Annotated in this window: 51 protein-coding genes and 1 tRNA gene (1 of these 52 only partly in view); 22 read left to right on the forward strand and 30 right to left on the reverse strand. The window is 39.8% G+C overall.

What is annotated here, in order from left to right:
* Positions 1–150: 150 nt before the first annotated feature.
* Positions 151–801, forward strand: coding sequence for a ribulose-phosphate 3-epimerase (rpe, locus tag MTP09_RS08185; protein WP_243547794.1), 651 nt, complete (start codon positions 151–153; stop codon positions 799–801).
* A gap of 217 nt (positions 802–1018) precedes the next feature.
* Positions 1019–2569 (forward strand): M20/M25/M40 family metallo-hydrolase, encoded by a 1551-nt coding sequence (locus MTP09_RS08190; RefSeq protein WP_243547796.1) that lies wholly within the window; start codon positions 1019–1021, stop codon positions 2567–2569.
* A 55-nt stretch (positions 2570–2624) separates the two neighbouring features.
* On the opposite strand, the gene MTP09_RS08195 is transcribed toward MTP09_RS08190, so the two are convergent.
* Together MTP09_RS08195 and MTP09_RS08200 are read right to left on the reverse strand one after the other, a co-directional pair.
* Positions 2625–3161, reverse strand: coding sequence for a DUF1697 domain-containing protein (locus MTP09_RS08195; RefSeq protein ID WP_243547798.1), 537 nt, complete (start codon positions 3159–3161; stop codon positions 2625–2627).
* Between the two features lie 285 nt (positions 3162–3446).
* Positions 3447–6932: a glycosyltransferase family 117 protein gene (locus MTP09_RS08200; protein ID WP_243547800.1), complete on the reverse strand. Its 3486-nt coding sequence runs from the start codon at positions 6930–6932 to the stop codon at positions 3447–3449.
* Positions 6933–7145: 213 nt separating this feature from the next.
* On the opposite strand from MTP09_RS08200, the gene MTP09_RS08205 reads away from it, so the two are divergent.
* The 4 genes from MTP09_RS08205 (at position 7146) to rnk (ending at position 11823) form a co-directional block, all read left to right on the forward strand.
* Positions 7146–8183, forward strand: a complete 1038-nt coding sequence (locus MTP09_RS08205; protein WP_243547802.1) for a PLP-dependent cysteine synthase family protein — start codon at positions 7146–7148, stop codon at positions 8181–8183.
* Between the two features lie 108 nt (positions 8184–8291).
* Entirely contained in the window at positions 8292–9566 is a 1275-nt protein-coding gene (locus MTP09_RS08210; RefSeq protein WP_243547804.1) for an aminotransferase class I/II-fold pyridoxal phosphate-dependent enzyme, read from the forward strand.
* 32 nt (positions 9567–9598) lie between these two features.
* On the forward strand, positions 9599–11293 hold the full coding sequence (locus MTP09_RS08215) for a T9SS type A sorting domain-containing protein (protein ID WP_243547806.1): 1695 nt from the start codon (positions 9599–9601) through the stop codon (positions 11291–11293).
* Between the two features lie 119 nt (positions 11294–11412).
* The gene (gene rnk, locus MTP09_RS08220) at positions 11413–11823 is read left to right on the forward strand and encodes a nucleoside diphosphate kinase regulator (RefSeq protein ID WP_243547808.1); all 411 of its coding nucleotides are present in this window, start codon (positions 11413–11415) and stop codon (positions 11821–11823) included.
* A 53-nt stretch (positions 11824–11876) separates the two neighbouring features.
* On the opposite strand, the gene MTP09_RS08225 is transcribed toward rnk, so the two are convergent.
* Both MTP09_RS08225 and atpD read right to left on the reverse strand, forming a co-directional pair.
* Positions 11877–12158, reverse strand: a complete 282-nt coding sequence (locus tag MTP09_RS08225) for a FoF1 ATP synthase subunit delta/epsilon (RefSeq protein ID WP_243547810.1) — start codon at positions 12156–12158, stop codon at positions 11877–11879.
* A gap of 85 nt (positions 12159–12243) precedes the next feature.
* Entirely contained in the window at positions 12244–13752 is a 1509-nt protein-coding gene (gene atpD / locus MTP09_RS08230) for a F0F1 ATP synthase subunit beta (protein ID WP_243547812.1), read from the reverse strand.
* A gap of 162 nt (positions 13753–13914) precedes the next feature.
* Between atpD and MTP09_RS08235 the strand changes: the two genes are divergently transcribed.
* Entirely contained in the window at positions 13915–14241 is a 327-nt protein-coding gene (locus MTP09_RS08235) for a hypothetical protein (protein ID WP_243547814.1), read from the forward strand.
* 91 nt (positions 14242–14332) lie between these two features.
* On the opposite strand, the gene MTP09_RS08240 is transcribed toward MTP09_RS08235, so the two are convergent.
* Complete coding sequence (locus MTP09_RS08240; RefSeq protein WP_243547816.1) at positions 14333–14980, reverse strand: T9SS type A sorting domain-containing protein; 648 nt, start codon at positions 14978–14980, stop codon at positions 14333–14335.
* 18 nt (positions 14981–14998) lie between these two features.
* On the reverse strand, positions 14999–16933 hold the full coding sequence (locus MTP09_RS08245) for a S8 family peptidase (RefSeq protein ID WP_243547818.1): 1935 nt from the start codon (positions 16931–16933) through the stop codon (positions 14999–15001).
* 122 nt (positions 16934–17055) lie between these two features.
* Here MTP09_RS08245 and MTP09_RS08250 point away from each other — a divergent pair, with 122 nt between their 5' ends.
* On the forward strand, positions 17056–17976 hold the full coding sequence (locus MTP09_RS08250) for a bifunctional riboflavin kinase/FAD synthetase (protein WP_243547820.1): 921 nt from the start codon (positions 17056–17058) through the stop codon (positions 17974–17976).
* A gap of 108 nt (positions 17977–18084) precedes the next feature.
* On the opposite strand, the gene MTP09_RS08255 is transcribed toward MTP09_RS08250, so the two are convergent.
* Positions 18085–18429 carry an MmcQ/YjbR family DNA-binding protein gene (locus MTP09_RS08255; protein WP_243547822.1) on the reverse strand — a complete coding sequence of 115 codons (345 nt, stop codon included), beginning with the start codon at positions 18427–18429 and terminating at the stop codon, positions 18085–18087.
* 117 nt (positions 18430–18546) lie between these two features.
* On the opposite strand from MTP09_RS08255, the gene MTP09_RS08260 reads away from it, so the two are divergent.
* Positions 18547–19203 (forward strand): NAD(P)H-binding protein, encoded by a 657-nt coding sequence (locus MTP09_RS08260; protein ID WP_243547823.1) that lies wholly within the window; start codon positions 18547–18549, stop codon positions 19201–19203.
* A 175-nt stretch (positions 19204–19378) separates the two neighbouring features.
* On the opposite strand, the gene frr is transcribed toward MTP09_RS08260, so the two are convergent.
* Positions 19379–19933, reverse strand: coding sequence for a ribosome recycling factor (gene frr, locus MTP09_RS08265; protein WP_243547825.1), 555 nt, complete (start codon positions 19931–19933; stop codon positions 19379–19381).
* A 29-nt stretch (positions 19934–19962) separates the two neighbouring features.
* Positions 19963–20670 (reverse strand): UMP kinase, encoded by a 708-nt coding sequence (gene pyrH / locus MTP09_RS08270; RefSeq protein ID WP_243547827.1) that lies wholly within the window; start codon positions 20668–20670, stop codon positions 19963–19965.
* Between the two features lie 134 nt (positions 20671–20804).
* Between pyrH and porQ the strand changes: the two genes are divergently transcribed.
* Positions 20805–21806 carry a type IX secretion system protein PorQ gene (gene porQ, locus MTP09_RS08275; protein ID WP_243547828.1) on the forward strand — a complete coding sequence of 334 codons (1002 nt, stop codon included), beginning with the start codon at positions 20805–20807 and terminating at the stop codon, positions 21804–21806.
* A gap of 3 nt (positions 21807–21809) precedes the next feature.
* Here the strand turns inward: porQ and MTP09_RS08280 are convergent, their stop codons facing one another.
* Complete coding sequence (locus tag MTP09_RS08280; protein WP_243547830.1) at positions 21810–22046, reverse strand: putative signal transducing protein; 237 nt, start codon at positions 22044–22046, stop codon at positions 21810–21812.
* A 97-nt stretch (positions 22047–22143) separates the two neighbouring features.
* Positions 22144–23562, reverse strand: coding sequence for an APC family permease (locus MTP09_RS08285; protein ID WP_243547832.1), 1419 nt, complete (start codon positions 23560–23562; stop codon positions 22144–22146).
* A gap of 208 nt (positions 23563–23770) precedes the next feature.
* On the opposite strand from MTP09_RS08285, the gene MTP09_RS08290 reads away from it, so the two are divergent.
* Both MTP09_RS08290 and tpiA read left to right on the forward strand, forming a co-directional pair.
* Positions 23771–24274, forward strand: coding sequence for a DUF4920 domain-containing protein (locus MTP09_RS08290; protein WP_243547833.1), 504 nt, complete (start codon positions 23771–23773; stop codon positions 24272–24274).
* Positions 24275–24304: 30 nt separating this feature from the next.
* Positions 24305–25063: a triose-phosphate isomerase gene (gene tpiA / locus MTP09_RS08295; protein WP_243547835.1), complete on the forward strand. Its 759-nt coding sequence runs from the start codon at positions 24305–24307 to the stop codon at positions 25061–25063.
* Positions 25064–25127: 64 nt separating this feature from the next.
* Here the strand turns inward: tpiA and MTP09_RS08300 are convergent, their stop codons facing one another.
* Both MTP09_RS08300 and MTP09_RS08305 read right to left on the reverse strand, forming a co-directional pair.
* Positions 25128–26546 carry an L-serine ammonia-lyase gene (locus MTP09_RS08300; protein WP_243547837.1) on the reverse strand — a complete coding sequence of 473 codons (1419 nt, stop codon included), beginning with the start codon at positions 26544–26546 and terminating at the stop codon, positions 25128–25130.
* An 83-nt stretch (positions 26547–26629) separates the two neighbouring features.
* The gene (locus MTP09_RS08305) at positions 26630–27736 is read right to left on the reverse strand and encodes a M14 family zinc carboxypeptidase (protein ID WP_243547840.1); all 1107 of its coding nucleotides are present in this window, start codon (positions 27734–27736) and stop codon (positions 26630–26632) included.
* A 339-nt stretch (positions 27737–28075) separates the two neighbouring features.
* Between MTP09_RS08305 and MTP09_RS08310 the strand changes: the two genes are divergently transcribed.
* From MTP09_RS08310 to MTP09_RS08320, 3 genes are all read left to right on the forward strand, one after another.
* Positions 28076–29167 (forward strand): TerC/Alx family metal homeostasis membrane protein, encoded by a 1092-nt coding sequence (locus MTP09_RS08310; RefSeq protein ID WP_243547848.1) that lies wholly within the window; start codon positions 28076–28078, stop codon positions 29165–29167.
* A gap of 136 nt (positions 29168–29303) precedes the next feature.
* Positions 29304–29816, forward strand: a complete 513-nt coding sequence (locus tag MTP09_RS08315) for a helix-turn-helix domain-containing protein (protein ID WP_243547850.1) — start codon at positions 29304–29306, stop codon at positions 29814–29816.
* Between the two features lie 136 nt (positions 29817–29952).
* Positions 29953–31305, forward strand: coding sequence for an AAA family ATPase (locus tag MTP09_RS08320; RefSeq protein ID WP_243547852.1), 1353 nt, complete (start codon positions 29953–29955; stop codon positions 31303–31305).
* 26 nt (positions 31306–31331) lie between these two features.
* Here MTP09_RS08320 and MTP09_RS08325 read toward each other — a convergent pair whose 3' ends face one another.
* A complete protein-coding gene (locus MTP09_RS08325; protein ID WP_243547854.1) occupies positions 31332–31529 on the reverse strand; it encodes a DUF6496 domain-containing protein in 198 nt (65 codons plus the stop codon).
* 214 nt (positions 31530–31743) lie between these two features.
* Between MTP09_RS08325 and MTP09_RS08330 the strand changes: the two genes are divergently transcribed.
* On the forward strand, positions 31744–33870 hold the full coding sequence (locus tag MTP09_RS08330; protein WP_243547856.1) for a S9 family peptidase: 2127 nt from the start codon (positions 31744–31746) through the stop codon (positions 33868–33870).
* 123 nt (positions 33871–33993) lie between these two features.
* Here the strand turns inward: MTP09_RS08330 and MTP09_RS08335 are convergent, their stop codons facing one another.
* The 8 genes from MTP09_RS08335 to pdhA all read right to left on the reverse strand — a co-directional run bounded on the left by MTP09_RS08335 (position 33994) and on the right by pdhA (position 43293).
* Positions 33994–36735 (reverse strand): sodium-translocating pyrophosphatase, encoded by a 2742-nt coding sequence (locus MTP09_RS08335; RefSeq protein ID WP_243547858.1) that lies wholly within the window; start codon positions 36733–36735, stop codon positions 33994–33996.
* A 137-nt stretch (positions 36736–36872) separates the two neighbouring features.
* Complete coding sequence (locus tag MTP09_RS08340) at positions 36873–37484, reverse strand: inorganic pyrophosphatase (RefSeq protein WP_243547860.1); 612 nt, start codon at positions 37482–37484, stop codon at positions 36873–36875.
* A gap of 18 nt (positions 37485–37502) precedes the next feature.
* On the reverse strand, positions 37503–38012 hold the full coding sequence (locus tag MTP09_RS08345; protein ID WP_243547863.1) for a DUF7935 family protein: 510 nt from the start codon (positions 38010–38012) through the stop codon (positions 37503–37505).
* 38 nt (positions 38013–38050) lie between these two features.
* On the reverse strand, positions 38051–38926 hold the full coding sequence (locus MTP09_RS08350) for a hypothetical protein (protein ID WP_243547865.1): 876 nt from the start codon (positions 38924–38926) through the stop codon (positions 38051–38053).
* Positions 38923–39600: a RadC family protein gene (radC, locus tag MTP09_RS08355; RefSeq protein WP_243547867.1), complete on the reverse strand. Its 678-nt coding sequence runs from the start codon at positions 39598–39600 to the stop codon at positions 38923–38925. Before radC ends, MTP09_RS08350 begins: the two co-directional genes overlap by 4 nt.
* 131 nt (positions 39601–39731) lie before the next feature.
* Positions 39732–40397, reverse strand: coding sequence for an ABC transporter ATP-binding protein (locus MTP09_RS08360; RefSeq protein ID WP_243547868.1), 666 nt, complete (start codon positions 40395–40397; stop codon positions 39732–39734).
* Between the two features lie 96 nt (positions 40398–40493).
* Positions 40494–42134: a pyruvate dehydrogenase complex dihydrolipoamide acetyltransferase gene (locus MTP09_RS08365; protein WP_243547870.1), complete on the reverse strand. Its 1641-nt coding sequence runs from the start codon at positions 42132–42134 to the stop codon at positions 40494–40496.
* Positions 42135–42291: 157 nt separating this feature from the next.
* A complete protein-coding gene (gene pdhA, locus MTP09_RS08370; protein WP_243547872.1) occupies positions 42292–43293 on the reverse strand; it encodes a pyruvate dehydrogenase (acetyl-transferring) E1 component subunit alpha in 1002 nt (333 codons plus the stop codon).
* Between the two features lie 117 nt (positions 43294–43410).
* Between pdhA and MTP09_RS08375 the strand changes: the two genes are divergently transcribed.
* From MTP09_RS08375 to MTP09_RS08385, 3 genes are all read left to right on the forward strand, one after another.
* Positions 43411–44013, forward strand: a complete 603-nt coding sequence (locus tag MTP09_RS08375; RefSeq protein ID WP_243547874.1) for a phosphatase PAP2 family protein — start codon at positions 43411–43413, stop codon at positions 44011–44013.
* A 25-nt stretch (positions 44014–44038) separates the two neighbouring features.
* Positions 44039–44512, forward strand: a complete 474-nt coding sequence (locus tag MTP09_RS08380; protein ID WP_243547876.1) for a BlaI/MecI/CopY family transcriptional regulator — start codon at positions 44039–44041, stop codon at positions 44510–44512.
* Between the two features lie 156 nt (positions 44513–44668).
* The gene (locus tag MTP09_RS08385; protein ID WP_243547877.1) at positions 44669–46537 is read left to right on the forward strand and encodes a DUF4153 domain-containing protein; all 1869 of its coding nucleotides are present in this window, start codon (positions 44669–44671) and stop codon (positions 46535–46537) included.
* Between the two features lie 8 nt (positions 46538–46545).
* Here the strand turns inward: MTP09_RS08385 and MTP09_RS08390 are convergent, their stop codons facing one another.
* Positions 46546–48717: a TonB-dependent receptor plug domain-containing protein gene (locus tag MTP09_RS08390; RefSeq protein WP_243551619.1), complete on the reverse strand. Its 2172-nt coding sequence runs from the start codon at positions 48715–48717 to the stop codon at positions 46546–46548.
* Between the two features lie 291 nt (positions 48718–49008).
* Entirely contained in the window at positions 49009–49818 is an 810-nt protein-coding gene (gene kdsA / locus MTP09_RS08395) for a 3-deoxy-8-phosphooctulonate synthase (RefSeq protein ID WP_243551621.1), read from the reverse strand.
* Positions 49819–49997: 179 nt separating this feature from the next.
* Here kdsA and MTP09_RS08400 point away from each other — a divergent pair.
* The 3 genes from MTP09_RS08400 to nagB all read left to right on the forward strand — a co-directional run bounded on the left by MTP09_RS08400 (position 49998) and on the right by nagB (position 52258).
* Positions 49998–50082 (forward strand) — tRNA-Leu (locus tag MTP09_RS08400).
* Between the two features lie 216 nt (positions 50083–50298).
* Positions 50299–51132 carry a universal stress protein gene (locus tag MTP09_RS08405; protein ID WP_243547879.1) on the forward strand — a complete coding sequence of 278 codons (834 nt, stop codon included), beginning with the start codon at positions 50299–50301 and terminating at the stop codon, positions 51130–51132.
* A gap of 319 nt (positions 51133–51451) precedes the next feature.
* A complete protein-coding gene (gene nagB / locus MTP09_RS08410) occupies positions 51452–52258 on the forward strand; it encodes a glucosamine-6-phosphate deaminase (RefSeq protein WP_243547881.1) in 807 nt (268 codons plus the stop codon).
* A 126-nt stretch (positions 52259–52384) separates the two neighbouring features.
* Here the strand turns inward: nagB and MTP09_RS08415 are convergent, their stop codons facing one another.
* From MTP09_RS08415 to MTP09_RS08440, 6 genes are all read right to left on the reverse strand, one after another.
* Positions 52385–53326, reverse strand: a complete 942-nt coding sequence (locus MTP09_RS08415; protein ID WP_317618754.1) for a HipA domain-containing protein — start codon at positions 53324–53326, stop codon at positions 52385–52387.
* Positions 53319–53654: a HipA N-terminal domain-containing protein gene (locus MTP09_RS08420; RefSeq protein WP_243547882.1), complete on the reverse strand. Its 336-nt coding sequence runs from the start codon at positions 53652–53654 to the stop codon at positions 53319–53321. The genes MTP09_RS08415 and MTP09_RS08420 overlap by 8 nt, the downstream gene beginning before the upstream one ends.
* Entirely contained in the window at positions 53651–53863 is a 213-nt protein-coding gene (locus MTP09_RS08425; protein ID WP_243547883.1) for a helix-turn-helix domain-containing protein, read from the reverse strand. Before MTP09_RS08425 ends, MTP09_RS08420 begins: the two co-directional genes overlap by 4 nt.
* A 224-nt stretch (positions 53864–54087) precedes the next feature.
* Positions 54088–54303, reverse strand: coding sequence for a helix-turn-helix transcriptional regulator (locus MTP09_RS08430; RefSeq protein WP_243547885.1), 216 nt, complete (start codon positions 54301–54303; stop codon positions 54088–54090).
* A 317-nt stretch (positions 54304–54620) separates the two neighbouring features.
* Entirely contained in the window at positions 54621–54827 is a 207-nt protein-coding gene (locus tag MTP09_RS08435; protein WP_243547886.1) for a helix-turn-helix transcriptional regulator, read from the reverse strand.
* 63 nt (positions 54828–54890) lie between these two features.
* Positions 54891–57671, reverse strand: the 3' portion of a protein-coding gene (locus MTP09_RS08440) for a DNA polymerase III subunit alpha (RefSeq protein WP_243547888.1). The gene runs 282 nt beyond the window's last position; 2781 of the gene's 3063 nt are visible here — the last part of the coding sequence; its start codon lies off the right edge, out of view — the gene reads right to left on this strand; it ends in the stop codon at positions 54891–54893.

Below are 57671 nucleotides of genomic sequence, written 5' to 3' on the forward strand. Positions count from 1 at the left end.
GAAGTACGAAATACGAAATACGAAATACAAAGTACGAAATACAAAGTACGAAATACGAATTACGAAACACGAAATACGAACAACGAAATCTGAAATCTGATGTCTGAAATCTGATATCTGTTTCAAAGTTCAAATCTCAAATACTTTTTAATGAAAACAAAACTCATCGCTCCTTCCCTGCTTTCCGCAGACTTTGGCAATCTTGAGAGAGATATCGAAATGCTCAACCGTTCACAAGCAGACTGGCTCCACGTCGATGTGATGGACGGAAGGTTTGTCCCCAATATTTCCTTTGGTTTTCCTGTGATGAAAGCGATTCAGAAACATTCAAAAAAGTTTGTTGATGTCCATTTGATGATCGTTGAACCAGAAAAATACGTGGAGGAATTTATCAATCAGGGAGCAGATTTGGTTTCAGTACATTACGAAGCGTGTGTTCATTTACACAGAACCATTAATCTGATTCAGGATAAAGGCGCAAAAGCAGGTGTCGTTTTAAATCCCGCAACTCCCGTTTTAATGCTGGAAGATATTATTGCTGAAGTGGATTTGGTATTATTAATGAGTGTAAACCCAGGTTTTGGCGGACAGAAATTCATCGAAAACACCTACAAAAAAATCGCAGAAACCAAAGATTTGATTATTTCCAACAATTCCACAGCTTTAATTCAAGTCGATGGAGGTGTGAATTTGGAAAACGCCGGAAAACTTTTCGAAGCAGGAGCCGATGTGTTGGTTGCAGGAAACGCAGTCTTTTCAACCGAAAATCCTGAAAGGACGATTGAGCTGCTGAAGGTGTGAGGTAGATGTTGGATTTCAGATAGATTAATTTTGCTAGTAATGTTACCAAGTTGCTCATAATTGTATTCGATTGGTAATCAATACAATATACCATTTTTTAGTGGTTTGGGCAACTTTTTTTATAATGCACTACGCGTTAAAGAAAACTTTAGACAAAATCCACAAATAGCTACTTCACAAAAAAAAATATTATCTTCAACCACCAAATTGAAAATACATGAATAATTACGCGAAGTTACTATTGGTTTCCACTTTCTGTGCGGTTGGAATCAATGCACAGACGAAAGACCAAACCGTAAAATCCATTATGGATGAAACCTACAAAAATTCGAAGCTGGAACAGCTTGCCTATGAGTTAATCGACGGAATCGGTCCGAGATTGGTTGGAAGTCCGAAAATGCAGCAAGCACACGATTGGGCAGTGAAGAGCTTCCAAAACTGGGGAATCGATGCCAGAAACGAGAAATGGGGGGAATGGAAATCGTGGGAACGAGGCACGTCAACTATCGAAATGGTTCTTCCCTACCCGAAATCACTTGAAGGGATGCAGCTCGCTTTCAGTCCTGCAACTGGCGCAAAAGGTTTGACTGCCGATGTCGTGATGCTTCCGAATTTTGCAAGCAAAGAAGAATTCAACAGATGGCTACCTTCCGTAAAAGGTAAATTCGTGATGGTTTCCCAATACCAACCAAGCGGAAGACCCGAATACAACTGGAAAGAATTCGCAACCACGGAATCTTTTGAAAAGATGAAAAAGGAATCCGCGGAAGCTTCTGAAAACTGGAGGAAATCCATTCAGAACACAGGAGAAACAAGCAGAACGCTCAACTCAAAACTGGAATCTGCGGGAGCTGCAGGAATCGTATCCTCGAACTGGTCGAGAGGATTTGGGGTAAACAAAATTTTCTCTGCAGGGACAAAGAAAATCCCTGTTGTCGATATTTCCCTGGAAGACTACGGCCAGCTTTACCGAATGCTTCAAAACGGAACTACACCCAAACTGAAAATCACAGCCAATTCCAAAGACCACGGAAAAGCTCCCACTTTTAATACCGTTGCTGAAATCAAAGGAACTGAAAAACCCGATGAATACATTATTCTTTCTGCCCATCTCGACTCATGGGACGGCGGAACCGGAGCAACCGATAACGGCACCGGAACCATCACCATGATGGAAGTCGCAAGAATCCTGAAAAAGCATTACCCAAATCCGAAAAGAACAATCGTGGTCGGACTTTGGGGAAGTGAGGAACAGGGACTGAATGGTTCACGTGCATACGTTTCCGCACATAAAGATCAAATGCCAAAAGTGCAGGCAGTTTTTAACCAAGATAATGGCACCGGAAGAATTGCCAACATCAGCGGACAGGGATTCCTGAACTCCTACGACTATTTGGGAAGATGGCTGAATGCCGCTCCTAAAGAGCTCACGAAAGACATCAAAACCACATTTCCAGGATTTCCGGGAGGTGGCGGTTCTGATCACGCTCCGTTCGTCGCGGCGGGTGTTCCTGCGTTTATGCTTGGCTCTCTCAACTGGGGATACGGAAATTACACTTGGCATACGCAGAGAGATACCTATGACAAAATCGTTTTTGATGATGTGAAAAATAATGTCGCACTCATCGCAATATTGACTTATATGGCAAGTGAAGATCCAGAAAGAGCTTCCAACGAACAAATCAAAATGCCAATGGACAGCAAATCAGGAGAACCTGCAAAATGGCCGGAAGTGAAGGAACCAACCCGACTTGGTGGATTCGACTGATTGCCTACCAAAAAAAACGTTCCATTCGGGAACGTTTTTTTTGATTTCTGTGTAATTATAGTTTCTTCACAATCTTTTCTAAAGTATTGATGTTGCGGGAAGTCATTTGGTCTTTCAGAGACTTTCTGCCAAGGATTTTCCCGAAAGCGGAGTCTAAGGTGTTTCCTTTAGGAATTTGCCAGTAGAAAGTATTCCCACTGATTTCAGCTTTCTCATTATCCTGTGGATTGGATTTTATGAATTCTTCCATTAAAGTATTTTCAACGCTGCTTGTTCCAACAAAAACATAGATATGGTTTTCTCGTGAACTTTCGAAAGGAACTTTCTCAAAAATTTCAAGGACTTCTGATCTCTCTTTAATGAAAAGGAATGCTTCATAATTGAAATGTTGCGACATTGCCTTTTCAAGCATTGGTTTCAAATCCGAAACTTTCCTGTCGGAAGTAAACAGGATATTTCCTGTCGCCAAAACTGAAGAGACCTCCTCCATTCCCGCATCAGAAAAAACTTTGCAGACTTCAGCCATCTTCATCGCAGTTCCGTTCACATTAACGCCACGAAGAAAAGCACAGAAACGGGATTTGTTTTTCATTGATTTAATTTAACAATATATCAATTTACCAATGTAGCAATATAACAATGGAACAATCTACCAATCTACCAATCTACCAATGTAGCAATTTAACAGTGGTTGCAGTTGTTGCAATAGTTGCAGTTGTTGTCGCTACTAAGTTTTGACCGGCGATTCAGGGTGACAAATTCACTCTAAGAAATTCACCGCAAAGCAAATTCACTATTGACTTTCGCTCACCTATCACTTATCACTTATCACCCATCAACTCTCCAACTCTCCCACTCTCCAACTCTCCAACTCAAACTATTGCGTTGCCTTGATAATCGCATTCGTAATCTGCTCCTCTTTTTCCTTAGCGTACGTGGAATCGTAAGGAGTCATCACATCAAAAAGATAAGTGTAAAACGGTGTAATCTTCTGTACATTCTCAACCTCGTTGTATGCTTTCTCTTTGCCCATCGTTTGGAGTGCCTTTATGAAATTATTGAAGCGCGAGTCGATCGGCTGCAACGATTTTACAAGATAGTCGTATCCTTTGTCTTTCTGCCCGATTTTGTCGTAAGCATCGGAAACTGCGGCAGTAACTAACGAATATTCAACAGGTTTTTTGCGCATCTGTCTTCCAACAAACCGCTGCTCATTAGGAGAAAGTGAAGTGTAATAATCGTATTCTTCGAAGATTCCTTTTTTCAGTTCTTCAGCAAGTTTCAACCCTTTCTCTTCCTGACCGGAAACGATGTAGCCGTAAACAATCGAGCTCAGTGAACGCGGATCGTTGTATTTCTGAACCGGAATTTCTCTGGAAGCCAAATCCAATACTTCAATCGCTTTGGCTTTTTGCCCTGCAAGCGAAAGCGCTTCTGCAGCGCGACTTGCCGAACTTCTGTAGCTCACAATGTTTTGGGTGCAGGTTTCGTCGAAGTGTACATTCAAATCTTTGAAATTACCCCATTTGAAATTTTTCACAATATTATAAAGCGATTCCGCATCTACCCTTCCCATTTCGCCGTCTTCACATTCCGGAGTCTTAATCGGCACCAATCGGTAACTGAACCCGTCGTACTGAAGATAATCCCCCAAAAAGAAAATATTCTCCTCATCATAAATTCCTCCAGATGAAAAATTAATTGGCCGCTTCCAATCGAAGTTTGCCAATATATCGAGCAACATCATATTGTTTTTGAACATGCTGTTGCTTTTGTATCTAATAAGAATTTGATCCACGGTTTGCGAAAGATCTTTTGCATCGATAATTCCAGCTTTCACCGCATTTTCTTTGTTTACTGGAAGAATGAAATTAGAAACCGGCAAGAAATTGAATTTTTCATATTTCGCCTCTCCGAAAAGCATTTTCAGGATTTCGTCTTTTCCGGCAGATTTATGTTTCAGGAAGTTCACCGCCTCCTTCATCGTCATCGAATCCTGTGTGAGGAATTTTCTGAACTCGGCAAATTCAGTATCAGGCGCTCCTGCATCTTTCAGGTTTGCAAAAATATTTTGCCAGTCGTCCTTGCTCATCATGTAGATCTGGTCATTGCTTCCATCACGATATTCTTCATGCACCAAAGTGGAAGGAACCGGCATTGCGTCGTAGGTTCTTCGCTTCACTTGGTCAATATTCCAAGGTGTGGAAAGCAAGGTAAAGTTGACCACTTTTACATCAGGACGCATTCCGGAAGTTTCCTGCATTCCCCAAATCGGATAGGTGTCGTTATCGCCATAAACGAAAAGGATGTCGTTTTTCGGTAAAGACTTTAGCGTTGAATATGCGTAATCGTAAGCTGCATACCGGTTACTTCTATCGTGCGGATTATAGTTCTGGAATCCCATCATTAAAGGAATTCCGAGGAGTACGATTCCCGCCACGATAGTGACGGCGTTCGATTTTACTTTATCCTGAAGAAACCACAGCAAAGCTCCCGCTCCCAAACCAATCCATATCGCAAAAGCGTAGAAGGAACCGACCATGGCGTAGTCTCGTTCACGAACTTCAAAAGGTTTTACTCCGGTATAGAAAATAATTCCGACACTGGTAAGAATGAAAAGTGAGAGTATCGCATAGAATCTTCCGAAATCTCGGTTAATCTGGAAGAAGAAACCGATCAACCCAAGAATCAGAGGCAGGAAGAAGAATTTCACTGTCGATTCATTTTTGAAAGCTCCCGGCATTTTACTTTGATCGCCCCACAATGCATTGTCGATGAACGAAATCCCTGAAATCCAGTTTCCACGGTTGTTTTCCATATTTCCTTCCAGATCGTTCTGTCTTCCGACAAAGTTCCACATCAGGTAACGCACGAAGTAATACCCGTTCTGAAAAGTGAAGAAATAATCCAAATTCTGCGCGAGCGAAGGTCTTTGCACATTAATTAAATTATAAGGTTTTACCTTGAGGTAATCTGCGGCTTTGATGGTTCCGTCCTCATATTTCTTGCGGAGGTCATCGAAAATCTTCTTTGCTTCCGGATTATCGGCGACATCCTCATTTGCATAATTAAAGGAGAAATCCGGCGCTCCGTACATGGAGATATAGTTTTCCATTACGGTTTTATCTTCATTAAACATTCTCGGCAAGAAGCTCACGTGATCTTTGCTGAACACATAATTAAAACGTTCACCCACTTTTCTGTAGGTTCCGGTTTGATCGTCTTTTTCGTAAACATCACCAGTTTTTTCACTCTTGTAGCTTCCGTCATCATTTTTCTGAATTCCGTTCGCATCGAGGTATGCGGTGTAATTTTGTCCGTAAGAAGTCGGCCAGTCTCCGTATTGTTCCCGATTGTAGTAATCGAGCATTCCGATCGCGTTGTCGGGATTGTTAAGGTTCATCGGCGGATTCGCAGTTGCACGAATAGGAATCACCATCCAGCAAGAAAATCCGATAATCATATAGATTGCAGAAAGAACAATCGTCTGGTAAATACTCTTTCCGCTTCTTCTGGCATATTTAAGGGCAAAATAGCATAAAGCAATCATCACGATAAAAGCAATCACCGTTCCCGAATGGAAAGGAAGACCGAGTCCGTTTACCGCAAAGATTTCCATTCTGCCGAACAAAGTCATTATTAAAGGGAAAATCCCTTTGAAGACAATTCCTAAAATTACTAATGTAATTAAGTTAGCCCACAGAAAACTTTTCCAGGAGAACTCATAATTTCTTGCATAGTACATCAAGCAAACTGCCGGAATTGCGAGCATACACATCATATGAACTCCCACAGAAAGTCCGGTTACAAAGAAGATAAGGATGATCCATCTTTCGTTGTCAGAATCGTGGTATTCGTTTTCCCATTTAGTAATCAACCAAACCAAAAGTGCGATAAACATTGACGCCATCGAGTAAACTTCACCCTCAACCGCGGAAAACCAAAACGTATCTGAAAAAGTGAAACACAAAGCACCGATCGCTCCCGCAAACAAAATTGAAATTTCCTGATGTTTGGTGATTTCCTCAAAATCTTTATTTAAAAGCCGTCTCAACAAATGGGTGATCGTCCAAAAGAGAAACAGGATGGTAAAAGCACTGAACAACGCAGACATTGCATTAATAACGACGGAATAATTCTCGCCATTTCCAAAAGCAAATATCCCTGCAACCGCACCAACCAACTGAAAAAGAGCTGCTCCTGGAGCGTGCGTAACCTCCAATTTTACTGCGGAAGCAATGTATTCTCCAGTGTCCCAGAAACTGAAATTCGGCTCTATCGTCGATAAATAGGTAAGAAATGCGATGCCAAAAATAATCCAACCAAGAACGGTGTTCCACTGCTTAAATGTCCAGTTTTTCATAGATAAATTTCAATGTTGCGAAAATAAGGTTTTTGAATTGTTTTCCGAGGGTTTTAACAAAAATTAAGCATTGGCGTGATTTTTGAAGGAAAAAACAGGGAACTTGAGGAAAGTATCTATAATTTTTTATATGCACAAACCAACAGATAATTTTTGAGCTGTTTATAATTTTAGTACTTTTGCAGATAGTTTTATAGCGAAAAAATGATAAAAATGACTAATGTTCACGAAAACATTCTTGGCTTAATTGGCAATACGCCGATGGTAAAACTGAATACAGTTACACAAAATATTCCTGGAACGGTTTACGCAAAATTAGAGTCTTACAACCCAGGACATTCTACCAAAGATAGAATCGCAATCCATATTATAGAAGCTGCGGAAGAAAAAGGTTTATTGAAACCGGGTTCTACCGTAGTAGAAACAACCTCTGGAAATACCGGATTCTCCATTGCTATGGTTTGCATCATCAAAGGTTACAAATGTATTCTCGCAGTAAGCGACAAGACTAAACCTGAGAAGATTGCCTATTTAAAAGCATTAGGAGCAACAGTTTATATTTGTCCGGCGAATGTTCCGGCAAACGATCCTAAATCATATTACGAAGTTGCGAAAAGAATCGCTGCTGAAACGCCAGGTTCAATCTATATCAACCAATATTTCAACGAACTGAATATCGATGCGCATTACCGTACAACTGGTCCCGAAATCTGGGAGCAAACTGGCGGAAAAATCACGCATCTTATCGCCTGTACCGGAACTGGTGGAACTTTATCTGGTTCCGCAAAATTCCTCAAAGAAAAAAATCCGGATATTAAAGTAATCGGTGTTGATGCGGATGGTTCTATTTTGAAAACTTTCCACGAAACCGGGCAAGTCAATAAAGACGATGTTCATCCTTACCAAATCGAGGGAATGGGGAAAAACTTAATTCCTTCTGCCCTGCTTTTCGATCAGGTTGACGAATTTGTGAGAGTTAATGATGAAATGTCTGCATACAGAACCCGGGAAATCGCTTTGAAAGAAGCCATAATGGGTGGTTACACAACTGGTGCCGTAATTCAAGGACTTTTGCAGTATGCAAATTCGCATGAGATTAAGAAGGATGATGTAGTGGTTGCTATTTTTCCAGACCACGGTTCAAGATACATCACCAAAGTGTACAGCGACAAGTGGATGGCTGAACAGGGATTCATCAACAACTGCGTACACAATTACGACGAGGTTTTCAAAACCGAATTGATTAAATAGAACAGATTCAACAAAACTTTGATACAACCTTTTGTTCCGATACAAAAGGTTTTTTTAGGAATTTTCGTTAACTTTGTTACTTAGTTTTTAATTAAAATTACTACAATAATGACAGATATTTTTGACCGGTTGAGACAAAATCCGGGACCTTTGGGACAGTTTGCAGATTATGGAGAAGGATATTTTGTGTTCCCAAAGCTTGAGGGCAAAATCGGTCCGCGTATGAAATTCCAGGGTAAGGAAGTGGTGTTTTGGAGTGCCAATGACTATCTTGGATTGTGCAACCACCCAGAAGTTTTGGAAACCGACGCAAAAGCTGCCGCAGAATACGGAATGTTTTATCCGATGGGAGCACGAGCAATGTCGGGCGAAACCGAGCAACACCAGCAATTAGAAAGAGAGTTGGCCGAATTCGTTGGAAAAGAATCAGCATACCTCCTTAATTTCGGTTACCAGGGAATGGTTTCCACTATCGACGCATTGGTTTCAAGACACGACGTGATCGTGTACGATTCCGATTCGCACGCATGTATTGTGGACGGTGTTCGTCTGCACATGGGAAAGAGCTTTACCTTCAAACATAACGATATTGAGAGTTTAGAAAAAAACCTTGCACGTGCCTCAAAAGTTGCCGAAGAAAACGGCGGCGGAATTTTGGTCGTTACAGAAGGTGTTTTCGGGATGAGAGGTTTACAGGGAAAACTGAAAGAAATCTGTGCCTTGAAATCCAAATTCAATTTCCGTTTACTCGTTGACGATGCACACGGTTTCGGAACTTTAGGAAAAACCGGAGCTGGAGCAGGCGAAGAACAGGGATGTCAGGACCAGATTGATGTTTACTTCTCTACTTTCGCTAAATCAATGGCAGGATTCGGAGCATTTATCGCAGGTGACAAAGACATTATCAGGATTTTAAAATATAATTTACGTTCACAGATTTTTGCTAAATCTTTAACAATGCCAATGGTTATTGGTGGTTTAAAACGTTTGGAATTACTCCGTTCAAGACCGGAGATTAAAGCAAAACTTTGGGAAAACGTACATAAACTGCAGAACGGACTTAAAGAAAGAGGATTCAACTTAGGAAATACCAACACTTGCGTAACTCCTGTGATGATGGAAGGAACACCAGTTGAAGCCACCTTGCTCTCCAAAGATTTAAGAGAGAATTACGGAATCTTCACCTCAGTTGTGGTTTATCCGGTAATCCCGAAAGGAATGATTTTACTACGGCTGATTCCTACTGCATCACACACTGATTCAGAAATCAATGAAACTTTGGCAGCATTTGAAGCCATTCACGAAAAACTGGTTTCAGGTCACTACAAAGAACAGGCACAGAAACTTTTGGAAGAACAGAATCTGCATTTTAAAGAAATATAGAATTGTTTTAGAATATATAATTTTAATCAAATATGACGAATAAAAAATATCTTTTTCATGTTTTCTCTCTTATGCTTGTTGTAAATTTTGGATACTTAAAATCAGCCCAAAATTCAAATACAAAAGTTATTAAAGAAAATAGTGCAACTACAGTTTTGTATGTAAAATCAGTTGGTTCAGGAACACAAGACGGTAGTAGTTGGGAAAATGCATCCTCCGATATACAACAGATGATTAACATGGCTTCGGCAAATACGGAGATATGGATAGCAACTGGAACTTATAAACCAATTAGACCTGCGAATAATCTTAACGTTATTGATATTAAGAACCGCGATAACGCTTTTGTAATGAAAGATAACGTTTCTCTATATGGAGGTTTTTCAGGTAGTGAAACATCTATAAATCAACGTGATATTATAGCGAATCCAACAACTTTAAGTGGCGATTTTAATGATGATGATGTTACTATCGGTAGCGGCAAGACTTTAGAAATCTTGAATTTCATGGAAAACGCTCATCATTTAATTATCAATAGAGGTAAAACAACGGTAGATGGATTTAGGATCGTTGGTGGATCTGCAATTGGAGGAATCAGCACCATTCAAATCGGTAGCACAAGTATCAATCGAAGTTATGGGGGCGGAATCTATAATGTAAATGGAGAACTTTCATTAATTAATAACGTTTTGATAGGGAATGTAGCAGAAACCTATGGCGGAGGAATTTATACCGCTAACGGTACAACAACAATACTAAACTGCAAAATAAACCAGAACTTGAATGTCATGTTGAATGGTGGAGCAATTTATCAACAATCTGGAAATATGAACATGGCTCAAACTGAAGTTTTGGGAAATCATGCAAGAAATTTCGGTGGTGGTGGTGTATATTTGTACGCAGGAACAGCAAATGTAAAAAATAGTAATATTAGTAACAACGCTGCAAACATAAATGGTGGAGGAATTCACCTATTTATGGGAAATCTAAATATCCTCAACTCATCGATATCTGATAATTCCGCAAATTCCTTCGGTGGTGGAATAATGATTCAACCAACCACAGGTACAACTGCAAAAATCATTAACTGTACCCTTGGAGGCAATATTGCAACATCCGGCGGTGGTGGAGTTTTCGGGGTAGCAGAATTTCACAACAGTATCGTTTGGAAAAACGTTTCAGATTCCCCAGAGGTAAGCGGCACAAATTATGAACCCATTAACATTTTTAACAGTATCATTCAAGAAAGAAATTTGGTAGACAACGGAAATTTTGATGGTACAAATTCTTCGCTTTTAGTGTTCAAGGACCAGCAGAATGGTGATTACTCATTAGCGACAGGAAGCCCACTCATCAATGCAGGCAGTAACGCTCTCTATGAAAATGCAGGTGGAAATCTTACCATTGATAAAGATTTGTCTGGAAATTCCAGAGTAATCAATAATATTATTGATCTCGGTGCATTCGAATTTATTGGAGAAATGAATATTTCTAACGTAAACAAAGAAAAGATAATTATTTATCCCAATCCGTTTACCAACGTGGTGAAAATATTGGAGATGAAAGACGTACAGTCAATTTTCGTTGTTGACGCTTCTGGCAAAATAATCAAGGAATTAAGACCAAAAAAGGAAATCGATCTATCGTTGCTAAAAGAGGGACTCTATTTTATTAACTTCCAGATGAATGACGGATCTATAAAAACATTCAAAGCAATCAAAAAATAAAATATGATTAATTTATTTACAACCAGAATTTTCAAACTTTTTTAAGATTTTTCAGAACTTATTTTCATATAAACCGTTTGAAAAATTCAGACGGTTTTTTTATTATTAAACCAAACATCATGAAACAAATATTAATTACAAAACAAGATTATACAAGGATTCATCAAGCGATAAACAACGCCAAACAGAGCAATTCCATTAAAAAAGATGAAGCCGAAAAGTTGTTGGCAGAGCTACATTCCGCAAAAATTGTAAAGTCGGAAGAAATTCCCGCAGATGTGGTGACAATGAATTCTATCGTGAAATTTCATTTTGAAAATAATAAAAAGGAAATGCAGTTTCAAATTGTATATCCCAATCAGGCAGATTTTAAGAACGGGAAAGTTTCCATTTTTTCTCCTGTCGCAGCCGCCTTAATCGGTTACGGTGTAAATGATGAAATCGACTGGATTGTACCATCCGGAACCACCAAAATCATCATAGATGAAATTCTGTATCAACCTGAAGCAGCAGGTGATCTGGACTTGTAATAAAAAATCCCGTTCTAATTGAGAACGGGATTTTTATTGTATCTATCAGGAAATTATTCAGCGAGGATAATTCCTTTGTTGTGATTAAACTCTATCACTCCACTTTTTACCGGAAAAGAAAAAACACTTTCTTTTTCATTTTCTTTAGTAAAATGTTTGGCGTAGTTTTCAGCAATTTCATTGGTATACACTTTTACTTTTCCACCAACCAAAGAAGCCACAATCGCCGCGTGATCTTTCATGATATGGAAATCGCCGTTTTTTCCCGGAAGCAGAACTGAATTCACTTCACCTTCAAAAACAACAAATTCCGGAGTTAAAATTTTTATGTTCATTTTCTATTTTTTAGATGTCAGATATCAGATGTCAGATATCAGATTCGAATGTCTCGTGTCTAAAATCTGAAATCTGTAGTCTAAATTATGCGTTTTCAGCAAGCATTTTCTGACCGTGTTCGATAGCTTCCTCGATGGTTCCTTTCAGGTTGAAAGCTGCTTCAGGAAGATGATCCAACTCACCGTCGATAATCATGTTGAATCCTTTGATGGTATCTTTAATATCAACAAGTGCTCCCGGAATACCTGTAAACTGCTCTGCAACGTGGAACGGCTGAGAAAGGAATCTCTGCACTTTTCTCGCACGGTAAACCGCCAGTTTGTCTCCTTCTGAAAGTTCCTCCATCCCAAGAATCGCGATGATGTCCTGCAAAGCTTTGTATTTCTGAAGGATTTCTTTTACTCTCTGTGCACAGTTATAGTGGTCGTCTCCCAAAATTTCAGGAGTCAAAATCCTTGAAGTTGAAGCCAATGGATCTACCGCCGGATAAATACCTAATGAAGCAATCTTTCTGTCGAGTACGGTAGTCGCGTCCAAGTGGGCAAAAGTTGTCGCAGGAGCCGGGTCAGTTAAGTCATCCGCAGGAACGTAGATCGCCTGTACTGAAGTAATGGAACCGTTTTTAGTGGAAGTAATTCTTTCCTGCATCGCACCCATTTCAGATGCCAAAGTCGGTTGGTAACCTACTGCTGAAGGCATACGTCCAAGAAGCGCGGACACCTCGGAACCTGCCTGTGTAAAACGGAAGATATTGTCAACGAAGAACAACACGTCTCTTCCCTGTCCTTGTCCGTCACCATCACGGAAATATTCTGCAATCGTCAATCCCGAAAGTGCTACTCTCGCTCTTGCTCCCGGTGGTTCGTTCATCTGTCCGAATACGAAGGTACATTTAGAATCTTTCATTTCTTCAAGATTCACTTTGGAAAGATCCCAACCTCCGTTTTCCATAGAGTGCATGAAATCTTCACCATATTTAATAATGCCTGATTCAAGCATTTCTCTCAAAAGGTCGTTACCTTCTCTGGTTCTTTCACCAACACCTGCAAACACGGAAAGTCCACCGTGACCTTTTGCAATGTTGTTGATCAGTTCCTGGATCAGTACGGTTTTACCTACACCTGCTCCACCGAACAAACCGATCTTACCACCTTTTGCATAAGGTTCAACAAGGTCGATTACCTTAATCCCTGTGAAAAGAACTTCCGCGGAAGTTGAAAGCTGGTCAAATTTAGGAGCTTCTCTGTGGATAGGCAAACCTCCGTCTTTGTTGATTTGCTGAATCCCGTCGATCGCGTCACCCACTACGTTGAAGAGTCGACCGTAAACGCCATCTCCTGTTGGCATTGTGATCTGTGCACCGGAACCGGTCACTTCCTGACCTCTCTGAAGTCCGTCGGTTGCATCCATTGCGATACATCTTACGGAGTCTTCACCGATGTGCTGTTCTACTTCAAGTACGAGTTTGGTTCCGTCGTGTCTTGTGATTTCCAGTGCGTCGTAAATCTTTGGAAGTGCTTCTGCATCTGCGAAAACCACGTCAATAACCGGACCGATAATTTGAGAAATTTTTCCTTTAATCTGGTTTGCCATTGCTAAATTTTTTCGTGTGTGCAAATATAGTGATATTTGGCAAATCTGCAATTGTGGACAAAGAAGATTTTTGTCATATTTGCAGAAGACTAATCTCAACTGGTTTTACAGAATATTACTGCGAATCTCATGTTTAGATCAAGCTAAAAAGAACAAGCGGAAATGTCATCACAAATTGTGATGACCTTCGTTGGAAGTCGACCAAAATCAGCAGTACCTTATGCCTTTACTGAACATGGAGTTACCATGCTTGCCAATGTTTTGAAGAGTAAAAAGGCAAGACAAACAAGTATTTCAATAGTGCGAGCTTTCATTAGCTTAAAGCAGTTTGCATTGAATTACACGGAGATATCAAAAAAACTGAAAGAAATCGAAGACAAATATGACCAAAGATTCAAAGATGTTTATGAGGCAATTAACTACCTTTTGAATAAGGAAAAAGAAGAAACAGAGCAGAGAGAACGAACAAAAATTGGCTTCAAAAAATAAACTATTTTGAAAATCATCAAAGACTTTCACAACTATTCTTCATCCACTCCTTTTCGCTTTCTATTGGAATATTTTATGGCGTTCAAAAAAATTATTCTTTCAAAATTTTCTTTGAAACAACTTCTCCCGATTTTTTGACTGCTGTAACGAGGTAAACTCCTTTTGGAAGCTCTGAAACAGAAACTGACTTGATGTTTCCATGAAATGCTTTTACTGTTTTTCCTGAAAGATCGGTAATTCTTATGTTGGAAACTTCATCTGAAAAACTGAGCATTTCTTTTACCGGATTCGGGTATAACTTCAAATCTTTTTTCGCTTCTAAATCTTTTGCACCAAGTGAAATCGTCCCTGTAAAAGGAGTGGTAAAATTAATCGTCGCGGAATCTTGTAAATAAGGTGGCAGATAATTACAACCGTTTGAGCCACTGCTATAAATCTCTACTTTTAATATGTAGTTTCCGGTTGGAGAAGGGATATCTATCAAAAAATCATTGTTGGGCTGTGTTCCACCATCAAAAATATAGTAATCATAACATACCTTTAAAGTTATAGTGGTTCCTGCTATTTCTACCATATAAGAGTTATAAACTTGAGATCCTCCACCATCAATTATCAAATTTGCCTTTATTTGGTTTTCATTTACTTGCGTTATATTTAATCCTGAAATAAAGAAAAATTGCTCTGCAGATAGTTTTCCATTCATGAAAGTGAACAATAGAATTAAAAAAATATTTTTCATAATAAGAAGATTTTGTGATTATTGTTTGATTAATGTTTTTGAATCTACAATATTACCATTAACAACTAATGCAACCGTATAGAAACCAGCAGGATAATTACTTATATGGATATCGATTTGTGTCTTGTTGACATCTAAATTTTGAGTAAATGAAGAACTATTATTGGCTTGATTTACAAATATAAGATAAGCAGCATTAGCTTCATTAAGAGTATAATTAATAATAACATTACTGCTTGAAGGATTTGGAGCTATGTTTTCAAGACTGCCTAATTGCTGTGTTTCTTGAAATCCTTCAGGACACGGTTCAGTTGATAACATATTTTTAGCCATCAAAACTGCTGCATGTGCATCGGCTAAACCATAACCCATTTCATTATTCCAGGTTCCGTTTGGTCTTCCTGTAGTTACAGAGTAGGAATATCCTCCGACTTTTTGAGAAGTCAGTTCAATAATATCTCGGACTTGCTGACCTGATAAACAAGGATTAACTGACAAAATCAAAGCAGCGATACCGGAAATATGAGGGGCAGCCATAGATGTAGCACCAGTTTCAATAATGCCGGAAGGTGGATTCGTTGTCCAAATTTGATCCCCAGGAGCTATCACATCTAATTTAGTTCCATATCCAGATTTAAACCATCTTAATCCTCCTTTTGTCATAGCCCCTACAGTTAAAATCCGATCATCAAAATTTCCTGGATAGGTTACCGAAGGCCCATACTGCCCAAAATTACCTGACGCAAATACTACAACACAACCTTTGCCATCTCTACCATATTCCAGCGCATTGACAATTGCTTCTTCTAATAATTGGCTATCCAACCATCCTGCACTTGAATACCATGAATTATTAATAATATCTGCTAGTTCATTTTGCCAAGCCCACGTGATTCCACTTGCCAGTTGCGCTGAAATGGTAGTATAAACTAATGCTTCGTTAGTATCTTTTTTTAAATCATGACTAATCGGAATTATCTTAGACTTAGGAGCCACTCCAACAATATCTTTAGAGTTATTTCTAACCGCCGCTATTACTCCGGCAACATTTGTCCCATGTATATTTCCAGGAATATAAACACTACCACTAGTTCCCGATTGAGCATCATAACCAGGACTACCAATATTTGCATTCAAATCTAAATGTGGAATATAAATACCTTGGTCAACAACCGCAACATAAATATTTTGCCCTTGCGAAATTGACCAAGCTTGACAAGCATTAATATCAAGATTGGAGTTTGAATCGTTCTTTAATCCCCATAAAAGACTAAAGTTAGGGTCATAAGAACAGGTTGCATCATTTTGCCAACCACCTCCTGGTATTGCTTTATTTAAATTCTCTTGCTCAACCTCAATACCGTTAGAAAAGTTAAACACAAAAGCCGGATCAACTGCCTCAAATAATCCTGTTTCATAAAACTGGTTACCTGTTTCCAATGAAGTATTGGAATTCCCGACAGACACTGCCATAATATACCAATTTGGCATTTGAGGAACTTGCTTAATGATTTCAGCGTTCAGTTGTAAAGCTGTTTGCTGTAAAATGTTGTAATCATTAATATTTTTCAGTTTAACATAAAAATACTTGGTTATTCCTACAGGTTCCGAGGTTCCATTTTCAAAAAATAAACCAACATGATCTATATTGGGTACTTGTTTAATTTCGTTAAGTTTTTGTTCATACTGTGCAAAAGTACTTGGTTCCGTTATTAATTTAATGAGAGCAACTTTGGTGTTTTCAGAACTATTATCACCCATCATAGAATAATCTTCAACTCCAATACTCGCGGTAGAAGAAGTTTCAAAATTACTGTTAGTAAAAATGTAAAATGAACTTTTATTAGGAGTGAGATATTTCTTTTGTCCTTTGTAATAATAGTAATAATCGTTTTGCGCATTCAAACAACCAAATGTTATAAATAACAATAAGAAGAAGTAATTTTTTTTCATGATTTTAATTTTTTTTTAATATTTTTTAAAAATAATGATAAAATTTTTAACATCCAAATCTTATTTGTATTTTTTGGTCTATACTTAAAAAAAGATATTTTTGCAAATCAAAATTTCTTGGTTTGAACATCATTAAAAGCTTAAGCACCTATACTTCAACTACTCCGCTTTCTCTTTCCATCGGGATGTTCGACGGCGTTCATAAAGGCCATCAAAGCATTATCAAGAAACTGAACGTCATTGCAGAAAAGAAAAATCTGGAATCGGCGGTGTTTACTTTCTGGCCGCATCCGAGAAAGGTTTTCAATCCCGACGAGGAGCTTCACCTGTTGAATACCATCGACGAAAAAACTTATCTTTTAGAAAAAAATGGTGTTCAAAATTTATTTTTAAAGGAATTCGACGAACCGTTCCGAAACTTGACAGGAGAAGAATTTGTGAAGGAGATTTTAGTTGAAAAACTCAACGTCAAACATCTGATCATCGGTTACGACCACACTTTCGGGAAAAACAAAAGCGGCGATTTCCAGCTGTTGAAAAAAATGGCACCCGAATTTGGTTTCGAGGTGGAACAGGTTGAAGCAGTGGATTTTCATGACAGACACATCAGTTCAACGCAAATCAGAAATGCACTTTTGGATGGAAATGTGAAGGAAGCCGCAGAAATGTTGGGTTACGTTTACTCCGTTTCGGGAACGGTGATTCACGGCAAAAAAATCGGAAGGACAATCGGTTACCCTACCGCAAATATCGAAGTAAACCCCTTGAAACTTTTACCTAAAAAAGGTGCCTATATTGTGGATGTCTTTGTGAAAAATGCTCAATTCAAAGGAATGTTGAGCATTGGAACAAATCCGACCATCGGTGAAAACAGCGTTTCGACGGAAGTCTATATCCTAAACTTTAGTGAAGATATCTATGGCGAAGAAATCTCGGTGAACTTCCGGGAATTCCTGCACGACGAGATCAAGTTCGAAAGTATGGAAAAACTCATCGAGCGACTGGATGAGGACAAGCGAATCACAGAAAATTTTAAGTTTTAAATGCTTAATTTCTTGCCACGAAATCGAAGATTAGACGGAGTCAATGCACGAAAAATCCTTTCAACCTGAAAAATTCTTGTATTTTTAGCAAACAAAAAAATCACGAACTCAGCACTTCTTCCCTTTTTTTTTGGTCAGCGACGAGAAGATCAAATCGTAAGAAGAATCGATCAACTTTAGAATTAGGTCACGTTTCAATCCTTCACAAACTACTGAATTCCAATGCGTCTTGTTCATGTGGTACGCTCCCGTAATTTGCGGGTGTTGCTCGCGAAGTTCCTCACTCCACTCAGGATCGGTTTTCACCGAAATCGTAAGCGGCTGTTTTTCTAAGGGAATCAGCATAAACATTTTTCCGCCCACCTTAAAAACAAGCGTTTCCTGATCAAACGGGAACGTTTCTTCCACTCCCTTTTTGGCGTTGCAGTAATCGAGGATTTCAGTGATGTCCATTTTGGTAATGAATAATTAATAATGAAAAATGAAGAATTAGGAATTTCCAGTTCGAACAAATTTAGTAATTTTAATACATCAATTATCACTCATCACCTATCACTAATAAGAAAAAAAATGAAGGCACTCGTCATCGGCGCAACTGGCGCTACAGGAAAAGATTTGGTGAATAAGCTCCTCGACGACAAAGATTTCAGCAAGGTTGATGTCTTTGTAAGAAAACCTCTGAATATCGACAATCCCAAACTCAATACCCATATCGTGGATTTTGAAAAACCCGAGGAATGGAAGGATTTGGTAAAAGGCGACGTGGCTTTCTCCTGTCTCGGAACAACGCTGAAAACCGCCGGAAGCAAGGAAGCACAGCGAAAAGTGGATTTCGACTATCAGTACAATTTTGCGAAAACCGCGAAAGAAAACGAGGTGGACGACTATATTCTGGTTTCGTCCTACGGCGCAAATCCGAATTCAAAAATTTTCTATTCGAAGATGAAGGGCGAACTGGAACAGGAAGTGAAAAATTTGCACTTCAATAAGATCACCATTTTCCAGCCAGGAATGTTGGATCGAAAGGATTCAGAAAGACCTGCAGAAGTTTTGGGCGGAAAAATCATCAAATTCGCCAACAAACTCGGCGCACTGAAAAGCCAAAAACCTTTACCCACCGATGTTTTGGCACAGGCAATGATCAACTCCTCAAAAATAAAATCCTACGGTTACTCCAAAATCAAACTGGGAAGTATTTTCAGTTTTGCGGAAAAGAACCACGATTAAAAAACGAAAGCCCCAAAATTCGGGGCTTTTTCTATTTCTGCTGAAAAGTTTTGACTTTGCTGCGATAATTGGGTTTTTATTCTCACATCAAAGTCTTTTTTCTTTTTTCTTTTTTCTTTTTCTTTTTTCTTTTCTCCTTTTTCGTACCTCAAAATTCGTAATTCGTACTTCCAAATCAGACTTTCATTATTTCCGCCTCTTTTACTTTCAGGTGGTCGTCACAAAGTTTCACGTATTTATCGGTAATTTCCTGAATTCTTCCTTCGGCATCTTTGATCAGGTCTTCAGAAACTCCTTCGATTTTTTTCAGTTCCTTCATACCGTCCTGTCTTGCATTTCTCACGGTAATCTTAGTGGACTCCGCTTCAGCTTTGGCAGATTTTGCAAGCTCGCGTCTTCTTTCTTCAGTTAATGGCGGCACATTCAAAATAATACTTTCACCGTTGTTAGAAGGTGCAAATCCTAAGTTGGAGTTGATAATTGCCTTTTCGATTGCGCCGATTGCAGTTTTATCCCACGGTTGGATGGAGATCGTCATCGCATCGGGAACCATCACATTTGCAACCTGGTTAATTGGCGTTGGAGCTCCGTAATATTCCACCATCACATCCTGAACCATTGTTGTAGATGCTCTACCTGCACGGATTTTCTGGAAAGCGTGGTCAAGGTGCCGCATTGCCGCCTCCATTTCCTGCTTTACCATTTCAATTGCTAAATTTATTTCTTCCATAAGAGTTTTGTTTTAGATTCCTTAAACTTTTACAAATTAACCAAAGTTCCAATTTCTTTTCCTTCAACAATTTTCAAAAGGTTCCCCTCTTTATTCATATCGAAAACGATGATCGGAAGTTTGTTCTCGTGGCTCAGTGTGAAAGCAGTCATATCCATCACTTTAAGTCCCTTCTCGAAAACCTCCTCGAAAGTAAGGGAATTGAATTTCACGGCGTTTTCATTTTTTTCGGGATCCATATCGTAAATTCCGTCCACTCTGGTTCCTTTCAAAATAACGTCGGCTCCGATTTCAATTGCTCTCAAAGTTGCCGCTGTATCGGTTGTGAAATATGGGTTTCCTGTTCCTGCCCCGAAGATGACTACTCTACCTTTTTCCAGGTGACGAACCGCTTTCCTTTTAATGAAAGGTTCTGCAACTTTGTCCATCTCGATTGCTGACTGAAGCCGTGTGTAAATCCCCGCATCTTCCATCGCTCCCTGCAAAGCCATTCCGTTGATGACAGTTGCAAGCATTCCCATATAATCCCCCTGAACTCTGTCCATCCCTTTCGCAGCGCCGGCTAAACCACGGAAAATGTTTCCACCTCCGATTACAATCGCCACTTCACAACCTTTGTCAACCACTTTTTTGATTTCGAGAGCGTATTCTTTCAGCCGTTCGTTGTCGATTCCGTACTGCCTGTTTCCCATCAATGCTTCACCGCTTAATTTCAGGAGAATTCTTTTGTATTTCATTTCTAATTTATTACGATTTTTTTGTATTGCAAATATAAGGAAACGCAAATAATTCCGTTAATAGATTTGTATTTCCGCCAAATTATTTTCCGAAAATACTTAAAAAATCTATTTTTGCAAACATAATTTCCCAATTGAAAAAATATTCGGTTTTTTACTTTCTAATTTTCAGTTCTATTTTCTTGCAAGCTCAGGAAGGCACCAATGTCTTCCCGTTTCTGAACACGCCTTTTTCTGCAAGACAGGCAGCTTTGGGAAGTGATGCAGTTTCGGTAAGGGATTACGACGTTTCTTTCGCAGGTGTAAATCCCGGATTGATGAATTTGGAACAGGATAAGATGATTTCCATCAATTACGCATCGTATCTCGCCGGAACCAATTATGGAACACTGAGTTATGTAAAAGATCTGGAACACGGTCATTTGGTCGGATTCAATGCACGGTATATGGACTATGGGAAAATGCCGAGAACCGACGAAGCAGCCAATATCAGCGGAAATTTCGGAGCTATGGATGCTTCTTTAGGATTAAGTTACGCCTACCAATTTGAAGATGACTGGACGATTGCAGGCGGAGCAAATTTCGTGACCTCGAAAATCGACAACTATACTTCGATGGCAGTTGTGGGTACCGCAGGAGTTACCTACCATAACGAGAAAACTAATGAAACGGTAGCGCTTGTTTTAAGAAATTTTGGGTATCAGTTCAAGACTTTTGACGGAACGCGGGAAAAAGTAGCATTCCGGGTAGATTTGGGCTATACCAGAATTCTGGACGATTTTCCATTAGCTTTTACCATTACCGCACACGATTTGCAGAAATATGACATTTCACAAAACTACAATAACAACGGCCAGGAAATCCGGTGGACACGAAAACTAATGGATCATCTTTCCGGCGGGATCGAAATTTTTCCGGGACAGGCGTTCAACGTTCGGTTTGGTTATAACGTGAAGCGCGGGAACGAACTCGCTGTCCTGGATCAGAGGAGTTTTGCGGGACTTTCGGCGGGTTTTGGAATCAAGATTTCCTCTTTCAAGTTCGACTATGCGCACGTTCGATACCACAATTCCTCCAACCTCAATATGTTCGGACTTACCTTGGATTTGATCGAAGTCGCAGGAAACCGAAGATAATTTTCAATTAAAATTATCGTCCTCGTCCAGTTCTTCAATTTCCTGAAGGATTTGTAATGCATCTTCATAATCTCTTTCGTTCACGACCAAAACATAGTTCTGCGAGATTGGGAAAACCGCCACATTATTCACAAATTCATTCCGCACATAACTCGGGATATCTCTTGATGCAAGTTTCGATTTTGCGAGCTCCACTTCATAAAGATAAGATGATTGAAGCAAGGGGACTAAATCTGACATTCTAACTTTTTGATAAAGATAAAACTTTTGAAACAGAAAAAAGCGATTCGTATTGAACCGCTTTTTATTATTTTAAAGAGCATTTTTTTTGAAGGAACTACTCTCCCGAGATTTTGTTCTTTTTGTTAATGAACCAATAAACAGGAAGCCCAAGTAAAATAAGGATAAATCCAGGCCAAGTATATTGTGGTTTGAACCAGATCAGAAGTACGCAGAACGCGGTGCCAATCAACAAATATAAAATCGGCGTAATCGGATACAACCAAGTTTTGTATGGTCTTGCCAGTTCAGGTTTCTTGATTCTTAAATAAATCACACCGAAAACAGTAATCATATAGAACAATACGATGACGAACGAAATCATATCCAACAAATCGCCGTACTGACCGCTCAATGCGAGAAGTGACGCCCAAATTCCCTGCATCCACAGAGATTTTTCAGGAACATTGTGTTCGTTGTTTTCGATGGCTGATTTAAAGAAAAGTCCATCTTTCGCCATCGACTGGTAAACTCTTGCTCCCGCCAAAACCAATCCATTGATGCACCCGAATGTGGAAATCATCACCAAAATCGCCATAATGATCGTCCCGAAACTTCCAAAAATAACTTCCGATGCGGCAACTGCAGGACGGTTCTTGTCGGCAAATGCAATCCCGTCTCGGTCAAGCGCATTCAGGTAAACAAAATTCACCAAAAGATAAAGAATCATCACAATCGTGGTTCCGAAAACCATCGACTTCACCACATTTCTCTGGGGATTTTCAATTTCACCCGACATGAATGTTACATTTTCCCAGGCAACAGAACTGAAGATCGATCCTACCAAAGCTGCGGCAATTCCACCTAAAAGTGTGACACCTCCAATCGACTTCCATTCGGTCGAAACCAGGTCGTTGCCTATTTCTCTCCCAAAATTCTGGAATCCTTCCCAACCAAAACTCATATTTGATGCCCAATGCGAATCTTTAATCAATAAAAAACCGAAAACGATAATTCCGAGTAATGCCAAAATTTTCGAAGAGGTGAAAACATCCTGAAGGATTTTTCCGTTTTTAAGACCTTTGGTATTGATAAAAGTGAGCAAAATGATCACGACAATCGCCAAAATCTGTACCCACGTAATCCTGAATGTCCCACTCTGAAAAATAGGTTGTGAATTATTAAGCGCAGGAATCAGATAGGCGGTAAATTTCCCAAAAGCCATTGCTACAGCAGCAATCGTGCCGGTTTGAATCACCGTAAACAAACCCCATCCGTACAGAAATCCCGACATTTTCCCGAAAATTTCTGTAATGTAGGTATATTGTCCACCGGCTTTTGGAAACATCGACGAAAGTTCGCCATACGAAATTGCAGCAGCCACCGTCATTATTCCTGTAATAATCCACACGGCAATCAACCAATAACCGGAGCCGAGATTCCGCATCATATCGGAACTTACGATAAAAATTCCGCTCCCGATCATCGATCCCATCACGAGCATCGTGGCATCCCAAAGTTTGAGTTTTTTCTGCATAAAGTTCTCAGTTTATTATTCTAAAGCAACAGATTTCATCAATGGAGTTCCGTTTCCTCAGTTCATTATTTTTTATTTAAATAAAAACGGATAAATATAGAGATTTTTACAAAACACGAATAAAAAGATTATCATTATTAATGAATTTTCGCACATTGTTCACTCAAACTATTCAGTTAAATTCGCTATTTTTGTAAAAATTATAATAATGAAAAAGTTAGCACTGTTATTTGCAATTGTGGTTTCTATCGCCACATTCTCACAGGAAACAGCCAAGAAAGTGGCACCACCTGAAGGAAAAGCACTTATAGGGGATTCCTATGGCGCCAAACTTTCCGAGAAATCTGAAAAGAAAGCCATCACAACGGCAAAACTTGAAAAGAAACTCAGAAAAGCAAAAAAAGTTGAAAACGTTGCCATCAAAGGAAAAGTAACCGAAGTTTGTGACAAAAAAGGATGCTGGTTCACCGTAGAAACCGACAATAACGAAAAATTCTTCGTTAAAATGAAAGATTATGGATTCTTCGTTCCTACCGCATTGAAAGGAAAAAACATCGTGATGGAAGGGTATGCGGAAACCAAGGTAATCTCCGTTGACGAGCAGAAACATTATGCGGAAGACGCCAAAAAATCCCAACAGGAAATTGACGCCATTACGCAACCGAAAGAAGAAATCCGTTTCGTAGCAAACGGAATCAAGGTGGTGAAATAAAAACAAATATTAAATCAAATAGAAAGCTCCATGAGAAAAAACATTGTAGCCGGGAACTGGAAAATGAACAAGAACGTAATTGAGGCACAACAGCTGATGTTTCAGTTATTGGAATACAAAAAAAACAATGCGACCAACTGCGAAGTTTGGATCGCCCCTCCTTCACTGTACCTTCTGATGGCAAAAGACCTTTACGAGCAAGATGAAGTAGGCGTTTTCGCGCAGGACTTGAGCGAACACGAAAGCGGCGCATATACCGGAGAAATCTCTGCAGATATGCTGGAATCGATTGATGCAACCGGTTCTATCATTGGCCATTCTGAAAGAAGACAGTACCACGGTGAAACAGATTCGCACTGCAACAGGAAAATCAAGCTTGCTCTTGACAAAGGTTTGACACCGATTTACTGTAACGGCGAAACTTTGGATCAAAGAAAATCCGGACAACATCTGGAAGTGGTGAAAAACCAAACGGAAGTTGCTCTTTTTACACTTTCTGCCGAGGAAATCAAAAAAGTGGTGATCGCTTACGAACCAGTTTGGGCAATCGGAACGGGTGAAACTGCGACTCCTGAACAGGCACAGGAAATCCACGCACACATCAGAAACTTAATCGCGGGCAAATACGGAAAAGAGGTTGCAGATGAAATTTCAATTCTTTACGGCGGTTCGGTAAAACCCGACAATGCTAAAGAAATTTTCTCACAACCCGATATCGACGGTGGACTGATTGGTGGTGCAGCCTTGAAAATTGACGATTTCTCAAAAATAATAGAAGCTTTTAATTAATGCTCCTACGAAAACAAAAAAATGCGCCCCAAATTTCTGAGGCGCATTTTTGATTCTGTATTTCCTAACATTCAGCGACGTTTACCGCAATTGCCAAACCGCCTTCCGAAGTTTCCTTAAAACGGTCATTCATACTTTGTGCGGTTTCCCACATGCTTTCAATCACTTCGTCTAAAGTTACCCTCGCTTTGGTCGGATCACTTTCAATGGCAATATTTGCCGCGGTGATTGCCTTCATTGCGCCCATCGAATTTCGCTCGATACAGGGAATCTGTACCAAACCCGCAATTGGGTCACAAGTCATTCCCAGATGGTGCTCCATAGCGATTTCTGCCGCCATCAAAACCTGTCCCGGATTTCCTCCCATAATTTCGGTCAAACCTGCAGCTGCCATTGCGGACGAAACTCCGATTTCTGCTTGACAACCGCCCATCGCAGCAGAAATGGTCGCATTTTTTTTGAACAGCGTGCCGATTTCTCCAGCAACCAAAAGAAAGCGGATAATATCTTCATCGGTCTGGAATTCTGTAAATGCCTGTGAATACATTAGTACCGCAGGAATAACTCCACTCGCTCCGTTTGTTGGAGCAGTGATGATTCTGCCAAAACTTGCATTTTCCTCGTTCACCGCCAATGCGAAACAGGAAACCCATTTGTTGATATTGGTAAATGTTTCTTCAGCATCCACAACCAACTGGAACCACTCCTCCATATTGGAATAGGTTTTCCCGCCCAGAAGTTTTCTGTTTAATCCTGCTGCGCGTCGACTTACATTCAGACCACCGGGAAGTATGCCTTCTTTGCTGATTCCCTTATAGATACATTCCTTGATTTGCTGCCAGATATAGAGTGCTTCGTTTTCCGTTTCTTCCCTGGTTCTCCATGACTCCTCATTTAGAAAGATAAGGTCTGATATTTTGTCGAATCCGAGTTTTTCTACATTTCTGATGAGAGCTTCACCGTTGTGACAAGGATAAAGTGTTCGGACACAGTGCTTTTCCATTGAATTTTCATTCTGAGTTGCAATAAAACCACCTCCAATCGAATAATAATCCTGAACCAGTTCTTCTCCATTTTCGAAAACTGCCCGGAAAATCATCCCGTTCGGATGATAATCAAGCGTTTTGGACTTATTTAGAATTAAATTCTTCCCATAAACAAAAGCAATTACTTTTTCCCCACCGAGATTAATTTGGTTGGAACTTTTAATTGCATTGATTTTCTCATCAATTTTTGTAGTGTCTATCGTTTTGAAATTTTCTCCGGAAAGACCGAGCATTCCGGCAATATCAGTTCCGTGACCGATTCCAGTTTTTGCGAGTGAACCGAAAAACTCAACATACACCTCTTTAACTTCCTGAATATTAAAATCTGTCCTGATTTGTTTCAGAAAATTTTCTGCGGCGTTCCACGGTCCCATGGTATGTGAACTCGAAGGTCCGATTCCCACTTTTATAATATCAAATACACTGATCGATTCCATTGCAATAAAATTTCCGTCCGAAGGTTCAGACGGGATTATCAATACAAAGGTAATTTTATTTTGGAGATTTTGACATTGAGTGATTATTCGATCGTGAAATCAACTTCAGCATCTAATTTCGGAAATTTCCTTTCGGAGATGAATTTCTTTCCGCGGCAGTCGATTTCTTTCCAGCCCTTTTTCTTGCCGACATCGCCCACTTCCACGACGATTGGCGTAAACGAGATTTCATCATCTCCCTCAAAATATTCCTCTTTATACTGAACGGCGATATCTAAAACACACTCGAAATCGGTGTTCAGTTTTACGTTCCTGTAGATCATGTCGTAATGTGTTTCCTTATTTTCAGGAATTTTCTGGTATTCTTCCCAGTTTTCGGTACTTCCTTTCAATTCACCGATCGCCTTTAAACCCTCATAAAGAGCGATGGTATAGAACTTTCTGGTGTTTTCTCTTTTATAGTCATCGGGAAAATGTCCTCCTTCATACAAGATCGAGGGGATTCCCATTTTCATAAAGTTATCTCCGGTCGAGGTCGGATAAAACTCGTCTGAATATCGCGCAATCTGGTTGGGAATCATTTCTTTGAGGGTGTCATTAATTCTTACAATCACCGCCATTGCTTTTTTTCTGTTCTCCGTAATTTCTCTTTCGAAATTTTCAGAAGGTGCCAAGAACGAAAGTGTTGCAGGATTTTCTCCATCAGTTGTAAAAATGGTTCGCTGCTCGTGGAGGTTTAGTGCGTAATCGTAATTTCCGTTTTCTGCGATTTTCTTCAGAATAGGGAATTCCTTGCTCGACATTTTCAGGTAATCTCTGTTCATATCGATATCTAAAGCGTTCCTTCGTGTCCATTTTTCTGAACCATCGGGATTCAGCATGAAGATAAAATCGAGGGTGATCTTACCGTAAATCTCTTTTTCTAATTCAGGTTGTGATTTGAAGTATTCAAGCAAATCGAGCATCGCGTGTGTTGCGTTCGCTTCGTTTCCGTGCATTTGCGACCAAGCGAGAACTTTTGTCGGACCATTTCCAACGGTCATTTTGAAGATCGGTTTCCCAAGATAGGATTTCCCAACCTCTGAAATGTAATCGCTGTAATTCGTCTGTAGGTAAGAAAATAATTTTTCTGGAGAAATATAGCGGTTTGGGAAATCAGGATTTTTTCGATAATCAAAAATGGTATGCATTGACTACAATTTTACATTTTTCAAATTTAACTTTTTTTAATGATATGGCGATAATTAACTTTTGTAAATTATTTAAACACGCCGAAATGCCAGTTTGACTGTGGATAAAATTGTGGATTGAATTATCAACAAATATAAAATATGAGATACTACAAATCAATATTTTATAATATCCAGTTAAATTATTTTTATAACAGTGCTTTAAGCATGTAACATTGTGGAAAACTCCATTTGAGCGAAACTTTTCTAAACGCGCAAACAGTTCAAAAGTTATGTTTTTTTACACTTGTAAATTATTAAAAATTTATTAAAATCCCTATCTTTGCGCTTATTTTTATTATGTCAAACGAAAGCATTTTCTTACTGAGTTTTATTCTCTTTATTGTTTTTATTCTCGCCCTAGATTTGGGTTTGTTCGGAAAGAAATCCGAAACCGTCTCTATGAAGCAGGCGGGATTGATGAGTTTCTTTGTTGTAGCACTGTCCGTATGTTTCTATTTTGTGCTGATTAAGTTTGGGCACTACCTCCACGGAATCGACAGTATCGATAAACTGCAGCAGGTGATCCAAAAACACCACCATCCCGTAAAGATTATTCCCAATGATTTGGAAAGCAGTATTCAGCTCTATAACCAGAACCTCGGCTTGGAATATCTCACCGGTTACGTCGTGGAATACGCGCTCTCGGTTGACAATATTTTCGTTATCGTATTGGTATTCACCGCGTTTGGAGTTGCTCCTAAGAATTATCACCGTGTACTTTTCTGGGGAATTCTTGGAGCGATCGTGATGCGATTCATCTTCATTTTTGTCGGTGCCGCATTGATCCAGAAGTTCGATTGGATAATGTACGTTTTCGGAGCTTTCTTGGTTTTCACCGGAGTTAAGATGTTTTTTGACCGCAACAGTGAGGAAAAGATCGATACCCAGAATCACCCTGTAGTGAAGTTTGCCAACCGATATTTTAAGGTTCACAACCATTTTGTAGGCAATAAGTTCTTCGTAACCATCGATGGTGTGAAGAAGATGACTCCCCTGTTCCTCGTTTTATTAATCATTGAAGGAACCGATTTGATCTTCGCGGTTGACAGTATCCCTGCAATTTTTTCGGTGACTAAAGATCCGTATGTGGTGTTCTTTTCCAACATTTTTGCCATTATCGGTTTGAGGTCGATGTTCTTTCTACTGGCAGGAATTCTCGACAAGTTCAGGTTCCTTAAAGTTGGTTTGGCGGCGCTCCTCACTTTTATTGGACTGAAGATGCTGTTTCATCATTATTTGGATGATTGGGGATTCTCTACCACCGATTCTCTCTTTATTATCGTCGGAATCTTAGGATTGAGTATTGGGCTTTCTCTCGCATTCCCTGAAAAGAAAAAAGACCGCAAATTGAGATTCGATCCTGAAAATGATGATAATATACGACATTAATTTAATTTTGTAAATTCCTCAATTTATTACAAACCAATACCTTATGTATTGGTTTTTACTTTTGTAAAATCTTTGTCTCGATATTTGTTTACATTTGTATTTTATTTTTGTAAACTTATTATTTACATTTGTAATTATGAATTTGAACGAGAGAATTACAAAAGTTATCGAATACTCTGCACTTTCACTGTCTGAATTTGCAGATGAGATTGAGGTGCAGCGTTCCAATATATCGCATATCACTTCTGGGAGAAATAAACCCTCACTCGACTTCCTGATCAAGATCAAGGAGCGATTCCCCGAATTACAATGGGATTGGCTGATCAAAGGTGACGGCGAAATGCTTAAGAACGTAGAGCCAGAACCGGTTCCGCAAAAACCGAAACCTACTTCACTCCCCGATTTATTCTCCTTAATCGATGATGATAATTTTGGAATTACCGAAAGCGAAGACAAAGTGATGAAGGAAAACTGGCGAGAATCCGTTATTCCCGGACCAATACCCAAGAAAGTTGAAACAGCCGATTCTCAGCGATTAGAAATTCAGGAAAATCCACTTCCCATTCAACCAACTGAAAATCAATCAAATAAAATAAAAAGAATCGTACTCTTCTACGAAAACGGCAAATTCGAAAGTTTCGAACCTTAAGTAAAGATGAATTTCTATCTTTTCTGTTGTTTCTTTTCAAAAACTCAAAACTTCAAATCTAAAACCTCAAACTTCAAACCTCTTACATTTTTTCTTTTTTTCGTAATTTTGAATTTAGCCCTAAAATTTTCAGATCATGAAGCTCGCCGATTTAGCAAAGGAACTCAACATCTCTACCGAAAGTTTCATCAAGTTTATTACCGATTTCGACCTTGAACTTTCGGAGTGCATCAACACTAACTTTGATGTAAAAGACGACTTTGTAAAGTTTGCGAGGGAAAATGTCGCATTCCTTAGAAAATACGAGAAAGATCTGGAGGTTGATAAATCTGTAGAAGATATCGCTGAAAACATTAATCAGCCCACCGAAAAAGTAGCCGAAATCATCAAACAGGAAAAGCCGCGACTCTTCGACAACGGCATCTATAAATCATCTGTTTCCAGTTTCGGGATCGACAATAAACTCGGCGGAAACTATCAGTTTGTATATGACTATTTCGGCCGAAAAACCAGTCTGAAAGAAAGAGACTTCATCGGTTACAGAGATTTGTTTTTCTATATTTCGCAGGAACTCGAGCCGTTTATCAACAACGTTCCGTTAAGCGATTGGGGACTTCATAAACCGGCGGGAATTATTCTCTACGGTCCACCGGGAAGCGGAAAGATTTTTTGGGCAAATAAAATTGCAGAAATTACCGGTTACCTGTTTAAAGAAATCAAAAAACATTATCTCGGTACTTCCTTTGTCGATGGGAATAAGACGACGTTCAACGACTTCTTGGTGATGATGATGAAAGAGGAAAAAGTGCTTCTTTTTATGGAGGATTTCGATACGATTATGGGAATTCGAACCGAAGAAAAATCAATCGATTCCTGCGACGAGGAAACCAAGGAAATCGTGATGCACTACATCGGTCATTTCGAGGAAGAAGAGCTTCTGATGGTCGGTTCCGCAAACTCTGTCGTTGATATTGACCGCGAAGTTCTGGCACCCGGAAGATTCGATGTGCTGATCCCGATTTTCCCACCCAATTTTCAGGAAAGATGCGAGATGATTCTTTTCCATATGACCGAGAATTTGGTGGAAAATTCGTTGCTCATGAGAATTCTGGTCAACAATCATGCTGATCACCTCCCATTTTGGAAGAAAGTTGCCGAAAAAATGAAGACCTTTTCAAATACGATGATCATCGATTTTACGCAGAGTTTGAAAAAGAGAATCAGAAACCTTTACCTGAACGACCATTCCGAAAACATCGTAATAGACGATCATTTGCTGGATTCTGCTTTACGCGATGCATCGGCAAAACTCACCGAAGAATATCTAACACAGGTCGATCAGTTTATCATCGATGTGACCATTCACAATTACGACGATTTCCCTCAACGAATTGAGGAATTAAAGCGCGAGCTGCAAATCTACAAAGTCGTGGAAGCACCGCGAAAATCAATTGGATTCACGCATAACGAAGAATCAACAAAGAAATAGACCCCAGTTGAACCTGTTCCTTTCTTTTATTTCTTCTTTTTTGCGTCTGGTTTTTTCGGGACTTTCAATCCCTCCTGTTCCGCTTCCGAAATTCCGATTGCGATTGCCTGTTTGCGGTCGGTAACTTTCTGTTCTGATGACGATTTCAGTGTACCTTCCTTGAATTCGTGCATCACTTCCCCAATTTTTTCCTGGGCTTTTTTGGAATATTTTCTCGTTGCCATTTTTACTAAGATTTTGATTGTTAAATAATTTGCAGCAATTGATTTGCCAACTTTGTATCACAAGAAACTCCAAGAATTCACAAAGCTTCCGAAGAATTGTTGCTGAGAAAGGGGCGCTTCGCTTTATGAAGGTTTGCAGAAAATTAGCTTTGCTTAAAACCATGATGCACATCCTATGAAAATCATTATCTTTGAATCCTTATCATTATTTTTTATGAAAAAAATCTTTTTATCAGCTGCCATCGTTGTTTCAGCTGCTCTTTTCTCGCAGCAAATTACTTTAGAAAAAATCTATTCTGGTTATTACCGTGGAAAAAATATCGCAGGAATTGCTTCTCTGAAAAACGGTGAAAACTACGCCGTAATCGAACCGGGCGGAATTGCAAAATATTCCTATAAAACCGCTCAGAAAGAGGGAAATATTGTTGACGGCAAGTTCAGTTCCTATATTTTTAATGAAGACGAATCCAAAATATTATTATTAAAGGAAAGCGAGCCGATTTACCGACACTCATTCTTAGGGAAATTTGATGTGAAAGATTTGAAATCTGGAAAAGTTCTGTCATTGAATAATGGAAATTATGTGCAGGAACCAACTTTCTCTCCAGATGGAACCAAGGTCGCTTTCATCGCGGATAACAATCTTTTTTACCAGGATTTGGGTACTGAAAAGATTACCCAAATCACTACCGATGGAAAGAAGAATTCGATCTTGAACGGTCTTGCAGACTGGGTTTATGAGGAAGAATTCGGACACGCGAAATTGTACGAATGGACCAAGAATTCTGACGCGATTGTTTACGTAAAGTCTGATGAATCGGAAGTTCCTGAAATGTATATCCCGATTTACAACAAGCAGCTATACCCTTCCGAAATGCGTTTCAAATACCCGAAAGCAGGTGAAAAAAACTCTGTCGTTTCAGCGCATCTTTACCGATTGGATTCTGGGAAATCAATGGCACTCAATTTATCTTCTTTCAAGAATTACTATATCCCAAATGTCATTCAAACCAAGAAAGCGGATGAAATGATCCTCATTACTTCAGAAAGGATTCAGAATGCTTCCGATATTTTGAAAATCAATACCAAAAACGGTTCAGTAACCAAACTCTTTACCGAATCGGACGATAAATGGGTCGATACCGAAAATGTAACCATGGAATTTCTGGACGATAATTCCTTTATCTGGGGAAGCGAGCGCGACGGAAACCGCCACCTTTACTGGTATGACCAAAACGGGAAACTGAAAAAACAGATCACCAAAGGAAATTGGGAAGTTGTTGATTATTACGGGTTTAACCCAAAAACGAATGAAGTTCTGATAAGGACTACAGAAAAAGGCAGCATCAACAAAGTGGTTTCGAAGGTGAACATCAACACCGGAAAATCTGTTCTGATTTCTAATGGCGAAGGAAATAATTCTGCCGATTTCAGCAAGAATTACAATTATTTTATCGAGACCTCTTCATCAGCGAAAAAACCCTACACTTTTGTTTTGAAAGACGGCAACGGCAAAGTAGTGAGAGAACTTCAAAACAATGACGAACAGCTGAAAAAACTACAGCAGGACAACTTCATTATCAAAGAATACTTCACTGTTCCCAATGAAGCGGGAGATCAGATGAATGCGTGGATCATGAAGCCGAAAAATTTTGATCCGAACAAGAAATATCCGCTGTTTATGTACCAATATTCAGGACCCGGTTCTCAGCAGGTAACCAATTCTTGGGATACAGGAAACGGATTGTGGTTCAGTCATTTGGTGCAACAAGGATATATTGTTGCCTGTGTTGACGGACGAGGAACTGGAGGAAAAGGCACGAAATTTAAGAAAGTGACCTACATGCAACTCGGCAAATACGAGATTGAAGACCAGATTGCGGCTGCAAAATGGTTCGGCAAACAGTCATACATTGATAAAGACAGAATCGGAATTTTTGGATGGAGTTTTGGCGGTTATATGGCGAGTTTGGCCTTGACAAAAGGAGCTGATGTTTTTAAGACAGGAATCGCAGTTGCGCCCGTTACAAACTGGAGATACTACGACACCGTTTACACCGAAAGATTTATGAGAACGCCACAGGAAAATCCTTCTGGTTATGATGACAATTCACCGACAACGTACGCCAAACTCTTGAAAGGAAAATTTCTGATGATCCACGGAACTGCCGATGACAATGTACATTATCAAAATGCACTGGAGTTTGCTGAAGGTTTAATCCAAAACAAGAAACAGTTTGAGTTTATGACCTATCCCGACAAAAACCACGGAATCTACGGCGGAAACACGCGACCGCAACTTTATCAGATGATGACGGATTTTCTATTGAAAAACCTGTAATAAAGTACGAAGTACAAATTACGAAGTACGGAAAACCAAAAAATATCGACGGACAGCTAACTTGCAAACAAAAAAATCCCGATTTTAAGATCGGGATTTTTTGGTCTTTTATTGTTGTAAATTCTACATTCCGAGAACTCTTACATCAATTCTTCTGTTCTGCGCCTTACACTCGTCGGTGTCGTTTGCAGGGCACACTGGGAACTGTGAACCGTAACCTTCAGCTTCTACCCTGTCTGCAGCGATTCCGAGATTCATCAGATATAGTTTTGCACTTTGGGCACGAAGATTAGACAGCGTTTTGTTGCTCTCCTCGTTTCCGGTATTGTCGGTATAGCCACCTAATTTTACCTTAAGATTTGGATAGGCAGTCAAAAGTTTCGCGATATTGTCGAGTTCCTTTTCGGCACCGGCTTTCAATTTTTCGCTATTCGTTTCGAAATAAAGATTTTCGATGGTGAACCATTTTTCTTTTTCAAGCAGGGTTTGATCTTTCATTTCAATTCCTTTTGCAAGAAAGCCGATCTGGCTCATTTCGCCAAGAGTCAGCGCTTCACCGTTTGGAAGTTTAATGGCAGTCGGATTTCCGGTGTTGTACACATAATCTCCGCTTTCATTTAAAGTTCCGGTTGGCTTCACAATATCGTATTCCATTGAATCCTGAGCAGCAGCAGAAGTTGAGTGAGCTGCACCTGTACTTTTCAGCTGCATTGCTTCCATTTTTGCCTTTCTGTTTTCTTCGATTTTATCTTTATGTAAAATGGCTAAAGTCGGCGCGATTACCAGCGAAACGATGGACATCAACTTGATCAATATATTCATCGACGGACCGGAAGTATCTTTGAAAGGATCACCCACAGTATCTCCTGTTACCGAAGCTTTGTGTGGTTCAGAACCTTTGTAGAAAGTTTTTCCGTTAATATCAACTCCTTTTTCGAAAGATTTCTTGGCATTATCCCAAGCTCCTCCTGCATTGTTTTGGAACATTCCCATCAATACTCCGGAAACGGTTGCTCCGGCAAGGAAACCTCCCAAAACTTCAGGCCCGAAAATGAAGCCCACCAAGATTGGTGAAATCAAAGCGATTGCACCCGGTAAAAGCATTTTCTTGATCGATGCATCGGTAGAGATTGCCACACATTTTTCATACTCTGGAACTGCTTTTCCTTCGAGGATTCCAGGGATCTCGCGGAACTGTCTTCTTACTTCTTCCACCATCGCCATCGCCGCTTTTCCTACTGCGGTAATTGCCAGTGACGAGAAGATGAACGGAATCATACCTCCAATGAAGAGACCCGCCAAAACATCTGCTCTGTAAATATCGATGCCATCGATTCCCGCAATTCCAACGAATGCCGCGAAAAGCGCCAAAGCCGTCAAAGCAGCGGAAGCGATTGCGAAACCTTTTCCTGTTGCGGCGGTGGTATTTCCTACCGCATCGAGAATATCGGTTTTTTCACGAACCTCTTTCGGTAATTCACTCATTTCAGCGATTCCTCCCGCGTTGTCTGCGATCGGTCCGAATGCGTCAATTGCCAACTGCATCGCGGTTGTCGCCATCATTCCGGCAGCAGCGATTGCAACTCCGTACAATCCTGCGCAAAGGTAGGAACCGTAGATTCCACCCGCTAAAACAATAATTGGCAAAAGTGTAGATTCCATCCCGACAGAAAGTCCGCCGATAATGTTTGTCGCGTGTCCTGTTGATGATTGTCTCACGATACTTTTCACCGGTCTTTTTCCCATTGCTGTGTAATATTCGGTGATGATACTCATTAAAGTTCCCACGATCAAGCCCACGATAATCGCTCCAAAAACTCCCATTTTGGTGAATTCGTGACCTCTTAAAGTCATTGTTTCAGGCATTAAATAATTAACCAGGAAATAAGATGCGATCGCGGTGAGAATGATACTTCCCCAGTTACCGAAGTTCAGCGCATTCTGTACAGGTGCGGTATCGAGTTCGGTGTGTTCACCAATTTTCACGAACAAAGTTCCTATGATGGAGAAAATAATTCCGATTCCCGCAATCATCATTGGTAAAAGGATTGGCGCATAACCACCGAAAGTGTCATTAGATAAAGTTTCTCTTCCTAAAACCATGGTCGCCAAAACGGTCGCAACATAAGATCCGAATAAGTCGGCTCCCATTCCGGCAACATCTCCTACGTTGTCTCCTACGTTATCTGCGATGGTTGCAGGGTTTCTTGGATCATCTTCAGGAATTCCTGCTTCTACTTTTCCAACAAGGTCGGCTCCAACGTCTGCAGCTTTGGTGTAAATTCCACCACCAACTCTCGCGAAAAGTGCGATGGATTCCGCACCAAGAGAGAATCCGGTTATGATTTCTATTGCTCTTTCCATTTCGTGGGTATCCACAGCTGCGTCCGGAGCAAAGATTTGTTTTACGATAAGGAATGTCGCACCTAATCCTAAAACAGCCAAACCGGCAACTCCCATTCCCATCACGGAACCTCCTGTGAAGGAAACTTTAAGTGCTTTTGCTAAAGAGGTTTTTGCCGCTTCCGCAGTTCTGACGTTTGATTTTGTGGCGATCTTCATCCCGATAAATCCTGCGAGAGCCGAAAGGATTGCCCCGAAAATAAAGGCAAAACCGATACTCCAGTGCGAATTGGCGTTGGATGCTCCCATAATTCCGAGGAGTACCGCAACAACGATGACAAAATACAGCAGGATCTTGTATTCCGCCTTTAAGAAAGCCATTGCTCCATCGGCAATGTGCCCGCTGATTTCCTTCATCCTGTCGTTTCCGGCATCCTGTTTCCCTACCCACGAACTTTGAACGAAAGTGTAAATCAACGCAATGATACCAAAAATCGGCACCAAATAAAATAAGAAATTCATAGATTATTATTTAATGTTAAATTTTGTTAATGAAAAGAATGTCCGAAAATACACATTTATTTTAAATTCTCAATGGATTTCGGGGAAAAAATAAAGGCAGATGAATCCACCTGCCTTCAATTTTTCAACTACTTGATCTACCCTCCAAATTTGTTTGCGTAATCATTTTGCGACGAAACGATCACCTGTTTTGCGTGCTCTGCTCCATAAATCTCCTGAATTCTACATTTTGCCGGCTCATCCGGTAGGTTTTTATAGGTAAGGAAATAGTGCATTAACCGCTTTACTTCTGCTATCGGTAGTTCCGAGATGTCTCTGAAATGTCCGAAAGCGTGGTCGCCCTTCATCACTGCAACGATTTTGTCGTCGGCTTCTCCCTTGTCGATCATCTTGAATCCGCCGATTGGTATTGCTTCCATCAACATTCCGCCTGAGTGGATATTGTGTGAACTGAGAACACAAATATCGAGCGGGTCCAAGTCGCCTGTTGTTACGTCATTCGCACCACTTGCAATGGCAAGATCTCTCACTTCGTCGTGACAATAAGTTCTTGGGATAAAACCGTACAATGCGGGAATAATATTGGAGAATTGTTGCGGACGGTCCACTTTCAGGTATCCGCTCGCTTTATCAACTTCGTATTTAATCGTGTCTGAAGGTACGATTTCGATAAAAACGTTTACAACATTGGGAGCATCAGCTCCTGCATTGATTCCGTGCCATGGATGCGCTTTAAAATTCGGTATCATTATATATTTTAATAATTTTTAGTTAGCAATTAGGTTCTCTTTCCTCAAATCCTCCAACGTGCTCGAAATGTAATCTTCCCCGTTCATGTAGTTCATCAGAAAAACTGTTTTGAAATCCTGCAAAGTAGCATTCTCATTCAGATTTTCATAAGTTTTATGAAGCAGATGGATCACGTTGTTCTTAGAGTTTACCACATTCGACCAGGTATTTTTTGGCAGGTAAAGCTGTTGCGAGGCGTTATAGTCGAACTCCTCGTTCACCGCTTTTTCGGTTAGGAAAACAAATTCATGCACTGCAAGATTTGGGTCGAATTTCGTAACGAGATTCGACGGTTTCAATCTCTCTAAAAGCAGCGTAAGTCTTTCATACGCATGGATGCGCTGCTCCGAACTTCCCTTGATGGTCAAGAGTTTCATCTCCTGATTTTTTAATTTAATGTAGGTATAGACAAATTGCCTGAGCAAAATCAGAAAGGGAATCGCGATCAGGAGCGCAAACGCATAGGGCATGTAAGGAGAGTCAATCATCCGGGGAGTTTAGAGGTTGCAAAATTACTGATAATTTGCTACTTTATGAAGAAGTTTCGCAACAAATCGGTTTTGGAATTTTCGATGATGGGATATTCCTGACGTTCGGCGCCAAAACTTTTGAAGAATACTTCGATGCCGCGAATGGTTCCGCCCATAAAGTCAAATGATTTGCTTTGGATGTTTTCCTGAAGAATCCTGTCGATGAGGAATGAGGCGCCATTGTCGAGGCGGTATTTTTCATCATTAACCAAACCCAAAAGTGAAAGACTGTTATCATGATCGATAACGATTGCCGAATTGGTAATCTGCTCATCTTTAAACGAGCCAAAAACCCTGAGCTTTTTCTGACGATCCAGAAAATTCATATAGCCAAAAAGTTTTTCGACATCACTTTTTTTGTCGAGTCCTTTAAAATTATTTCTGATAAAGTCTAAATTTTCTGCAAGGTTCAGTTCTTTGAAATTAAGATACTGTGCAGTTTTGACGGTTGATTTCCTACCTTTAAAATAATGCTTACGCAACAGTTTATATTCGGTAGTTTCGATGAAGTAGTTCTTTTTATGCTTAAAGTTTGAACTAATTTTATTTTGAAAATTAAAGTAATAGTTGACAATTTTGTAGTTCTTCTTCAAAAAATCAACAAAAAGACCTTCCATTTTTTCGTCAGTTTCTTTTCCAAAAATTCCAAGTTGTTGACAAAAAAGTGGCATCAGCACAAAATGAAAACCGAATTTCTTCTTTATGGGAACCGGCATCACAAAATCGTAATCTCCCGAAACGAGCAGTTCCCAGCTCTCACAAACCTCGTCGAGGATTTCCCTTTGCGCATAAAAGTTTTTCTGAACCGACTGATCGATACATTTACCATACTTCACAAAATCTATTTCACTGTATTTCAGCTTTTTAATCATACTAAACCTTCTTCGGCGAAACTGAGATAAGAATTTTGGGTAATGATGAGATGATCCAGTAATTTCACCTGGAGCAGTTTTCCCGCATCGGCAATTTGACGGGTGATATGAAGGTCGTGCTGACTCGGATTCAGATTTCCTGAGGGATGGTTGTGTGCGATAATCACTCCTGTTGCAAAGTTATCCAAAGCTTCCTTGAAAAGAATCCTGATATCGACCATCGATTGGTTGATTCCGCCTGTTGAAAGCTTGCTTTTGGCGAGTACCCGATTGTTTTGGTTTACATAAACCGCCCAAAACTCCTCGGTCTGCAAATCTGCGAGAAATGGATGGAGGATAGAAAAAGTGTCTTTGCTGCTGTTGATCTGAAATTTTTCGGGGACCTCCTGTGAAGCTCTCCTTCTGCCGATTTCGAGTGCGGTAAGAATCTCAACAGCTTTTACCGGACCGATTCCTTTGAATTTCGTGAGGTCTTTCACCGATAATTTTGCCAGATTATTCCAGTTGTGCTCAACCGATTTTAGGATTGTTCTCGCGAGTTCCACCGCCGATTCCTCATTGTGGCCGATCTTGATGATGATCGCCAACAATTCCGCATCAGAAAGTGAATTCTTGCCTTTCAGCAAAAATTTTTCTCTGGGTCGGTCGTCTTCAGCAAGGAATTTTATGGACATGAGAAAGGTTTGAGGTTTGAAGTTTGATGTTTCAGGTTCCCGGTTTCAAGTTTCTAGATATTTGTTGATTCTTAATTGTTATTTCGTAATTCGTATTTCGTATTTCGTATTTCGTATTTCGTAATTTGTACTTACAAAATAAGTCCATCCTTCATCACCAACTTTCTGTCGGTCGTATCTGCAAGATAAGTGTTGTGGGTCACGATCACGAAAGTCTGGTTGTACTTGTCCCTCAAATCGAAGAACAACTGGTGCAGATCATCTGCATTTTTGGAGTCGAGGTTTCCGGTGGGTTCGTCGGCAAAAATAATTTTCGGGGAATTGATCAGTGCTCTCGCAACAGCGGTTCTCTGCGCCTCACCTCCAGACATTTCGTTCGGTTTGTGGTGAAGTCGGTGTGCAATGTTCAAGTCTTCGAAAAGTGAGTACGCCTTTTCTAAAGATTCCCGCTCATTTTTGCCCGAAATCCTGGTCGGAAGCAGAACATTTTCCAAAGCCGTAAACTCTGGGAGCAGCTGGTGGAACTGAAAAACAAAGCCAATGTTCTTATTTCTGAACTTGGAGAGCTCGCTATCTCTCATGTTGATAAAGGACTGCCGCGCTAATGCAAGCTCGGTTCCAAATGCTTTAGGATTCGTCGGAGTGTCGAGTGTTCCGAGAATCTGCAGCAGCGTGGATTTTCCGGCACCGGATTCACCGACGATGGAAACCACCTCCCCTTCAAGAATGTGGATATCGACTCCTTTCAAAACCTCTAAATCGCCGTAGGATTTATGGATATTTTTCGCTCTAATCATAAGTTTCAAAAATAGTGATTTTTCCGCAAATTCAGTTTAACAATAAACCCTTTCAAAATCAACTTGAAAGGGTTCATTAAAATATCTGTAATTCTTTTACAGCAACAAAGTCAGTGGCTGCTCAAGATAAGTTCTCAACGTTTGAAGGAACTGAGCGCCGGTTGCTCCGTCCACTACTCGATGGTCGCAGGCAAGCGAAAGCTTCATCGTATTTCCTACAACGATTTGTCCGTCCTTCACAACAGGTTTTTCGATGATCGCTCCTACAGAAAGGATTGCAGAATTCGGTTGGTTGATGATCGAAGTAAAGGTCTCGATTCCAAACATTCCCAAATTAGAAACTGAGAAAGTTGAACCTTCCATTTCGTTGGCTTTCAAACCTTTGGACTTTGCTCTTCCCGCCATGTCTTTCACCGCTGCCGAAATTTGGTTGTAGTTCATCTGGTCTGCATTTTTCAGTACCGGAACAACCAGTCCGTCTGGAATAGCTACCGCAACTCCCACGTTGATATTTCCGTGGTGGATGATTTTATCTCCCGCCCAACTCGAATTCACCTGCGGATGTTTTCTCAAAGCCATTGCGGTTGCCTTGATGATCATGTCGTTGAAAGAAATCTTGGTATCCGGTAAGGAATTGATTTCGTTTCTTGCCTCAATCGCTTTATCCATATTGATCTCCACCATCAGATAATAGTGAGGTGCGGAGAATTTACTTTCAGAGAGGCGTTTCGCGATAATATTTCTCACCTGGGAATTTACCGTTTCGGAGTCTTCACCCTGAACGAAATTCATTTGCGGTTGAGCCACTGCAACAGTTGGCGCAGCTGCAACAGGCGCGGCAACGGCAGTTTGCTTAGCCGGAGTAAATTCTTCAATATCTTTTTTAACGATTCTCCCGTTTTCGCCGGAACCTTGCACGGATTGAATGTCGATTCCTTTTTCCGCCGCCATTTTTCTTGCTAATGGAGAAATTGCGATACGGCCTTCAGCATTCTGCTGACCGCTTTCGGCAGTTGGTTTAGGTTCAGAAACTTCAGATTTTGCACTTGGCTCTTGGCTCTTTTTACTTGGCTCCTGAACTTTTCCTTTTCCCGAAATCAATCCTGAAACATCAGTTCCTTCCGGACCGATGATTGCCAAAACGGTATCTACAGGACTTGCTCCGCCTTCCTCAACACTTGCATAAAGCAAAGTTCCATTATATTCCGACTCGAAATCCTGCACCGCTTTATCGGTTTCAATTTCGGCCAAAATATCGCCTTCCTTCACTGAGTCACCTACTTTTTTGTGCCATTTCGCAACCTTTCCTTCGGTCATCGTATCAGAAAGTCGCGGCATTGTGATTACATTAACTCCAGCCGGAATTTCAGCTGTAGTTTGCTCGATGCTTGTAGATTCTTCCTCTGTCTTATGTTCTTCGTCGATTTTCTTTTCTTCAGCTTTTTCAGAAACGCCTTCATCAACTTTCACCGCCCCTTTCAACGCTGAAATATCTTCACCTTCCTTCCCGATGATCGCCAAAACGGAATCCACCGGAGAAGAAGCGCCTTCTTCAGTCCCGATATATAAAAGCGTACCGGCAATTTCTGCCTCGAAATCCTGTACCGCTTTATCGGTTTCTATTTCAGCCAATATATCGCCCTCTTTTACAGCGTCTCCTACTTTTTTGTGCCATTTCGCCACTTTACCTTCCGTCATGGTGTCCGAGAGACGGGGCATGGTAATTACATCTGCCATAATTTTAATTTGAAAATTTGAATGATTTGAAAATTTGAAAATACTGCGACCTCAAAAATTCAAACAAATATTTTTATTAAAGTAAAATGAATCAATCTGAACCATTAAGAATGTAAAAACATTTCCAAATTTTCAAATTGCCTCATTTTCAAATTGATTAGTTTTCTAACTTATCCAGGAACGGATAATCTTCCTGTGCGTACACGTACTCATAAACTTTTTCAGGATCTGGGTACGGTGAATTTTCCATGAAGTCCACACATTCTTCCACGAAATCTCTTGATTTTTCGTCGAGAGCATTCAGTTCGTCTTCAGTCGCCCATTTATTTTCAAGAATCTTGTGTTTCACGATTTCGATCGGATCCTGTTTCTTATGTTCGGCAACTTCTTCCTTGGTTCTGTAAGGTTCCGCATCCGACATTGAGTGACCTCTGTAACGGTAAGTTCTCGCTTCGATGAAAGTTGGTCCGTCTCCTCTTCTTGCTCTCTCGATGGCTTCATAAGCAGCTTCCGCCACTTTTTCAGGATCCATCGCATCTACAGGAAGACAAGGCATTTCGTAACCCAGACCTAATTTATAGATATCTTCGTGATTCGCTGTTCTCTTCACAGAAGTTCCCATCGCGTACTGGTTATTTTCAACCACGAAGACCACCGGAAGTTTCCAGTTCATCGCCATGTTGAAAGTTTCGTGGAGCGATCCCTGTCTTGCAGCACCGTCACCGAAGAAGCAGATGTTTACGCCACCCGTTTCAAAATATTTGTCTGCAAAGGCGATTCCAGCTCCCAAAGGAATTTGGCCACCAACAATTCCGTGACCGCCATAAAATCTTTTCTCCTTGCTGAAGATGTGCATAGAACCACCCATTCCGCCGGAAGTTCCGGTTGCCTTACCGCAAAGTTCGGCCATGATTCTTTTCGGGTCCACTCCCATCGCCATCGGATGAATGTGGCATCGGTACGCCGTGATCATGCTGTCTTTGGTCATGTCCATCGCGTGCACAAAACCTGCAGGAATTGCTTCCTGACCGTTGTATAAATGTAAAAATCCTCTGATTTTTTGTTTTAGGTAAAGGGATCGGCATTTGTCTTCAAACCTTCTCCACATCGTCATTTCTTCGTACCATTTAAGGTAAACTTCTTTTGAAAATTCTTTCATGCTTGTTGAAAATATGATGCAAAAATACGAAATATCTTTGTGTTTCCTTTAGATGTCAAAGAGATTTTTCTCATATCATAAATCCGAAATCCTTATTTTTGAACGATATTAAAATTTATGCGTTTAGACGAAAATCCGCAGATTATTGCACTTTCAATATTCATTTCGAACTTTTTCAATCCACTTACCTCGCTTGTTCTGTATTTGGTATATTACAGTTCGCAGAAGCTTTCGTACTCGGAGGCAATGCAGAAATTTCTGCCGATTACGCTGATCCTCATTATTCCTATTTCGTTTTGGATCATCTGGAATGTGAAGCGCGGCAGATACTCCAACCTCGATGTATCCAACAGAAACCAGCGGAAGAGTCTGTATTTTTTCATCGCGGCTGCAGTGGTTTGCTATCTTGTTTTTGAATATGTAAAGTACGGCACGGTTGATTTGGTTATGGTATTCTTAATGGTTTTGCTGCTGATGATGCAGATCAGCAATTACTTTATTAAAAGCTCGATGCACACCGCTTTCAATGTTTTTGTGGCAGCACTTTTTTTCTCGCAGAATGTAACGATGGGAATCATCTGGAGCATTATTGCCGTTTTGGTTGGTGTAACGAGGGTGATTTTGAAGCGACATACCGTAAAGGAAGTAATTTCGGGAACGGTTATCGCACTTTTCGTTTCTTTTATTTACCTTTATGCGAATATCCAGTTTCAGCGATGAAAACTGACTTTATCTGAAAAAACTTATGAAAATAAACCACCTCACCTCTTCGGAAGAACAACTGATGAACATCATCTGGAAAATGAATTCGTGCTATATGCGCGAAATCGTGGAACATTATCCCGATCCGAAACCACATCCGAACACCATCTCGACCTTTATGAAAATCCTGGTGGAAAAAGAGTTTTTAACCACGGAAAAAGAGGGACGGATTTTTAAATACCATGTCGCTGTTCCATTTGAAGACTATAAAAAGTTTCAGTTGAAGAACTTCCTGCATAATTATTTCGAAGGTTCAGGAAACGAAATGCTTAAAATGATGATCGACGAAAAATATCTGAATCCGGCAGATTTCAACCAGTTTTTCGAAATCAAGACGATGGTGGTTCCCGTTCAGGAAACAGCGGAACCCGAGGTAAAAGATCCGATCAGCGATTTCGTGGATGAGCTTACCGCAGAAAAAAAGAAAAAGAAGTCGAAGAAAAAGAAGAAGAAATGAGTTTGCTTGGCGGTGAATTACTTCGTGTGAATGTGCTTCGCGGTGAATTTCTTTGAGTGAATTTGATTCACAGTGAATGGGTAAATTTCTCTATACAATTATCTTTAGTCGCAAGCAACGGCATCAAACTTGAAACTCCTGTCCCGCGAATGTGGGATGAAACTTGAAACTTGGAACTTGGAACCTGAAACTCAGAACCTCAAACGACTTCAAACCTCAAACGTAAAACTTCAAACCTCTAAGCCGATGCTCAAAAAATTCAAAGAAATTTTCGGTAAAACCGACGACGTGTTCCGCAAATATCCCATGGTTTTGCTGATGGGTTTTCTGGGTGCGGTTTCCCTGATCTGTCTCGCGGAAAAAGACTTCAATTCCTTCGGAAATTATTTCGTGTTCGTAAAATTCGCGCTGGTTTCGATGTTGGGAATTTCGCTGACGTTTGCGGTCAAGATGCTTTCCGAGCGGATTGGCAAAGGGATTTTTCTCGAAATTTTTGCCGTTGCTTTTCTGGTTTTTTACTACTTTCTGCTTCCTGAAAATGAAAAAGATTTTACCGAGTGGTACGCTTTTCTGCTGATTCCGACGGTGATTCTCTCACACCTTTTGGTTTCGTTTATCCCGTTTTTCGGAAAAAGTCGCGAACTGAATTTCTGGCAATACAACAAAAACCTGTTTATTAATTTCTTTTTGACAGTGGTCTTCACCGGTGTTTTGACCTGCGGTGTGGAATTAGCTATTCTTGCGGTGGACAAACTTTTCGACTTTAAGTTCCACTCGAAATATTATGTGGAGACTTTCTATTTCTTCGCAATTTTCGGAAGCTGTTTTATTTTCCTTCTGTTTAATGAAAAGGGATTGAAATATCTCGAGAGGGACGACAATTACCCGATAATCCTGAAATTTTTCACACAGTACATCCTGATTCCGCTGTTGATCATCTACTCTGTCATTCTCTATTTCTATTCCGCGAAAATCCTGATCAATTGGGAACTTCCGAGAGGTTGGGTTTCCTACCTGATTCTCGCGTATTCCGTCGTAGGAATTCTTGCGCTGCTCCTCGTTCATCCCTTAAAACGAGAATCCGCAAAATCTTGGGTAAAGATATTTTCCAAAATTTTCTACTACACTTTGATTCCGCTGATCGTACTGCTTTTCACTGCAATCTTCACCAGAATTTTGGAATACGGATATACCGAACCGAGATATTTTGTTTTAATCTTGGCAATCTGGCTCACTTCTGTTGTGCTTTATTTTGTGTTTTTCAGAAAGACGACCATTAAGTATATTCCGGTAAGTTTGTTTGCATTTGGTCTATTTTCTTTGGTAATGCCCTATCTAAACACCTTCTCGGTGGCAAAACGTAGCCAGAAAACGGAACTGAAAAACATTCTCGATCAAAATAATCTTTTAGAAAACGGCATCATTAACTTTAATAAAAAGGTTTCAGATACTGTTGCGGACGAGGTTGCCAGTAAGTTCGACTTCCTTGCCAAACGAAACGAGAAAGATTTTCTTTTTTCATTTTTGAAACCAACCGATCAGAAGGTTTTAGCCAAATCGATCGACAAAAAAGACTATTGGGGAATACAGGGCGAATTGAGAAAACGCTTCACCCACGTTGAAACCACGAAAAAGAATTTTGATCCAAACCGCTTCGAAATGGTTGCCGAAAACAAATTTCATTCAGTGAGCGGTTACGATTTTGTAGCATCTGCCGCAAACTACAGGATGGGCGAACTGAAATTTAACAACGATACTTTCACACTTTCCCGCGACGACCGAAAAGGTGAAATCCTCACCATCACCCTGAACGGAAAAGAAAAATGGGATGTCGCTCCTTTCCTTAAAAATATCCTGAATCAGCACAAAGACCAAACAGGAAAAATCGAAGTTCCGGAGATTTCGGTGGAAAACGATTTAGGAAATTACCACATTAAAGTTGTATTCGATAACCTCATCCGTGAAAACTACGAAAAGGAACAGGTTTTCTACAACGACGCGTATTTGCTTATCCGAAAGAAATAGCCAATTTCCTAAAGCTTAAACTCTAACTTTACGTTGAAAAACCTTCCCGTCAAACGTACCGGAACAGGATAATTGTAACCAGTGGAAACATCGGTTACCCACTGATTTGCAACCGTATTCAGAATATTGAAAGCGTTGAAGATCTGCACTCCCAAAGTCAGCTCTCGGAAATTCCCCCAGAATCCGCCGTTTACCTTGTTATCCTTTTGATCGATAAACACTTTTGAAAGACCGATATCGACTCTCTTGTAAGAAGGAAGCGTTCGCTGGTATTTGTAAGGCGCTGAAAAATCAGGTTTTCCATTTTCGTCGAGTGAGATTGGCGTTCCGGAAGGAAGTCCGTTCGCATACACCAAAGTAAGGTTCACCCTCATTGATGGGAATTTCGGCATATAATCCTGGTAAAACATGGAGAATTTGAAACGGGGATCGGTTGGACGCGGAATATATCCTCTTCCGTCGATATTTTCATACACTCTCGCATAGCTCGCGGAAACCCAGGAATCAACTCCCGGCACAAACTCCCCGAAAAGTCTTGTATCGATTCCATAAGCGTACCCTTCAGAATTGTTTTGTCCCGCATATCGAATCCTCACATTATCCAAATAATAAGGAATCAGGTTGTCCATCTTTTTGTAGTACAGCTCAGTAGTGAGTTTGAATGGACGCTGTACCATCTTAAACTCGTAATCATTGGCAAGAATTACCTGCATCGATCGCTGTGACTTTATATTTGGGTTAAAATTTCCGTCCAAATCCTTGATTTCTTTGTAAAAAGGCGACTGATAATAAACGCCACCGGAAAGTTTGAACAGCATATCCATGTCCCAATTTGGTTTGATGGCAAACTGCGCTCTCGGAGAAATAATCGTCTCGTTGTTGAAATCCCAATGTGAAGCTCGAACTCCTGCATTCAGGAAAACCCGGTTATCGCCCCAGTAAAACTTTTTCGAGTATTGAGCATATCCTGAAATTCTTGTCGGCTGAATGTGGTTTGCTCCCGTAATATGATATCTTAAGCGCAATTGAGATGGGTCTAAAGTTCCCGGATTCGTCCAGTCACGAGGAGTGTTATACCCCAAGGAATCTACGAGCTGCCATTCGTTGGTAAAATCTTTTAGGTTTTCTTTTTCAAATTTTAATCCCACTTCATAATCTGTATTGACATCGGGAGAAAACCTTGTCTTGAACTGCGATCCATAAGTTCTTACAAGCAGGTCATTTCTTGCGTGGTCAATCTGTCCTCCTACATCATAGGAAGTAATCGGCTCTCCCGTAACCGGATCAAAGGTTTGCAGCATATATCCCGAAGCAATCGAATAATACTCTCGCTCCCGGTTTTGATAAGCAAAATTGTCAAGCGTAAACTGCCATTTTTTGTTCGGCTTAAAATTTACAGTCGCTGTTCCCATCATGTTTTTGTACTGGTCGTCTTCCTGACCATTATAAAAAACATTTAATTTCAGGGGCGTCAACAATGAACCAAACTCAACCTCTTTCACTTTTGGAACCATTTGGTAATCGTTTTTGCTCCAATAACCGATGAAGGAAATATCCCACTTTGTGTTGATCTTATAGTTAATATAGGACTGGAAATCCATATATCGAGGATTGAAATCCGTATCTTCCTTCAAGGTATTGAGAACTAAATTGGTATTGCGATACCTCCCGGAAACAAGCGCGGTAAGCTTTTTATCTTTTGACGTGAATCCTGTGGAAAGTCTCGCCCCGATTAAGCTTGCCTCACCTGAAAGCTCAAATTTTGTTGGCTGCCTGTAATAGATATTAAGCGCGGAAGACATTTTGTCGCCATACTTTGCTTCAAAGCCACCGGCGGAGAAATTGATCGCCTGAACCATATCGGGATTGATAATGCTCATTCCTTCCTGCAGCGAGTTTCTGATCAGAAACGGACGATAAATCTCAATATCGTTAATATAGATCAGGTTTTCGTCGTAATTACCGCCACGAACCATATACTGGGACGAAAGTTCTGCATTGGAGTTTACCGAAGGTAAAGATTTCAGAAGACCTTCAACCCCTCCTGAAAGTGATGCAACCTGCTGCGCTTCCTTGGTTGAAATTTCCACCGAAGTTAGGTCGGTCACTTTTGGCTTTCCTTTCTTCTGGAAAACTACTTCCTGAATCTGTGTCTCACGCTCAGCTTTCACGAAAAGCACGTTAAGGTTCTGGAGTTTTGGCGTTGGCTTTATCGATTTAGAAAATCCTCTGAAAGTTTCCTTACTCACCGTCAAAGTTTGTTCGGTTGCCGCAATTGGAATCTTTACAAAACCACTGTTGTCGGTTGTAAAGCTTTGGTCGTTATAGGATACATCGGCGTTTGATACAGGAGTTCCGTTTTCATCTAAAACCTTGAGGTTGATTTGCGAAAGCGCGAAAAACGGTAAAAATATCAGAAATAAAAATATTTTTTTCAATGGGAAAATTTTAGGTTTTAAAGATAGAAAAAATTACAGAATGGCCTCCCTAACTCTGGTTAATTTTTGAAGCAAATCATCGAGTTTGTCAAGTTTAAGCATATTCGCTCCGTCGGAAAGAGCGCAGCTTGGATCAGGATGGGTTTCGATGAAAATTCCGTCTGCACCTACTGCGATTCCTGCTTTTGCGATGGTCTCGATCAGCTCAGGTCTTCCTCCTGTAACACCGGAGCTTTGGTTGGGTTGCTGAAGCGAATGGGTGACATCCAAAATGACCGGCGAATATTCCCGCATCGTCGGAATCCCCCGAAAATCCACCACCAAATCGGTATATCCGAAAGAATTTCCGCGTTCGATAATTGCCGTTTTGTCGTTACCTGAATCCTTTACCTTTTCCACCGCAAACTTCATCGATTCCGGAGACAGGAACTGCCCTTTTTTCAAGGTTACGCATTTACCGGTTTTCGCCGCGGCTACCAACAAATCTGTCTGCCGAACAAGGAACGCGGGAATCTGCACCACATCCACATACTGAGCAGCCAAAGCCGCGTGTTCGTTTTCGTGAATGTCGGTGGTTGTCGGAATATTGAAGGTCTCGCCAACTTTTCTAAGGATTTCTAAAGATTTTTCTTCGCCAATGGTTGTGAAAGAATCTACCCTGCTTCGGTTGGCTTTTTTAAAACTTCCTTTAAAGATATAGGGAATTTCGTACTTATTGGTGAGCTCCACTACTTTTTCGGCTATTTTTAGGGCCATCTCCTCACCTTCAATAATACATGGGCCGGCAATAAGAAAAAAGTTTTTGGAATTTTGGTGATGAATATTTTCAAGAAACTGAATCATAATAGTATCGGTGTCTAAAGCTACAAAAATACATAATTTGTCAGGAATCGGAAACTTTTCTGGCTGAAGAAAGCCATCACGAAAAATTGCGGTCAATACAAATTTCATTGGCACAGAAAAAAATCATGGAATTTTTTCGGAAAAAAACTAAAGTTTCCTACATTTGCAACTCCTAAAAAGCCCGGATGGTGAAATTGGTAGACACGCTCGTTTCAGGTGCGAGTGCTTCACGGCTTGCAGGTTCGAGTCCTGTTCCGGGCACCATTTTCATAATAAGCTAATTTGCAATTAGTTAATAATTGACTTCAGAAGAAAGGAGTAAAAAAATGTAGTTTGATTTCTTCATTCTTTTTCTTTACAATTTTATTCTCGTTATAACTTCACGTTCTTATTTTTTCAGCGACATTTCCAACATATATCATAAAGTTTGTTTTTCTGGTGATTTATGACTAACTTTTATCTGTCAAAAAAATTGATGTCATGAAAAGAATATTGATCCCCACCGATTTTTCTGAAAACTCCAAATCAGGGATAAAGTTTGGCTTGAAATGGGCTGAAAAAGATGACCTTCATTTGGTTTTCATTAATATTTACCAACCCATCAGAAAGTTGGAATGGACCAAATCCGAGTTTGAGCAAAACGAAACTGCTGAAATCAGGAGGTCGAAAGAAGAGCTTGACCGGTTTATTTTAGATGTTTTTGAAAGTTTCGGCGTTACGCCAAAACATTACTCGACCGAAATCATCGAAGGTTTAAGGGCAGACTCCTCGATCCTGGAGTATTGCGAAAATAATCAGGATATTAACTATATCTGCATCAGTACGCGAGGTGCGGGTGGCTTGAAAAAAATGCTCGGTACAAACACCGGAAACCTCATCACACAATCCAAAATCCCCGTGATTGCCGTTCCACAGGATTATCAAGGCACAAATCTGGAAACTGTACTTTACGCTTCCGACCTTGAAAATTACAGTTCAGAAATCAATAAAGTGCTCAATTTTGCGAGACCTTTAAAACTTCCTGTAGAAGTTCTTCATTTTTCCTGGCCCAATGAGGATCATTCCAAAAATGATGAGTTAAACCGTGATTATGAGTATGGCTTGACTTTCAGTTTTCCGCCGCATAATGTCAGACATAAGCTGATCACCAACCTTCAGGATCAGGTTAGCGAAAAGCAGCCCTCCGTATTCATCATGTTTACCAACCAGGAGAAAAGTTTTTGGGAAAAGCTTATTACTCCGAGCAAAACCGAGCAGCTTTCCTTTAATATAGAAGTTCCGATGATGGTTTTTAAAAAAGAAAAAAGTGCATGAAATTTTAGCAAGAATTGCATTAGCAAAGAATTATCCCTATCGCGAATTTAGCGGCTGTAAGCAATAAATTGAAAAAGTAACCTCCTTTGATTTTCTTTTAAAGGAGGTTTTTTAAACCAACAACGCTTTCTAACTAATTTCTCAGAAACCTTACATTTAAACAGCAAAAGTATCCCGCAGTGATTTCTGTTAAAAGCTGAAAATCGCTCAAAAAAACAAAACCATAACACATTTTTCGACATTTAAGTTTGAACTAAATGTGAACTTTACTACGATTTTACATATTTTTGACGCCTGAACGAAAATTTTTAACAGATCAATGAAACACATCGAAACAATTTTTGAAAATCGCAACTGGTCAGATAATATCCGTATGAAAATATATGAAGAAAAAGACCACGGTTCAGCGTATGTAGCACAACGTTTGGCAGATTTGATCATAAGCAAACAGAAGATCGGCGCACCTGCCGTACTGGGACTTGCAACTGGAGCTACGCCAAAAGGTGTTTATAAAGAACTGATCCGCCTTCATAAAGACGAAGGGTTAAGTTTCAGAAATGTGTTTACGTTCAACCTCGACGAGTACTACCCGATGTTGCCTACCAATGAAATGAGTTATGCCACATTCATGAAAAAGCACCTTTTCGAGCATATCGACATACCTGCAGAAAACACGAATATTGTTGACGGCTCTCTGTCTCACCATGATATTGATAACCACTGCAACCTGTACGAAAAAAAAATTAGTGATTTGGGCGGCATCGATATTCAGCTACTGGGAATCGGCCGTTCCGGACATATTGGCTTCAACGAACCTGGATCGACAGCAAACTCCGTTACCCGATTGGTCACTTTATGCGACACTACAAGAAAAGACGCTATCTCGGATTTTGATGGACTTGAAAACGTTCCCGTTCAGGCAATCACGATGGGCGTAAAAACCATTTTGGATGCAAAAGAAATCATACTTATTGCGTGGGGAAACAAAAAGTCAGACATCATGCAAAAGACATTAGGTGAAATAAGCGCTGAAGTTCCCGCTTCCTATTTACTGACGCACCCCAACGTTGAAATTATTCTGGACCAGGATTCTGCTTCGCTGTGCAAGATCGTTACTGCGTTATGATGATTTGAATATCGATATGTATGTAGAGAAGTTAGATTACTTTCCGATGCAGAGTCTAAAAAACCCTTTATTAATAGTAGTTTTGACATCTTGAGCAGTACAAATGAAGTACAGACTTATGCTGAGTTACTTAAAAAGATTAATTCTTTGTATAAGCAAATCCTTATATTTAATTCTATTTGCTTCACTCAAAAAAGATTGGTCTATTAATAATAACATTTTCTTTTCGGCTTTTGAAAATCTTTGAAATATGTTATCAATTTGTTTTTCCGATAATCCAAATTTTACTCCTAAATTGATAAAATCGGACTTCGTTAGGCGACTTTTTTCACCTTCAATCGTTAAAGCCGTTTCTTCTTTATCTTCCGGCAGATGCAGTTGAACATTCAATAGATCATAAGCAGGTGCAAATTCCCAATTATCACCTTTTAAAATCAACGAAAAATTCTTAAGATGCATATCATTATTTCCAGTTATATAACTAAAAATAACTACCTCATAAAGCCTTAAAACATCAAGCAATGTGTTCGATGAATGTTCAATAACTGCTTTTCCTACTTTTTCAATAGAACTTCTGTATTTGTCAAACGCTTCAGTAATTTGGAACATATCCAACATATGAATTTTTTCTCCTTTTGCAGTTCTGTCTATTCTCTTCGTAATGTAAGAAAGCTCCCCCGATTTTAATCTTATCAATGAAGACAATACCGTTGGTATTCCTAACAATTCTGCCAACTTCATAGTCAGATGTTCATTCTCAGGCATTTCAGGGAAAGTGGTATTCTGAGGTTTCAAAATATATTGACCTCCTAAAGCTTCTAAAACGGTTAATCTGCCCTTTGTTCCGTCAGCTAATTTTTCCTTAATAAAGCCTAAAGATAATTTTGGTTGAACACCCGGTACAGAAATAGAAGTTTCAATGATTTCCTTTGCCAAGGTTTCCATATCGCCTAAAGTATAATTAAGCAAAGGCGCTGTGGAAGTACCAAAGATTTTTTTACTGCATTTGGGATGAAAGTCAATTTCATTTTCTTTCAAAGCCTGATAACAAAACAAACATTTACTCACTTTCAGATAATTCAAAAGGTTCAACACTTACAGAGCCAATGCAATTTTTACAACATGCTAATAATAATCCCATCCGATCATTTTTATTAATCTTCCAATTATCCGAAGCGATATCCAAAAGCCATCCTTCCGGAATTAAGCCTTCAAAAAAAGGAAACAGTCTTTTTTCCCGATACACTTTATCCGAAACAGGCATAGAAAATGTAAGAAACTGATTAGGATGTTTTTGAATATAACCTTCGTCATAAGAAAATGTATATTCACCGTCATTGGTTTCTGTAATTACTCCGGCAAATATAGAATTATAAAAAACTTTTCCCTGTCTCATTCTTCTATTTCTTTAGTCTTCATGGGAATTAATTTACTGCCAAACATCAAAAGAACCTGATTTACTTTTGCCATGCTCAAGTTTTCTTTTCCCTGTTCAATTTTTCGAACAACAGTAAGCGCCACACCAGCTCTTTCAGCGAATTCTTCTTGTGTTAATTGAGCTTCTTTACGCTTTTGCTTTACAAAATTTGATAAATTAGGATACACAATTATATGCTTTTACAATGATAATTAAGCGAATATATAAAATTATATGCAAATAAATACAATTTTATATTTTTTATAGTAGTTATATCAAAAGGCATATAATCAGAATGAAAAATATTAGTACAAAGAATTTAATCTAGGTGATTATTATTTGATGCGCGTATCGCGATATGAGATATAGAATTTGTTAATGATTGACAAATGAAATAATGATATCATTGTATTTACTCAATGCGTTTTTCAATTTTTTCAACCACGCCCATTTCACTTCCGAACAATGCTAAAACCTGATTTACTTTATCCAGCCGAAGCGTTTTTTTGCCCTGTTCCATTTCCCGGATAAAGCGCAAACCGACTCCTGCTCTTTCCGCGAGTTCGGGCTGAGTAAGTTTTAGTTGTTTCCGTTTTTCTTTGATGAAGAGTGATAATGAAAGATTCATTTTATACCTTTTAGGGTGTAAAAATAGTGAATTATTTTTAATTATACCTTTTGGGGTATAGCAAATCATCTGCTCCTGCATTAAATTTTATAAGTTATATAAAAAAAATAATTCAGTGCAATATTTTTTTATTTTGAAATTTTTGATATCGCCTTTTCTATTTTATACAGTTTGTTACTAATCCGAACCAAGATGTTCATAATTATTCGTAGCCCAAAAAATATTTCTCTTCGTGGTATGGTCAGAAAGAAGTATATCAAGAATTTCTTTTGAAAATTCTAAAATTTCATTTTCTAAAATATCAATTTTCCCAACCATTATAAAACTACCTTCGAAGAATTCAACAAATCTTTAATATCTACATCCAGCAGTTTTGCAATTTCTAAAAGAGTTTCCATTGACGGCTGATTATCATTCGTCACCCACCGCGAAACAGTAACCTCACTTTTGCCAAGATGTTCAGCCAGCCATTTATTGGTTTTTTCTTTCTCTGCTAAAACAACTTTCAGTCTGTTAATTTTCATTATTTGTTATTTGATTAACATTTAGCGATAAAAATAAGGAGAAATAGTAACTCCAGTAAGAATTCAAATATTTTTCATTTTCTCCCTCGGCAAACCAATCTCCTGTTCACTCGGATAAGGTTTTCGCCAGGTCATGCTCACATCTTCGTTGATTTTTCGGTGGACTTCGTAGCGTTTTTCTTTATCGAATTCGTAGCGTGGATCGGGAATGAAAGGCATTTTTGCCATTTTTAAAACAGTAATTGTCGGGAAATGAAAATCCACTTCCACCTGTCCCAAAATCAGATAGCAACCACCACCCTGAAACGGAAATTCTTTCAAATTATCCGGAAAATGTGCCGTGTCGAAATATTCGCCTTCTGCATCAATCCAGGTTCCGAAATACATCGTGCCTTTCTTCGTCGGAACATGTTTTCGTGAGATGAGATACGCCAACATTTTTACCTGCTTTTTGTGGAATTTCAGTAAATCTTTCGCCATTACTGGACCTCGGTATTTTGTCTGAAGCAAATCAAACGGACTGCACGAAACAGGAAAACCTAAAATTTCAATCTCATCGAAAGCGTCCTCGAAACGGTTTCTCTGCAATTTGGGCAAACGGTAATCTTTCCTCGGTTCTTCTTCAAAAATAGATTGGAAGCGATGTTCTGGTTTGAAATTCATCATAATCAACCTCGCCTCAATCAGCAGTTCGTTTTTCTGTTTCCCGGTAAACCGAAATGCACCGACAAATATTAAAATCTGCAAGGTTTCAATTCCGATTGGAACACGATTGATGAAATTTTCCAGCGAGGTAAATTCGCCGTTTCGTTCCCGTTCTTCGGGAATGAATTGCGCTAATCTGCTTTCCAGTTTTTCAATGTGCATCAGTCCTAAAAAAACATCTTTTCCGTAAACCGTGGTTTCAAACAAACTTTGATTAACACAAGGATTATGAATGATTCCGCCATTCATCCTGCATTCGTGGACATAAACTTCCGTTCTGTAAAATCCACCGCCGTTATTAATCGCGGCGACCATAAATTCTATGGGAAAATGAACTTTTAAATACAAACTTTGGTAACTTTCCACAGCATAACTCGCGGAATGCGCCTTGCAGAACGAATATCCTGCAAAACTTTCAATTTGACGATACACTTCTGCAGAAAGTTTTTCGGGGTGTCCCTGTTTTTTGGCACATTCAAAAAAATGTTCCTTTACTTCCTGCAACTTCTTTATGGAACGGCTTTTTCCGCTCATCGCACGACGCAGAATATCGCCGTCTTCCGCAGAAACTCCGCCATAGTGAAGCGCAATTTTAATCACATCTTCCTGATACACCATAATTCCGTAGGTTTCGCCCAATTGCTCCTCAAAAACCGGATGAAAATAGTCAAACTGATTTGGATTGTTGTGCCGGAAAATATATTCGCGCATCATTCCAGACTGTGCAACTCCGGGACGAATAATCGACGAAGCGGCGACCAAAGTTTTGTAATTGTCGCATTTCAAACGCCTTAAAAGTCCGCGCATCGCAGGAGATTCGATGTAAAAGCAGCCCAAAGTCTTGCCTTTCGACAAATATTCGTTCGCGGTTTTTTCATCTTTTGAAATCGAAGTATCGCGGATATCGACCTCAATTCCTTGGTTTTTTTTGATTAAACGAACCGCTTCGTCAATCGTTCCCAAACCTCTTTGCGATAGAATATCAAATTTTTCCAGTCCGATTTCTTCTGCAGTGTGCATATCGAACTGCACAATCGGGAAACCTTTTGGTGGCATTTCCAGCGCGGTATAAGTCGTTATCGGTTCTTCGGAAATCAAAATTCCGCACGAATGCATACTGCGCTGGTTCGGGAATTTTTCGAGCAACATTCCATATTTCTGCACCTGTTTTACCACCTTGTTGTCATCGTGCAAAGCCATCGGATTTTTCGCCAGAACATCCAGTTCTTCCTTCGGCAAACCAAATGCTTTTCCTACCTCGCGGAAAATCGAGCGGTATTTAAACTCCACATTCGTCCCGCAAAAAGCGACATGGTCTTTTCCGTATTTTTCAAAAATATAGGTGAGAATTTCGTCGCGCTCCTTCCAACTCCAGTCGATATCGAAATCGGGCGGAGATTTTCGGTTTAAATTCAAAAAACGCTCAAAATAAAGGTCGAGTTCAATCGGACAAATATCCGTGATTCCCAGACAGTAACTCACAATGGAATTTGCACCGGAACCACGACCGACATGCATAAAACCACGACTATTGCTGTATTGCACAATATCCCAAGTAATCAAAAAATATCCCGAAAAATTTAGTTCGTCGATGACTTTCAGTTCTTTTTCGACGCGTTTTTTGGCAACTCCGTTGTCTTCGGAATAGCGTTTTTTAAAACCTTCGTAAGCCAATTTTCGCAATAATTTCTCGTCGGATTCCTTGCTTTCGGTGAAGTGCTTCTTGTTTTTTGGCGTGGAAAAATCAAACTCAAAATGGCACTGTTCGATGATTCTTTCCGTATTTTCGATGATTTGGGGGTAATTTTTATAATGTTTCAAAACCTCGAAAGGCGGTTTCAGAAATTCTGATTTTTCACAAATATCTTTTTCATCCAGTTTGGAAACCAGCGTATTTCTGTCAATCGCTCTCAAAATCCGGTGCAGATTGTAATCCTGCTTCGTGGAAAAAGTGACGGGCTGAAAAACCACCATTTTGTGAAGCAGACTTTTCCATTTTTTTTGAACTAAAAAATTGACTTCTTCGGGACGGATTCCGACAAACTCGTTTTCGGATAATGTTTCCGGCGCATTTTTGAAAGGATAAATGATGAAGGCGTTCTCCAAATTCGGATGCTGTTTCGGAAGCGGAATATTTTC

This window comes from Chryseobacterium suipulveris (assembly GCF_022811685.1).
GTDB lineage: Bacteria > Bacteroidota > Bacteroidia > Flavobacteriales > Weeksellaceae > Kaistella > Kaistella suipulveris.

What these genes read in the sequence shown, in the direction of transcription:
- rpe (WP_243547794.1), top strand. Translation starts at nt 151, where the DNA reads ATGAAAACAAAACTCATCGCTCCTTCCCTGCTTTCCGCAGACTTTGGC.
- MTP09_RS08190 (WP_243547796.1), top strand. Translation starts at nt 1,019, where the DNA reads ATGAATAATTACGCGAAGTTACTATTGGTTTCCACTTTCTGTGCGGTT.
- MTP09_RS08195 (WP_243547798.1), bottom strand. Translation starts at nt 3,161, where the DNA reads ATGAAAAACAAATCCCGTTTCTGTGCTTTTCTTCGTGGCGTTAATGTG.
- MTP09_RS08200 (WP_243547800.1), bottom strand. Translation starts at nt 6,932, where the DNA reads ATGAAAAACTGGACATTTAAGCAGTGGAACACCGTTCTTGGTTGGATT.
- MTP09_RS08205 (WP_243547802.1), top strand. Translation starts at nt 7,146, where the DNA reads ATGACTAATGTTCACGAAAACATTCTTGGCTTAATTGGCAATACGCCG.
- MTP09_RS08210 (WP_243547804.1), top strand. Translation starts at nt 8,292, where the DNA reads ATGACAGATATTTTTGACCGGTTGAGACAAAATCCGGGACCTTTGGGA.
- MTP09_RS08215 (WP_243547806.1), top strand. Translation starts at nt 9,599, where the DNA reads ATGACGAATAAAAAATATCTTTTTCATGTTTTCTCTCTTATGCTTGTT.
- rnk (WP_243547808.1), top strand. Translation starts at nt 11,413, where the DNA reads ATGAAACAAATATTAATTACAAAACAAGATTATACAAGGATTCATCAA.
- MTP09_RS08225 (WP_243547810.1), bottom strand. Translation starts at nt 12,158, where the DNA reads ATGAACATAAAAATTTTAACTCCGGAATTTGTTGTTTTTGAAGGTGAA.
- atpD (WP_243547812.1), bottom strand. Translation starts at nt 13,752, where the DNA reads ATGGCAAACCAGATTAAAGGAAAAATTTCTCAAATTATCGGTCCGGTT.
- MTP09_RS08235 (WP_243547814.1), top strand. Translation starts at nt 13,915, where the DNA reads ATGTCATCACAAATTGTGATGACCTTCGTTGGAAGTCGACCAAAATCA.
- MTP09_RS08240 (WP_243547816.1), bottom strand. Translation starts at nt 14,980, where the DNA reads ATGAAAAATATTTTTTTAATTCTATTGTTCACTTTCATGAATGGAAAA.
- MTP09_RS08245 (WP_243547818.1), bottom strand. Translation starts at nt 16,933, where the DNA reads ATGAAAAAAAATTACTTCTTCTTATTGTTATTTATAACATTTGGTTGT.
- MTP09_RS08255 (WP_243547822.1), bottom strand. Translation starts at nt 18,429, where the DNA reads ATGGACATCACTGAAATCCTCGATTACTGCAACGCCAAAAAGGGAGTG.
- MTP09_RS08260 (WP_243547823.1), top strand. Translation starts at nt 18,547, where the DNA reads ATGAAGGCACTCGTCATCGGCGCAACTGGCGCTACAGGAAAAGATTTG.
- frr (WP_243547825.1), bottom strand. Translation starts at nt 19,933, where the DNA reads ATGGAAGAAATAAATTTAGCAATTGAAATGGTAAAGCAGGAAATGGAG.
- pyrH (WP_243547827.1), bottom strand. Translation starts at nt 20,670, where the DNA reads ATGAAATACAAAAGAATTCTCCTGAAATTAAGCGGTGAAGCATTGATG.
- MTP09_RS08280 (WP_243547830.1), bottom strand. Translation starts at nt 22,046, where the DNA reads ATGTCAGATTTAGTCCCCTTGCTTCAATCATCTTATCTTTATGAAGTG.
- MTP09_RS08285 (WP_243547832.1), bottom strand. Translation starts at nt 23,562, where the DNA reads ATGCAGAAAAAACTCAAACTTTGGGATGCCACGATGCTCGTGATGGGA.
- MTP09_RS08290 (WP_243547833.1), top strand. Translation starts at nt 23,771, where the DNA reads ATGAAAAAGTTAGCACTGTTATTTGCAATTGTGGTTTCTATCGCCACA.
- tpiA (WP_243547835.1), top strand. Translation starts at nt 24,305, where the DNA reads ATGAGAAAAAACATTGTAGCCGGGAACTGGAAAATGAACAAGAACGTA.
- MTP09_RS08300 (WP_243547837.1), bottom strand. Translation starts at nt 26,546, where the DNA reads ATGGAATCGATCAGTGTATTTGATATTATAAAAGTGGGAATCGGACCT.
- MTP09_RS08305 (WP_243547840.1), bottom strand. Translation starts at nt 27,736, where the DNA reads ATGCATACCATTTTTGATTATCGAAAAAATCCTGATTTCCCAAACCGC.
- MTP09_RS08310 (WP_243547848.1), top strand. Translation starts at nt 28,076, where the DNA reads ATGTCAAACGAAAGCATTTTCTTACTGAGTTTTATTCTCTTTATTGTT.
- MTP09_RS08315 (WP_243547850.1), top strand. Translation starts at nt 29,304, where the DNA reads ATGAATTTGAACGAGAGAATTACAAAAGTTATCGAATACTCTGCACTT.
- MTP09_RS08320 (WP_243547852.1), top strand. Translation starts at nt 29,953, where the DNA reads ATGAAGCTCGCCGATTTAGCAAAGGAACTCAACATCTCTACCGAAAGT.
- MTP09_RS08325 (WP_243547854.1), bottom strand. Translation starts at nt 31,529, where the DNA reads ATGGCAACGAGAAAATATTCCAAAAAAGCCCAGGAAAAAATTGGGGAA.
- MTP09_RS08330 (WP_243547856.1), top strand. Translation starts at nt 31,744, where the DNA reads ATGAAAAAAATCTTTTTATCAGCTGCCATCGTTGTTTCAGCTGCTCTT.
- MTP09_RS08335 (WP_243547858.1), bottom strand. Translation starts at nt 36,735, where the DNA reads ATGAATTTCTTATTTTATTTGGTGCCGATTTTTGGTATCATTGCGTTG.
- MTP09_RS08340 (WP_243547860.1), bottom strand. Translation starts at nt 37,484, where the DNA reads ATGATACCGAATTTTAAAGCGCATCCATGGCACGGAATCAATGCAGGA.
- MTP09_RS08345 (WP_243547863.1), bottom strand. Translation starts at nt 38,012, where the DNA reads ATGATTGACTCTCCTTACATGCCCTATGCGTTTGCGCTCCTGATCGCG.
- MTP09_RS08350 (WP_243547865.1), bottom strand. Translation starts at nt 38,926, where the DNA reads ATGATTAAAAAGCTGAAATACAGTGAAATAGATTTTGTGAAGTATGGT.
- radC (WP_243547867.1), bottom strand. Translation starts at nt 39,600, where the DNA reads ATGTCCATAAAATTCCTTGCTGAAGACGACCGACCCAGAGAAAAATTT.
- MTP09_RS08360 (WP_243547868.1), bottom strand. Translation starts at nt 40,397, where the DNA reads ATGATTAGAGCGAAAAATATCCATAAATCCTACGGCGATTTAGAGGTT.
- MTP09_RS08365 (WP_243547870.1), bottom strand. Translation starts at nt 42,134, where the DNA reads ATGGCAGATGTAATTACCATGCCCCGTCTCTCGGACACCATGACGGAA.
- pdhA (WP_243547872.1), bottom strand. Translation starts at nt 43,293, where the DNA reads ATGAAAGAATTTTCAAAAGAAGTTTACCTTAAATGGTACGAAGAAATG.
- MTP09_RS08375 (WP_243547874.1), top strand. Translation starts at nt 43,411, where the DNA reads ATGCGTTTAGACGAAAATCCGCAGATTATTGCACTTTCAATATTCATT.
- MTP09_RS08380 (WP_243547876.1), top strand. Translation starts at nt 44,039, where the DNA reads ATGAAAATAAACCACCTCACCTCTTCGGAAGAACAACTGATGAACATC.
- MTP09_RS08385 (WP_243547877.1), top strand. Translation starts at nt 44,669, where the DNA reads ATGAAACTTGAAACTTGGAACTTGGAACCTGAAACTCAGAACCTCAAA.
- kdsA (WP_243551621.1), bottom strand. Translation starts at nt 49,818, where the DNA reads ATGATTCAGTTTCTTGAAAATATTCATCACCAAAATTCCAAAAACTTT.
- MTP09_RS08405 (WP_243547879.1), top strand. Translation starts at nt 50,299, where the DNA reads ATGAAAAGAATATTGATCCCCACCGATTTTTCTGAAAACTCCAAATCA.
- nagB (WP_243547881.1), top strand. Translation starts at nt 51,452, where the DNA reads ATGAAACACATCGAAACAATTTTTGAAAATCGCAACTGGTCAGATAAT.
- MTP09_RS08420 (WP_243547882.1), bottom strand. Translation starts at nt 53,654, where the DNA reads ATGAGACAGGGAAAAGTTTTTTATAATTCTATATTTGCCGGAGTAATT.
- MTP09_RS08430 (WP_243547885.1), bottom strand. Translation starts at nt 54,303, where the DNA reads ATGAATCTTTCATTATCACTCTTCATCAAAGAAAAACGGAAACAACTA.
- MTP09_RS08435 (WP_243547886.1), bottom strand. Translation starts at nt 54,827, where the DNA reads ATGAAAATTAACAGACTGAAAGTTGTTTTAGCAGAGAAAGAAAAAACC.